The organism is Fulvivirga imtechensis AK7, assembly GCF_000331535.1.
GTDB lineage: Bacteria > Bacteroidota > Bacteroidia > Cytophagales > Cyclobacteriaceae > Fulvivirga > Fulvivirga imtechensis.
In genome coordinates, this window is record NZ_AMZN01000027.1 from 57,672 (window position 1) to 115,342 (window position 57,671).

Sequence of the window (57,671 nt, forward strand, 5' to 3'; positions counted from 1 at the left end):
TTACCTGATACTGGTATTGGTGCTGAAAAGGAGCAAGTCCTTTCATCGATTTTTATCAAGAGCCCAGGTTATGGCTCCAGGTGTTCTACCGTTTTGTTGGTAGATAATGAGAATCAAATTCAGTATGTGGAAAGAACCTATGATCCTGCTGACTTTAGTTATACTGACAGAACCTATTTTGTGAACCTGAATAAATTAGCATAATCTTTTGTATAATTGATTTTGTTTTTCTAATTTTAAAACCAACCGGTCGGTATTGAAAATGAAGGAATTAAGTACTAGAGAAAAGATCATTCAGCAATCTGCTGAACTATTTAACATATATGGATACCATGGATGCTCCCTCAGTCATATTATGGAGGCTACAAAGCTTAAGAAGGGGGGCATTTATAATCATTTTAAGAACAAGGATGAGATCGCTGTTGAAGCGTTTAACTATAACTATAACAGAATGCTGAAGCGATTTCGGGACCGCTTGGATTATGACAAAACCTGTCTTGATAAACTCTATTCGGTAATAGACGTGTATGTATCATTAATAGACGATCCACTTGTGAAGGGAGGTGGCTGTCCTATATTCAACACAGCCATGGACTCCACTAACACACATCCCGAATTAAAGAAGAAGGCGCAGGAGGGGATTAAATCCTTTAAAAAGTATGTGGAGATCAAACTTGAGGAAGGAGTAAGAACGGGAGAATTCCGTTCTGATATAAATATCAAAGAGGTTTCGACATTGATTATTGCCACGTTGGAAGGTGCAATTATCATGTCACGGATAGACGATAACCGCGAATGCGTGGAATTTGCTGCTAGTTATCTGAAAAATTATGTGAGAGGGTTATTACCACCCCTGGCCCCTCCTCTACAAGGAGGGGAATTAACTTCCGTGGGTTCCCCTCCTGATCCAGGAGGGGCCAGGGGTGGTGGTGAAATAATAAACAACCGCAAGTACCTCAAACAAAGGCGCCGGGAACTGCGAAATAATATGACAACCGCAGAGGCCACGCTCTGGAAATTTTTAAAAGAAAGGCAATTAGAAGACAGGAAGTTTCGAAGACAGCATAGTGTAGGAAATTATATCCTCGATTTCTATTGCCCTAAGGAGAAGCTGGCGGTGGAATTGGATGGCATGCATCATTTCACAGCCGCAGGTTATGAACGTGACAAGGAAAGAGATAAATACCTGGAAAATTTAGGTATTAGAGTTTTAAGGTTTGAGAATAACGAAGTGTTGAAAGCTATAGAAAATGTTTTGGAGATTATAAGAAATAGTTTTACCACCCCTGGCCACTCCTGATCTCAGGAGTGGCCAGGGGTGGTAATAAAAATTTTTTACCAACTAACAGACCGATCGGTCTCACTAAACTATGAAACAATTTATTACACGATTTGAAGTAAAATGGTCGGACGTTGATCCGAACATGCATTTACGGCATACTGTTTATCTGGATTATGCTGACCAGGCAAGAATCCGGTTTTTTGACCGTAACGGGCTGGCTTTTCGAAGGCTGCAGGAGCTGGGCGTTGGGCCAATAATATTTGGTACGCAGACGAACTATCTGAGAGAAATAATGCTAACCGAGAAGCTAAGCATGGATTGCCATCTTGTTGAACTTTCTCCTGATGGCAGGAAGTGGCATATCAGGCATAATGTATATAAAGAAGACGGCACGCTGGCAGCGGAACTAAACTACCGAGGCGCCTGGCTCGACCTGCAAGCCCGGAAAATAGTGGCTCCTCCTGAAGAAGTAACAAGAGTAATGAATTTGATGGGTAAGGAATCCATCGAAATATAAATAATCAAAATATTGGAAATAATGCAAAGAAAAATTAAAACCCCTTTGGCACTAAGATTTGTAAGTTGGCTCTTTCCAAAAATGGAAAAAGTGGTGCCATGGCTGGCCAAACGTTGGTTCGTCCGGGTCTTTTTCACGCCCGTAAGGTACAAGATGCCTGATGGAGAAGTGGAGATGTTAAAAAAGGCCAGAAACTATCAAATTATGTATGAAAACAAAAAAGTTCAGGTATACGAATGGGGAGAAGGCAAACCAGTCTTGTTTGTGCATGGCTGGATGGGTCGGGGTGGGCAGTTCAGAAAATTTGTCCCCATATTTAATGAAGCCGGCTATCAGGTGGTGTCTTTTGATGCCACAGGTCATGGAGGATCAGAAGGAAGGAAATCCCACCTTATGCATTTTGTGAATATTATAGAGATGCTCCAAAAGGATTATGGCCATTTTGAAATGATCATCGGTCACTCTTTGGGTGGTGTGGCGGCGATGCATGCTATCCACAGAGGCATGGAAACCAACAAGCTGATAATGATCAGCAGCCCAACCATTGCGGATAAAATAGTGGGTGAGTTTCTGCACCGCCTGAATGCTTCCTGGAGATGCAAAGACTACTTCGATGAGTACATCATGAAAAAGTATGGGCAAACATTTGAGGAATATACGGCCTCTCATATTGCAAAGGACTTAAGAAAAATCGACTTGTTGCTCATCTATGATGAAGACGACAGAGAAGTAGACATGGAAAACCCACAGGCTATTATTGATGTTTATCCATCGGCACAACTTATTACAACCAACGGGTTAGGTCATACCCGTATTTTAAAAGATGAAATCGTTGTTAAAACGTGTTTGCAATTTCTGAAGACCCCACATCTCGAGCCGGTGTTATGAGCTACCGTATAGTTCATAATGACCGGTTTATTGAGGAAGTGCTTAGTCATTATAAAACACAATTTGGTTGTGATTATGAGAAATACCGGAACCATGCATACAGGGTATACAATTACAGCTTATGCCAGTTGGGGTTGGCAACTCATGAAGAGTTGGCATTTGCTGCAGCATTTCACGACCTAGGCATCTGGTCAGCCAATACTTTTGATTACCTTGACGCCTCGCTACGTTGCATGCTGAATTACCTCGAGAGGCATGACTATGAAAAACTCAGGGCCATATCAACCATCATCTATTGGCACCATAAGAGAACACCTTATGTAGGAGTGTTTGAAGAAGAGGTGGAAGCATTCAGAAAGGCCGACTTGATGGATGTTACGCTGGGTTATAAGAACTGTGGTATTCCCGCAACCGTAATGCAGGAAATTAAAAGAGCGTTCCCTTATCGTAGCTTTCATTTTAAGCTCGTCAAACTTTCATGGAAGAACTTTATTCGCCACCCGGGCAACCCGCTTCCGATGTTTAAAGAGTAATAATAAGGTTTTTATTTTTTATAAATTTTTTTAGAACAATTCATAAAATAATAATACATTGCAGGATTGATTTAATGAGCTATGTTTGAAAACTTTCCTGAATGGTGGGATGCGCTAAGTTTGGTTGAAAAGATATACTGGAGCTTTGCCATCCCCTTTACGATTTTATTTATCCTGCAGATGATCATGACCTTTATCGGTGGAGATGTAGATGCAGATGGAGGAGCCGATTTTGATGTTGAAACTGATGATGGTGCCGGATTCCAGTTCTTTACTATCAAGAATTTCGTTGCCTTCTTCACCATTTTTTCATGGACAGGTATCGCCTGCCTGGATGCAGGACTTAGCCTCTTTGCTACCATTGGCATTTCGGTACTGGCAGGTGTGATCATGATGGTGATCATGGCTTCACTGTTTTACTTTTTTAGTAAACTCACTAGCAGCGGTACACTGAATATTAAAAATGCCAAAGGTGGTGTTGGAGAGGTATATCTAACTATAAAAGCCAGTAGAGGTAATATTGGAAAAGTATCCATTATGGTGCAGGGCTCGTTCCGCGAACTTGATGCCATCACAGATGATGACCAGGACCTGATCAATGGTATGGTGATCAATGTAAAAGAAGTCATTAATGGCAATTTACTACTAGTTTCTAAAAATTAATTTCAATTTCAAATGGGTGAATCATTTATTATTATTTTGGCGGCCGTTGCCGTCTTTGTTTTCGTGCTCCTCATCGGGTTGTTCAAGCGCTACAAACGTTGTCCGTCCGATAGAATATTGGTAGTGTACGGTAAGGTAGGCAAAGGTAGCGACTCAATGGGACGTTCCGCCAAGTGTATACATGGGGGTGCAGCGTTCATCTGGCCTGTTATTCAGGATTATGAATTTCTGGACCTTACTCCAATTTCTATAGAAGTTAATCTGACCAATGCCCTGAGTAGACAAAATATTCGAGTAGATGTGCCATCACGCTTTACCGTGGGTATTTCTACTGAAGAGGGCATAATGACTAATGCCGCTGAACGACTTCTGGGACTGAGCCAGCAAAATATTCATGATCTTGCCAAAGACATCATTTTTGGCCAGTTGAGGCTTGTAGTAGCCACTATGGATATTGAAGAGATCAATAGTAACCGGGATAAATTCCTGGCTAATGTGGCTTCAAACGTAGAGGCAGAGCTAAAGAAAATTGGTTTGAAACTCATCAACGTTAACGTAACTGATATTAAAGATGAGTCAGGTTACATCGAGGCATTAGGTAAAGAAGCTGCGGCCAAAGCCATAAATGATGCCCGAAAGAGTGTAGCTGAAAAGAATAGAGATGGTATGATCGGTGAAGCTAATGCTGTACAGGAGCAACGGGTGAAGGTAGCCGATGCGGATGCCAGTGCTGTGGAAGGTGAGAACCTGGCAAAGATCAAAGTAGCACAATCAGAAGCAGCTCGAAGGGAAAAAGAAGCTGAAGCGCAGAAAATAGCTATAGCAGCAGAAAAAGTACAGTCTGCAAAAGCCCTTGAAGAAGCTTATGCTGCAGAACAGGAAGCTGAAAATGCCCGTGCCACCAGAGATAAAGCTTCGCAAACAGCGGATATAGTAGTGCCCGCGCAAATTGATAAGGAGAGAGTGGAGATAGCCGCAGAAGCAGAAGCTGAAATGATCAGAAGAAAAGCGAAGGGTGAAGCTGATGCTATTCTATTTAAAAAGCAGGCAGAAGCCCAGGGTCTTTTTGAGATACTTACCAAACAGGCGCAAGGTCTGGAACAAATAGTGAAAGCAGCGGGCAACAATTCTAAGGATGCCGTGTTACTTTTAGTTGCCGATAAACTGCCAGAGCTTGTTAGAATGCAGACAGAGGCAATCAAAAACATTAAGATCGACAAGATCACTGTATGGGAAAATGGTAGTGAAAAGGATGGTAAGACATCAACTGCCAATTTCATTTCAGGAATGTATAAGTCCGTTCCACCATTGCAGGAGATGTTCAATATGGCCGGAATGGAATTGCCTGAATACCTAAAAGGTAAATCTCCGGGAGAGATACAAAAGATGGCAGAGGAGGTAAAGGAAAAACAGGAGAAAAAAGCTCCTGGCAAACCCAAAACACCACCTGAAGAGGGTAAGTAGCCTTTTTTAACCCTCCAAGTGTTTAAACCCTTGGAGGGTTGAACTCATCAACCAAAAACCACCTTCTGTCTTTTCAAAATCACCTGTGCCTTCTCACTGATCACCGCAGCCACCGATCGCTTTTCAATTCTACACTCCAACCATGAAATAATATCGAAATAGATAAAAGCCCGCTTTTCATAAGGGTTGTTCTGCAAAGGCAACAATTGCTTTCGCAGCTTTTTGAATTCCGGGATAAGCTGATCTTCAGTAAAATGGTAGCTTAGCTTTTTGAGGAACTTGAGGATGTGCCGTTGGAAATCGTACATGTCATCCTTCTTTAAAAGGAACCTATAAGTAGAACGGATGTAGTAATCAATAACATCCACATTGCCCAATTCATAGTGGCTGATGAGGTTTACAATCCGTGCAAAAGAGTGAATGTCTTCCCGGATATCCACAGCCTCCGAATTGATGATCTGGTTGAGCCAGTAAATCGCCTCCCGGTAATCGCCATTGCCGAAATACAAACAAGCCATCTTATAGTACATAATTAGTGTGGAGTGGTTATCCAATTGCGCTATGATCTGCTCAATCCTGGGTTTGATCTTATTGAGCAGTCTAACGCCAATGGCAAAATCTCCCAACATAAAGAAACGGTTGAATTCATGCACATAGGTATATTTTAATAATTTCAACCTAATATTTTCATTCATTACATTTTTAGGAAAGTGCCGGATCTGGCGCAACTGACGGCTGGTTTCTACAAATTCGTAGTATTTGTAGAGCTTATATTGAGCTATCATCAGATTGTTGATCGCTCTGATGTACATTTCCACCTTGGAAACACGTATTTCTTTGTGCTTGTCAAATAAGGCAACCCACTTTTTTGCAAAGCGGTAACCATTCTTAAAGTCCTGAATAAAAAAATAGTAGTTGACAAACAGGCTATACAGATTTAACTTCTCATTTAGAGAAAGCTCCTCCTCTTCATAAACAGGAAGACTGATATTGAACATGTTAACGATCTTTTCATAGTCCGATTGGTTACGGATGAAGCCAATTTTGAAGTATAGCGAATTCAACTTTACCGATAAATTGGTAAAAGTATTGATGTTATTGATCCGGTTGTTGGTATCCTGTACCTCTGCAATAATTCTGTTTACCCGTACCTGGTTGCCGGGCCCCAGCGTTTGGGTGAGCACATTCTTTTCCCACTTCAGTATTTCAAGCTGAAGCTCCAGGTTGTCCACCTTAGAAGCCTGTTTTTTAGCTTTTTTTAATACAGTGGCGCATTGGTCGTATAGACTTCTGTTGAATAATATCTGTGCATGGTCGATCATCTCCCTGATCTCTATATCCAGGATGGACGATTGGCTGTACTGGCGCACACTTTGTAAGATCTTCTTGTAAAGATGAGCCTTCAGGTTGGAGAGTTGCTTTGGATTGATGTTAGGATCCTTCTTGAGTAAGTTATCTTCATCAAACTCCTTTTGTGCGTCAATCAGGTCAAAAAGACGAAGATATTTGGTGCTACCTCCGTTGCCCTCCTTACTTACAGATAGCCTGAAGTAGCGCTTTTCACTTTTCTTGAGTGACTTTATAAGCTGGAATAAAGCGTCTGATTTTTCCTTAGACATCGTAAATAAAGATAATTAATTATTTCCCACAAGTTAGTTATTAGCTATTCCTCATCCAAATTGTACACTTTAGAAATTGTAAATAAGCAATTTTTAGGTCTTTATTCGGGCTCTTATTCAAAGTACTTTTGATATAACAAAACGTTAAAAAAGGGCAAGAAATACGAGAAATATGACCAACCGAATTCAAATTTTCGATACTACTTTAAGAGATGGAGAACAGGTGCCAGGCTGCGGATTATCAAAGAAAGAAAAGATAATAATAGCCAGAGCCCTCGAAGACCTCGGGGTAGATATCATAGAAGCCGGCTTCCCTATTTCCAGCCCCGGAGACTTTGAAGCCGTTAAGGCTGTTTCAAAGGAAGTGAAGGACGTCACAGTCTGCGCCCTTTCAAGGGCAGTGCAAAAAGATATAGAAGTTGCCGCGGAGGCATTGAAATATGCCCAAAGACCAAGAATACATACAGGAATAGGCACTTCCGACCAGCATGTATTTACAAAAATAAAAACTACCAGGGAAGATATTATCGAACGAGCCAGAGCATGTGTAAAGCATGCCCGTAAATTCGTTGATGATGTCGAATTCTACGCAGAAGATGCCGGAAGAACGGACAATGAATTTCTTGCTCAGGTAATAGAAGCCGTTATTAAAGAGGGAGCTACAGTGGTCAATATTCCGGATACAACGGGTTACTGCCTGCCCGAAGAATATGGAAAAAAGATCAAATATTTGGTTGATCATGTGGATGGCATCGACAAAGCCATTATTTCTACACATTGTCACAACGATCTGGGCCTTTCAACAGCCAACAGTATTGAAGCGATAAAAAACGGTGCCCGCCAGGTAGAGTGTACTATTAACGGTATTGGTGAAAGAGCCGGAAATACCTCACTGGAAGAGGTAGTCATGATATTGAAAAAACACCACTGGCTGAATTATGAAACGGGCATCAACACCAGACAACTTTACCCGATCAGTCAGTTGGTGTCTACTACTATGAAAATGCCGGTACAGCCAAATAAGGCTATAGTTGGCAGCAACGCTTTCGCACACTCTTCAGGCATTCACCAGGATGGTGTTATCAAAAACAGAGACAACTATGAGATCATCGACCCTGCCGAGGTAGGCGTGAATGAATCTTCCATCATACTCACCGCTCGTAGTGGTAGAGCCGCTCTTAATTTCAGGATCGGAAAGCTGGGAGTTCAGTTGAGTAAAGATGAGCTGGAGCATGTCTACGAGCGATTTTTACAGGTGGCAGACAGGGTTACTATTGTGACTGATGCGGAGCTTAAAAATCTGGTGAGCAAATATTTAATAACCAACGTTAATTTTTAAAAGACAGATGGCCGGGAAGACCTTATTTGATAAAATATGGGATAAGCATGTGGTACATGAGGTTGAAAATGGACCACAGGTACTTTATATAGATCGTCACTTTATTCATGAAGTTACAAGTCCACAGGCGTTTGACGGGCTACGTAAGCGCGGCATAGGTGTTTTCAGACCGGCACAGACTGTGGCTACAGCGGATCATAATGTGCCTACGGAAAATCAGCACCTGCCCATCAAAGATGAGCTTTCAAGACGCCAGGTAGAAGCGCTGATCAGCAACTGTAAGGAATTTGGGGTTGAGCTCTACGGGCTTGGGCATCCGTGGCAGGGCATTGTTCATGTTATTGGTCCCGAATTAGGTATCACTCAACCAGGAATGACCATAGTTTGTGGTGACAGCCATACGTCAACACATGGAGCTTTTGGAAGTATCGCTTTCGGAATAGGTACCAGTGAAGTAGAGCAGGTATTTGCCACACAATGCGTGCTTCAGAAAAAACCAAAGAGACTGAAAATTGACATCAACGGGGAGCTTAAAAAGGGAGTGGTTTCCAAAGACATTATACTTTACATTATTTCACAACTCACCACAGGTGGTTGTACGGGTTACTTTGTGGAATTTACCGGTTCTACTATTAAAAGTCTTTCCATGGAGGCCCGTATGACCATCTGTAATATGAGTATAGAAATGGGAGCCCGCGGAGGACTTATCGCACCCGATGAGACCACCTTTGAATACCTCAGGGGAAGGGAATTTGCTCCAAAGGGTGAAGAGTGGGATAAAAAAGTGGCAGAATGGCAGCAGTTAAAAACCGATGAGGATGCTGCCTTTGATAAGGAATACCACTTCAGTGCAGAGGATATCGAACCTATGATCACCTACGGTACCAACCCGGGTATGGGGATCGGCATTGCACAAAACATCCCGATGACCTCTAATGGGCATACAGACCCTGCTTTGAGAAAAGCATTGGAATACATGGATCTCAAAGGCGGAACACAACTACTGGGCAAGAAGATCGACTATGTGTTCATCGGTAGCTGTACCAATTCCAGGATAGAAGATCTGAGGATGGTAGCTGACCTGGTAAAGGGCAAGAGAAAGGCTGACCATGTTCATGCAATGATCATACCCGGTTCCAAGCAGGTGGAGCAGCAGGCACGGCGGGAGGGGTTGGACAAAATATTGGAAAGCGCCGGTTTTGAACTACGTCAACCAGGCTGCTCGGCATGTTTGGGTATGAATGAAGACAGGGTGCCCAAAGGAAAGTATTGCGTGTCTACTTCAAACAGAAATTTTGAAGGAAGACAAGGGCCGGGAGCCAGGACAATGCTGGCCAGTCCGTTGACAGCCGCTGCGGCAGCACTGAATGGTTATATCACTGACGTAAGAGAAATGATCAACTAACTATGGAGAAGTTTACCACATTAATATCTACTTGTGTGCCGCTGCCTTATGAGGATATAGATACGGATCAGATCATTCCGGCCAGGTTCCTAAAGGCAACTACCCGTGAGGGCTTTGGCGATAAATTATTTTGCGATTGGCGCTATGACGAAACCGGAAAGCCTGATCCTGACTTTGTCCTGAATCAGGATAAATATAAGGGCAGCATACTGGTGGCGGGAAAAAATTTCGGCTGCGGATCGAGCCGCGAGCATGCTGCCTGGGCTATCCATGATTTTGGATTTAAAGTGGTGATATCCAGTTTTTTTGCTGACATATTTAAGAACAATGCCTTAAATAATGGATTGCTACCTGTACAGGTTACTGAATCATTTTTAAATAACATATTCAGTATCCTGGATGATGACCACGAAGCACAGATCAAAGTAGACCTTGAGAATGAAGAGGTGACACTGATGGAGTCAAACCTGACGGAAAACTTTGAGATCAACCCTTATAAGAAGCTTTGCCTTCAAAAAGGATATGACGATATAGATTTCCTGCTTAGCAAGCTTGAGCAGGTAGAAGCATTTGAGTTTAGTTTAATGAAAGTGTAAGACGGTCCCGAAGGCCTCTAAACGGGTTTAGGTTGGAATCACCTTCGGGATCAGTTTTACCAATTTGATATCTATGAGAAAGAAGATAGCAGTATTGCCAGGAGATGGAATAGGGCCTGAAGTAACAAAGCAGGCAGTAAAAGTGCTGGATGCCATTGCCAGAAGGTTCGGACATAATTTTGTGTACGAAGAAGGATTGGTAGGCGCTGCAGCGATCGATGCCACTGGAAATCCTTTTCCTGATGCTACGGAGGCTATTTGTCAGCAGTCCGATGCTATATTATTCGGAGCTATTGGCGATCCTAAATACGATAATGACCCCAAGGCTAAGGTACGGCCCGAACAGGGGCTGCTGGCTATGCGGAAGAAGTTGGGCTTATTTGCCAACGTAAGGCCGGTAAAAAGCTATAAAGCACTGCTGCCCATTTCACCGTTGAAAGAAGAGATTATCGATGGTACAGATTTCGTTGTTTTCCGCGAGTTGACAAGCGGAATATATTTTGGCCAGCCCAGAGGCAGGTCGGAAGATGGTAAAAGTGCATTTGATACCTGCAATTATTCTTCTGATGAGATCATTAGAATTGCCAGGCTGGCATTTGATGCTGCAAGGAATAGAAATAAAAAGGTGACGCTGGTAGATAAGGCTAATGTATTGGCTACTTCAAGATTGTGGAGAGAGACAGTACAGGAACTGGCGCAGGAGTATCCTGATATTACCCTTGATTTTATGTTTGTGGATAACGCAGCCATGAAGATCATTCAAAATCCTCGTGATTTCGATGTGGTGCTGACGGAAAATATGTTTGGCGACATCATTACCGATGAGGCGTCTGTTATTGCAGGGTCCTTAGGTATGCTTCCCTCTGCATCGATAGGTACGCAGCAGAGTTTATTCGAGCCTATTCACGGTTCTTATCCACAAGCAGCGGGGAAGAATATAGCCAATCCTTTTGGAGCTATTTTGTCGGCAGCTATGCTTCTTGAATATTCATTTAAACTGATAGAAGAAGCGAATACCATAAAAGAAGCTGTATTACAAGCCATGGACGAAGGCTTTGTTACAGAAGATATCAACAAAAAGACGGCTTTAAGTACTGAAGAAGTTGGAGATAAAGTAGTGGGTTTTATTAATCAATTGGCAGTTGCATGATAGTGATGTTATGAAAAAAAAATATGAAAGCCGTTGCGATTTTAAAAAGTATTTGATTAGCTTTATTTCACGGAAGAAAAATGAAGAACCAAATTATCATATCCCTAGTCATTGTTAGCGTCATTATTATGGCCGCGAAAGGGGATTGGTGATTTTACTAAATAATAGAAAATTATTGAGCGCCATCCCCCAGGGATGGCGCTTTTTTTATACCCAATTTTTAATGAACACAACTTTTAAAGCTATGTATTACACCAAAGACACAACAGTTTTCCAGGACGGCAAATGGTTAAAAGCCGCGGATGCAAAAGCAAGTTTGTATGACCAGACCCTGCACTATGGCACGGGAGTATTCGAAGGTATCAGATCTTATAAAAATGAAAATGGATGCAATATTTTTAAAGCCAGAGAGCATTATGACAGGCTTTTATATTCCGCAGATAAGATGCACCTGAAAGTGCCTTACACTACAGAAGAGCTCGTAGCGATCACCTATCAGCTTTTAGATAAAAATAATCTTCGGGATGCGTACATCCGTCCTCTTGTTTATTCCGGGCCCTACATGGGGTTAACTCCTTCCGATGAGGTCCACGTGTTCATAGCGGCCTGGGAATGGGCCAAATATTTGGGTTACAAGCCTTTGAATGTCATGGTGTCTTCATATCAAAGGCCAAATCCCAAATCATGCCATGTCGAGGCAAAAGTTGTGGGTCATTATACAAATTCAGTGTTGGCAACTACAGAAGCTAAGCGTCTTGGGTATGACGAAGGCTTGCTGTTGGATATGCACGGGCATGTTGCCGAAGGTGCGGGCGCTAATTTTTTCTTTGAGAAAAATGGGATCCTGTACACGCCACCTGCGGGTAACATTCTGCCAGGTATCACCCGTGCCACCATCATGGAGCTGGCGCGTGACCTGGATATAAGAGTTGTGGAAAAACATATCACCGTTGATGAAGTGTATGAGGCTGACAATGCCTTTTTCACCGGAACGGCTGTTGAGGTAGCGCCTATAGCCTCCCTTAACGGAGTAAAATTTACTGGTACATGGGAAGATTCAGCAGGGTATAACCTGTACATGATGTACCGTCAGAAAGTAAAATTCAGTGAATATCAAGGGTTGACAATAGTTTAAAAAATGCAAAAGGTATTAAATAAATATAGCCAACAAGTAACACAAGATCCTACACAGCCGGCAGCGCAGGCAATGTTACATGCCATAGGCCTTACCGATGAAGATCTCAAGAAGCCGCAGGTTGGCATTGTTAGTACAGGTTTTGAAGGTAATCCATGTAATATGCACCTCAACGACCTGGCCAGGTTAGTGAAGAAAGGTACGATCAGCAATGAGCTGGTAGGGCTGATATTCAATACAATAGGCGTTAGTGATGGTATATCCATGGGTACTCCGGGAATGCGATACAGCCTTCCTTCCCGGGATATTATTGCTGATTCCGTTGAAACAGTTGTAAATGCACAATCCTATGATGGCCTTGTGGCCGTGGTTGGCTGTGATAAAAATATGCCAGGCGCTATGATCGCCATGGGTCGTCTTAACCGTCCGGCCATTTTGATCTATGGTGGTACCATAGCGCCAGGCTGTTATCGCGAAGAGCGATTAGATGTGGTATCAGCCTTCGAAGCGTTGGGTAAGAAAATAGCTGGAACCATCACCCACGAAGATTTTCAGGGGGTGGTGTCAAATGCCTGCCCCGGGCCGGGAGCTTGCGGTGGCATGTACACTGCCAATACCATGGCATCGGCCATAGAAGCCATGGGGTTGAGTTTACCATACAGTTCATCGAGCCCCGCACAAAGTCCTGATAAGGAAGATGAGTGCGTGAGAGCGGGAGAGGCCATTAAAAAATTGATTTATAAGGATATCAAACCCAGAGATATTGTCACGAAAAGATCGTTTGAAAACGCTATTGCGCTAATCACTGTACTTGGCGGGTCTACAAATGCTGTATTACACCTGCTGGCTATTGCCAATGCATTTGAAGTGCCATTAGAGCTTACGGACTTTCAAAAGGTGGCGGCCAATACACCCTACCTGGCAGACCTGAAGCCCAGTGGTAAATACCTGATGGAAGACCTACACAAAGTAGGAGGTATCCCCGCGGTAATGAAAATGATGCTCGAGGAAGGGCTTCTTGATGGTGACTGTATGACGGTGACGGGTAAGACCATAAAAGAAAATCTTAAAAATGTTGAGAGTCTGAAGGACGAACCAAAGATCATCCATGGTATAAACGAACCCATAAAACCTTCGGGACATATCAGGATACTTAAAGGCAATCTGGCTCCTGAGGGCGCTGTGGCTAAGATCACTGGCAAGGAGGGTGAATTTTTTGAAGGCCCGGCAAGAGTCTTTGAAGGAGAATTTGAGGCCAATGATGGACTTTCAAATGGACAAGTGAAAGAAGGCGAGGTTATCGTTATCCGCTATGAAGGCCCCAAAGGTGGACCTGGTATGCCGGAAATGCTGAAGCCTACGGCCGCTATTATGGGAGCAGGGCTTGGCAAAAGTGTAGCGCTGATCACCGATGGTCGTTTTTCCGGAGGTACCCACGGCTTTGTTGTAGGCCACGTGACACCGGAAGCACAGGAAGGAGGACCACTGGCTCTGGTTCGAAATGGAGATATCATCAGAATTGACGCATCTAAAGACACAATTGAGGTGTTGGTAGATGACGCTGAACTGGAAGAAAGAAGAAAGAAATGGACAGCTCCAGCACTGAAAAAGACGAGTGGAGTGCTTTACAAATACGCAAAAAATGTTTCATCCGCATCTCAGGGATGCATAACCGATCTATAACTATGCAAACGCTAACAAAACCAGTTGGACTTGAATTAGAACAAGCACAAATGATGACAGGCGCAGAAGCCGTCATCCAATCACTTCTGGCAGAAGGCGTGGATACAGTCTTTGGTTATCCCGGAGGTGCTATCATGCCTGTTTATGATGCCTTGTACGACTATCAGCATTTTCTTAACCATGTTTTGGTGCGACATGAGCAGGGAGGAATACATGCTGCTCAGGGCTACGCCCGGGTAAGTGGAAAGGTAGGAGTGTGCTTCGCTACATCCGGGCCTGGAGCTACAAATCTGATTACTGGACTGGCAGACGCCATGATCGATTCCAATCCATTGGTATGTATCACAGGACAGGTGGCATCGCATTTGTTGGGCACTGATGCTTTTCAGGAAACCGATGTTGTGGGTGTCTCTATGCCCGTAACGAAATGGAACTGTCAGGTAACTAAAGCAGAGGACATTCCTGCTGCTATCGCCAAAGCATTTTTTATTGCCAGGTCAGGCCGGCCCGGACCAGTGTTGATAGACATTACCAAGGATGCACAGTTTGGAAAGCTGGCATTTCACTACGAACCGTGTCAGTTGGTAAGAAGTTATGTTCCCAAGGTGAAATTAGACCTTGAGCAGGTGCAAAGAGCTGCTGAACTGATCAATAATGCTAAGAAACCATTCCTCCTGGTGGGGCAGGGTGTGATCATCTCTCAGGCGGAAAGAGAATTGCTGCAATTAGTAGAAAAAGCAGGCATACCTTTCGCCTGGACGCTGATGGGGCTATCTGCCGTACCCACCGATCATGAATTGGGAATGGGTATGCTGGGGATGCATGGCAATTATGCACCGAATGTAAAAACCAATGAGTGCGATATACTTATTGCAGTTGGGATGCGCTTTGATGATCGCGTGACTGGCGATGTCAGTAAATATGCGAAGCAGGCGAAAGTAATCCATATTGAGATTGACCCTGCTGAAATAGACAAGAACATAAAGGCAGATGTACCCGTGGTGGCGGATGCTAAAGAAGCGCTGCAAGCCCTTGTAGAGATGGTTCATCCAAATGACCATAGTGCGTGGGTTAATGAGTTTCATGAGAAAAGGGCTATAGAAGTGGAAAAGGTCATTACCCAGGACTTGTTTCCTCAAAAAGAGGGATTAACCATGGGCGAAGTGATCAGGCGCGTTTCTGATCATCTTAATGGCGATGGGATACTCGTTACTGATGTGGGACAGCATCAGATGGTAGCATCTCGCTATTTCCAGTTTAAAAAATCGAGGAGCAATGTTACCTCAGGGGGGCTGGGTACTATGGGTTTTGCCCTGCCGGCTGCTCTGGGCGCCAAGCTGGGGAGTCCCGATCGCGAGGTAGTAGCTGTTATTGGCGATGGAGGTTTTCAGATGACCCTTCAGGAGCTGGCCACCATTTTTCAAACGCAGGCGGCTGTGAAGATCATCATCCTGAATAATAATTTTCTGGGCATGGTACGCCAGTGGCAACAGTTATTCTTTGAGAAGAGATATTCTTTCACAGAGATGACCAACCCGGATTTCATCAAGATATCCGAGGCCTACGGCATTCCTGCTACGAAGGTGACCCTGCGAGAGGATCTGGATAAAGGAGTTGAAGCCCTTTTGAGTTCTGATGGACCTTTCCTTCTCGAAGTAGTAGTAGAAAAAGAGGACAATGTATTTCCTATGGTTCCCAGCGGAGCATCTGTTTCAGACATAAGATTAGAATAAAAATGATACGAAAATATACCATAAGCATATTTACCGAAAATTTCATCGGCCTGCTTAATCGCATAACCATCATATTCACTCGCAGGCACATTAATATAGAAAGCCTGACCGTCTCTGAATCCGAAGTGAAAGGCGTACATCGCTACACATTTGTGGTTAAATCGGAAGAGGAGAAGGTAAAGAAGCTGGTGAAGCAAATCGAGAAGTTGGTAGATGTATTGAAGGCGTTCTATTATACCAATGAAGAAACGGTATTCCAGGAAATAGCCTTGTACAAGGTTTCCACCGCCGGGTTGAAAGAAGGCCGCAATTTCGAAAGGCTGATCCGTGAGCATCATGCACGTATGCTCACTGTGGAAGCAGAATTTGTGGTGATCGAGAAAACGGGCCACAAGGAAGAAACACAGGAGTTGCTCCGCCAGCTACAACCTTTTGGGGTGCTGGAGTTTGCCAGATCAGGGCGTGTGGCCGTGACAAAACCCATGAAGAGGCTTTCCTCCTACCTGAAGGAAATGGAGGAAGATCAATTACAATTGACTTAACTATTAACTATAAATTTTATTAAGCTATGGCTAAAATTAATTTCGGTGGAGTTACCGAAGAAGTGGTGACAAGAAGTGAGTTTCCCCTTGAAAAAGCACGAGAGGTGCTGAAAGATGAGACTATTGCCGTTATCGGTTATGGTGTACAGGGTCCGGGGCAGGCATTGAACCTGAAAGACAATGGGTTTAATGTAATTGTTGGGCAAAGGAAAAATTCAAAAACATGGGACAAAGCTGTCGCTGATGGCTGGGTGCCCGGTGAGACACTTTTTGAGATCGAGGAGGCTTGTGAAAGAGGTACTATTATCCAGTACTTGCTATCTGATGCCGGACAGATCACACTTTGGCCAACCATTAAGCCTTATTTAACAGCAGGCAAGGCATTGTATTTTTCTCATGGATTTGGGATCACGTATAAAGAGCGCACAGGCATAGTTCCTCCCGCTGACATCGATGTGATACTTATTGCACCTAAAGGATCAGGAACTTCTTTGAGAAGGATGTTTCTTGAAGGTAGGGGTTTAAACTCAAGCTATGCAATTTTCCAGGATGCTACAGGAAGAGCCAAAGAGCGCGTTGTTGCTCTGGGAATAGGTGTAGGATCAGGCTACCTGTTCGAAACTACCTTCAAAAGAGAAGTATATAGCGATCTTACGGGTGAAAGAGGCTCGTTGATGGGAGCGATACAAGGCATTTTTGCTGCTCAATACGAAGTGTTGCGTGCTAACGGACATACACCCTCTGAAGCTTTCAACGAAACAGTGGAGGAGCTGACACAATCACTGATGCCTTTGGTTGCTGAAAACGGAATGGACTGGATGTATGCCAACTGCTCTACCACAGCCCAAAGAGGCGCTTTAGATTGGTGGAAGAAGTTCAGAGATGCTTCCAAACCGGTTTTTGAGGAATTGTACAAAGAGGTAGCCCAAGGCAACGAAGCTCAAAAGTCTATCGACAGCAACAGTAAATCTGACTATCGCGAGCGTCTTGAGCAAGAGTTGAAAGAACTACGGGAATCAGAAATATGGAGAGCCGGAGCAGAAGTAAGAAAACTTAGACCGGAGAGAGCTTAAACATAACGTGAATTCCAATAAATAATCTCGACAAAGCCTGTCATCCTGACGGAGGAAGGATCTTTCTAAGGCCATGCGTGCGGTCTGGTTTTCTTAGTGAGATTCTTCGTGCCTTCAGAATGCCAGTAAAGGGCGTTTTTGACCTTTCAGGACTTGCTGTAAATGCTTTCAGCAGTCCTTGATGCATTGCGTTTACTTAAATAAATAAAATTATGCCTCAGACAACTACAGGTAGAATTACAATAGATAACATATTGGCTGCAGCGGAGAACCTGAAAGGTATTGCCATCAGGACTCCGCTGATGCCTAACCCTCACCTTTCAGAGCGATATGGTGCCAATATTTTGTTGAAAAGGGAGGATTTGCAGGTGGTGAGGTCCTACAAGATCCGTGGGGCATATAACAAGATCCAAAGCCTTTCTGAAGAGCAACTGAAGAATGGTGTAGCCTGTGCCAGCGCTGGGAATCACGCCCAGGGTGTGGCATTAGCTTGTAGTAAAAAGAAAATAAAAGGTACCATCTTCATGCCTTCGCCAACTCCAAGTCAGAAGGTGAACCAGGTGAAGATGTTTGGAAAGGAGTACGTGAAGGTTGTACTAACAGGGGATACCTTCGATGATGCCTTTCATGAAGCCCTGAAATTCTGTGAAGAAGGAGACGTGGCTTTTATTCCTCCTTTTGACGATGAAAAAATAATTGAAGGACAAGCCACTGTAGGCAAAGAGATCATTGAAGATAGCCATGAGTCTATTGATTATCTGATACTACCCATTGGTGGGGGAGGACTTGCTGCGGGATTGGCCAGTTATTTCAAAGTACTCTCTCCTTCAACAAAAATCATTGGTGTAGAACCGGCCGGTGCCCCGGCTATGAAAGTTTCCATAGAAAAAGGAGAGGTGGTCACCTTAGATAATATCGATAAGTTCGTTGATGGTGCGGCTGTGAGAAGAGTTGGAGACATTACTTTTGAAATATGTAACGAGCTCTTGGATGAAGTAATTACGGTATCCGAAGGGCAGGTATGTGGGGAAATTTTGCGTCTTTATAATGAGCAGGCGATAGTTGTAGAGCCAGCGGGGGCATTAGCAATTACGGCTTTGCAATCGTTACGAACCGATATAAAAGGGAAGAATGTAGTATGCGTTGTCAGTGGTAGTAACAACGATATTACCCGTACCATGGAAATAAAGGAGAGGTCCCTTTTGTACGAAGGGCTTAAGCACTATTTCATTGTCAATTTTCCGCAACGAGCCGGAGCTTTACGCGAGTTTCTGATAGACGTATTGGGACCTGATCATGATATTACCCATTTCGAATATTCAAAGAAGAACAGTAGGGAGCAAGGCCCAGCGCTTATTGGCATAGAGCTCCAAAACAGAGATGATCTTCAACCTCTGATGGATCGTATGGCCACCAAAAGGTTCAAGTTTGAGTACGTCAATGATCAGCCTCAGCTTTTTCATTATTTGATTTGATCGAACTTGTTGCTGTCTGTATATTTGGCTTGTAAATATTTTTTAATTAACTGATTTGATGAAAGATAAATGGAACAAAATAAAATTAATAAATCCGCCCATATTATGAAAAGGCGGATTTACTAATTTGTTAGTTCCAGTTGAGGAAACGTTTTGCTCTATTGTTAAGGGCATATTTCTCCTGGCTGGGGTGATCGTCCCCACTGAAGTACTGAAATTGTTTTGCTTTCTGCACCCGCACCACTAATGGTAACAGTACCGAATCTGGGCTCACAGAGCTGATAATTTTGCCCTACATTTATTGTGAATGATCCATTATTCGTTCCACTTGCAGGTGATACCGATATCCAGAAACTGTCATCAGTGACCGTCCATGAAGTGTTGGAACTAACTGTGATGGTTTTGCTGCCTGATAAATTGGAAAAATTGACTGAAGTAGGAGATACACTTAAAGTGGCATTGGGAGGAGGAGTCTGATCTGAATATAAATATTTTAATGCAGTCACATCATAGTTGCTAAACTGTCCGCTCACATACGAGTTAAAACATGACAGCATCACTGAGCTCATATCTATGTTGGTATTGGAGGGAGTGCCAGGAATATGAACTGCGCCATAACCGGCATCTCCTTCATTGCCCCCTGAACCGCAGGAAAGCGACCTGTTGAAATAATCAGTATGCCGAAGTCCAATACAGTGACCAATCTCATGGATAAGTACGTGTCTGGTTACAACTGTTCCATAGTTGCTTGTACCAGACTGTATGTATACAGTATGATATGGATTTCCTCCTGAAGGAAAACCAGCCATACCTCCTCCAGCACCCGATGATCGGTATACTACAATATCATAATTGGATGTATTTGTGCCAAAAGCCAAGGTGAAGGTTAGATTCAAATTTAAGTTATTGTAGCTTTGCACTGCCATTTCTAAAGCGGTTCGCATGGTATTATCGAGATAGGTACTGTTGCTGCCACTACCATAATATCCTAGTACCTTAATTGTTCTCGGTGCATTAACCAGATTCCATGTATGATATTGTTCTGTGGTTGGTCCATCACCCAGATCAGCAAGCATAGCTTTAAATTCTTTGGGGGATATCATGATATCATTTTCCAAAATGTAGAAATGCTCCAAATCTTGAGTGATGGGGTTAATTACTTTTTCGGATCGAATATCACTTGCGTCAAATCCGAGTTTATAAAACTGAGACTTAAGTGCATCAGTAATTTCAAGTCGATCTTCCTGGGGCTCTATGCTATGGTCTTCTGTACAGGAGATCATAAAAACATGCAGGAGGGTAAATGCTCCCAGTAATAGGATTTTGATCATTTTCATAATAGCTGGTTTTTTGGGTTAGAAATTAATTTCACCGAGAAGTTACGTAAAGGTGGACGTTAAAAGAATCCCCGAAACTGGTCATTTTTTTCTTTAATGGTTTGTTGGTACACGTGCAGTAGTGCACTGCACGTTACTTTTTATTTTTATACAGCAGTTAATTTCTCTATTTTGCATATTGTGCAGCAACACCTGAAAAAATATAAGCTTTACTTAAGTGTCTCCATTGGCATTGTTGTGCTGGTGATGTACTATTTCTTATTAACTCAACCATTGTTTCAAGATCCATACTCAACGGTGATAGAAGCGAAGGATGGCCGCCTTTTAGCCGCTACTATTGCCAGTGATGGTCAATGGCGTTTTCCTGAAATGGATGCCGTGCCGGAAAAATTTGAGAAAGCGCTCCTTTATTTTGAGGATGAAAATTTTCACTATCACCCCGGAGTTAATCCCTTTTCTCTAGCCAGGGCAGCCTGGCAAAATCTTCAGGCAGGGAAAGTAGTAAGTGGAGGTAGCACCATCACCATGCAGTTGGTCAGGCTGAGCAGAAAGGATAAGCCACGTACGCTGTGGCAAAAGCTGGTGGAATTGGTGTTGGCTACCCGTGTAGAACTCGCTTATTCTAAGGAAGACATATTGGCTATGTATGCCTCTCATGCACCATTTGGAGGTAATGTAGTGGGGCTAAATGCAGCCACCTGGCGATATTTCAACCGGGAACCGTATGACTTGTCATGGGGAGAAGCCGCATTGCTTGCCGTGCTGCCTAACAGCCCCGCACTCATACACCCGGGAAGAAACCGTGGCGAATTAGAGGCGAAAAGAAACCGCTTGCTGAACAAATTGCAGGCTGTAGGTATCATAGACTCGCTTACTAACCAATTGGCACAGTCGGAATCTATTCCTGACGAACCGGTACCACTTCCACAGTTAGCTTCGCATTTACTGACCAGAGTTGTCAATGACGGAAAGAAACAGCAGAGAGTGCAAACAACGATAGACGCAGGGTTGCAACAAAAGGTGAACACCATATTGGCGAGCCACCATCGTTTTTTAAAAGCCAACGAAGTACATAATGCTGCTGCTATCGTGGCAGATGTCAATTCGGGGCAGGTTCTGGCCTATGTAGGAAATGTACAGGAAGCAGGATATGATCATAACAGTCAGGTCGATATAATTACGGCAGCCAGAAGCACGGGAAGTATTTTAAAGCCTTTTTTGTACGCAGCTATGTTGGATGAAGGACAGTTGTTGCCTTCAATGCTGATTGCTGATGTGCCGGTATTTATCAACGGCTTCGCACCAAGGAATTTTTCTAAATCGTATGATGGCGCCGTACATGCTGATCGTGCACTGGCTCGGTCCCTTAATGTTCCGGCTGTTCAAATGCTTAGGGAATATCGCTATGAAAAGTTTCATAGGCTGTTGCAAGAGTTGGGTATGGCCACACTTCAACATTCGGCGGATCATTATGGATTGGCTCTGATACTAGGAGGCGCAGAGGGAAGTTTATGGGATATTGCAGGTATGTATGCAGGTATGGCCAGAACTTTAAACCATTATAACCAGCATTTTGATAGCTACAGGTATCACGATAGCAACTTCCGCCCGCTTAGCTACACAGGTGATCTGTCTACTCAGGAAAGAAGTAAAACCGGGTTGTTAAGTGCCGCATCTATTTTTCACACCCTTAATGCCTTACTAGAGGTGTACAGGCCAAATGAGCAGATGTCATGGAAAATGTTTGACTCTTCTCAGAAGATTGCCTGGAAAACCGGAACGAGCTTTGGGTACCGTGACGCATGGGCAGTAGGTGTTACATCAAAATACGTGGTAGGGGTGTGGGTTGGAAATGCTGATGGAGAGGGCCGACCTGGACTAACGGGTATTGATGCAGCGGCACCGATTATGTTTGACATATTTGACCTTTTCCCCCAATCTAAGTGGTTTGGCGCACCTATGGATGAAATGATGAAAATACCCATATGTCGTGCTAGTGGTTATAAGGCATCTGAAATTTGCGATATCATTGATACACTAAATATTGTAAAATCCGGATCACGAACGCAACAATGTCCATTTCATCAATTAATACACCTTGATCAGACCGGCTTGAGAGTTAATTCTGATTGTCAGCCTGTTGCTAAGATGTCTCACAAAGCCTGGTTTCTTCTGCCTCCTGTACAGGAATACTACTACAGATCGAAAAATCCATCCTATAAAAAGGTGCCACCATTTCGTGGCGACTGTGGAAGTAGCAATGAAACTGTCGCTGCGATGGAATTGATCTACCCTAAACCCCATTCTGTAATATTTATTCCGAAGGAATTGGATGGCACTGCCGGTAGTGCAGTGTTTGAGGTGGCACACCGCCATGCCGAAAAAACAGTGTTCTGGCATTTAAATGATGAGTTTATTGGCAGTACAAGTCGTATTCATCAGATGATGATTAATCCAGGAGCCGGTAAGTACAGACTTACACTTGTTGATGAGGAGGGGCAATCAGTGACTCAGCCATTTGAAGTTATTTCTGAAAGATGAGTTGTTTTTAATGATCTATTACTGAAACAATTTCAGTGAGAAAATTCCAATGTGATGTCTCTGGAAACACCAATGTCTGCGTTACGCTCGTCCCAAAAAATGCTCCTCCCGACAATTGCACGACCACTTAGGGTTTTTCTTACAAACAACTATGTAGCATTTAATCCGGGTGTAAAAGCTTATTTGTATAAAAAAATAATGAGCTGGTTATATTATTTAAATTTTATTATATTTAGTAGTTGAAATTTTTTAAACTTAGGACATGTTAAGCCATTTTTTAATTAAGAGGTTAAGGTTCGTGCCTCTTGTTGCATTTATAGTAGCAGCTCCCCTTTATGCAGCTTTTGCAATAGGGTCAAATACAGAGCCGGAGTCCAAAGAAGCAAGCTATGTAGTAATAGGAGCATTCGCCTATCATAATAATGCTATCCGATTCACGGCTTATGCCCGATCGAAAGCTCTTAATGCCAGTTATGCGATAAACCCCAACCGGAATCTTTATTACGTTTACATTTTTGAATCTGATGATGTACATAATGCCATTCGGGAAGTGCATAAGATTCGCTCAATCAGTGAATTTAGGGACGCATGGGTTTATACAGGGGTGTTGGGCGAAGCGGGGAAGTCGCCTGAAGTGGTAGCTACTGAAGTAATTGAAAAGGTTGAAGAAGACATAACTGATGACGTGGTGGTTGAAGAAACTGTTAGTGAGGTAAATGAACCAGCGCCAAGTGATTCAGTTGATGCCGCACCGGCAAACCTGGAAAAAGAGGAGGGATTTCATTACTTATACTTTAACACTATAAATGTTAAGAATTATAAAGAGGTAAAGGGAAGAATTAAAGTAATAGATCCTGAGAGAGCTAAGGAGCTTTCTTCTGAAAAATCTCATGAGCTGGTAAAGCTTCGTGATCCTAAAAACGGTACTGGCCGAGTAAAGTTGTCAACGGATATCTTTGGATTCAGGGAAGTACAGCATGTTATTGATCTGGATGACCCGGTGACTGATACTACTAAAGCTTTCGTGGATATGATCGGTGATTCAATTATTGTAAATTTTGAATTGCAGCGGTTTAAGAAAGGTGATGTTCTGGTAATGTATAACGTATACTTTTTTATTGATGCTGCCATCATGAAGCCGGAATCTATATATGAACTGAATAGTCTACTGGATATGCTTCGTGAAAATGAAAGGCTGAAAGTAAGAATTCATGGCCACACCAATGGTAACTCACACGGCAAGATAATTTATCTGAATAAAGAGGATAAAAACTTCTTTAGCCTTGATGCAGCACATCACGAAAGTACAGGAAGTGCAAAGAAACTATCTCTGCAGAGGTCGTATACCATTCAGCATTGGCTCATAGAGCAGGGTATAAAAGAAGAACGGATGGAAATCAAGGGCTGGGGTGGTAAAAAAATGCTTTATGACAAGCATGACCCTCAGGCACACAAAAATGTACGTGTTGAAATAGAAATAGTGGAGGATTGATTTTAATAGGCTTTGCACTTGTTTTTTATTTTGATTGAGCCTGTTCTCAAATAGTTGCTTTTTCAAGGGTTTTACATCAGAATATACCCTTGGAAAGGCTGAAATCCGTCCTTTCTTGTTTTTTGGAGCTTTTTGCTGAGTTAAAACCTTCTCATATCGAAATTTTCAATACTCCATATGCCTTATTTTTCTTGCTTGGCCTTATTGTATACTCGCTGATCCCTGCAGGGATGATAAAAGACTCGGCAAAATGTACAATAAAGGGTTCAAATTGCCCATCTGGACTTTCAACTATTGCTTCCTCGCCTTCGATCAGGTTAAGTACTTGTACGCAGTTGTTGGTCTTTTGAAGAATTGGTTCTTCAAACCACATCCTCTTAATATTCAGCAGATCACCCTTTTGGTTAAGTATTTCTTCACGATATGCGGTAGTCAATGGTGTGGCCTGGTTATAATAACGGCTGTCTATATCACCCGATGATAAAATATTGCTTGTCAGCTTTTTTACTTCTTCGCTGTATAATGACCGCGAACTTTCATCTAATTCGAGGAGGTCATCAGGAAGTTTAAAAGTGAATATTTCAGGAGCAGCGCTGATCTTGAGGATCATGGAATTGTTGCCGTGGCTATGGGCTATGCCTGCAGGGATGTTGATGTGATCGTGCCGCTTTAGTAAAATGGAATTCAGCAACTTATCCAACGCCACTTTGCTGATCGTATTATCCTTGTTGAGAAGGCTTTTCAGGTCTTCTGGGATTATAGATTTTTTGAATCCCATTCGCAATTTCGCCTCGGCAGTGGTATCCATAACATAAAACGTCTCACACTGACTCAGGTAAAAACCGAAGTTATCTTTCAGGTAATCAATTCCGGGGCACGCAAACAGTTTCTCCTGGGTGCCGTCCAGGGTGTCGATAAATACCATTCGGATAGGTAACTCAGAGCCAAAGTGGTTGTACACTGTTTCTCCAAGCAGTTTTTTTGGGGCAGCATAGATCACGTTGATGGATGGCACTTCGATGAGGCATTCGCTGATCTTGAAAAGCACATTATTTTCTTCTGCGACACAATTGAATACCCAGGAAAACTCCTCCTCCCTGGGTTCAGCGGCCCTTTGATCCCAAAGCTCAGGGTCGTAGAAAGGTGCCGTAAAAAATGGCTGTGTGGTAGCCTGAAGGATAGCCTCTCTAATGATCTCCCCGGAAGCCAGCTTCGGTTTTTCCCAGTTGTTGGTCTCAAGATAATAGTCACACTGGCTTAAAAGCTGTTTCTTTATTTTATCGCAGATCTTCCAGTCGATAAAATAGCTCCACCGGTACTGCTGTTCAAATGCCGCTTGGCTATTGGAAACACCTATATTGGAAACATCGTGTCGCTTAAATCGCTGTAGTATTTCCCAACGCGACATATCGGCATATACCAGGATGTCGGGTATACATATTTTGCTGGCACCCACACCAAAGATCAGTACTATCCCTTCCTCTATAAACTCGATATTTTGTCTTAGCGCCTGGAGTTTGTTCTGGTCGAAATATTCTTCAATGTCATGGGTGGAAGCAGAGGCGGAGAAAGGCATCCTCGATAGGTCTTTGGTGCATTGCCGGGTGATCTCATCTTCATCTTTAAATACATCCCTGGAAGTACAGGTGGCATTTACAGGAAGCCTCTTTTTAAGCTCTCTCAGGTTAATATCTTCATAGGTGCCCTGGTAACATTCCACAGTGATGATAATTTTCCTGCTGCGTAGCGATTTGATCTTGCTGTTCAAAGCATCGGCAATTTTATTCCACCCTTCCCAGCATGAGCGGGATTGACTTTGAACTTCGATGTATGGCTTTTTATTTCTCATATTACATAAGTCTGATCACATCATTGAACTAAATTAAAGGGCTTCGGACCCATTTTAAATACCAGCTCACCTCCTTCCATGATTTGTTTGTGGGAGATTTGCAGGTTCTTAAGAGGCTTACCATTTATAGAAACATGTTGTATATACGTGTTTTTTTCTGATAACCCTTGTGCTTTTATTTTGAAGGCTTTGTTTCCTGGTAGCTCAATTACAGCCTCTTCAAAAAGAGGTACACCAATAGCATACTGACCGCCTACCGGGTTCAACGGGTAAAAACCCATAGCAGAGAATACGTACCAGGCTGACATCTGTCCGCAATCTTCATTGCCGCATATGCCTGCAGGCTCCGGCTGGTAGAGTTCGTTGGCAATCTGGCGAACCCTTTCCTGTGTTCGCCAGGGTTGGTCGGTGTAATTGTACAGGTATGGGATATGATGACAGGGCTCGTTGCCATGCACGTACTGACCAATATACCCTGATATCCATTCAGGGACTGTATCAGTAGCCTGAGGTACTGTAAACAAAGAGTCGAGCTTTTCTCTGGTCGCCTTTTTGCCTCCCATCAACTCAACCAGTTTTTCGGGGTGGTGAGGGACAAACCATGTATAGTGCCAGGCATTGGCTTCTGTATAGTCGCCACTGTTGTATAGCATGGGTGAGAATGACTTTCTCCAGTTACCCAGAGAATCTTTGGCTCGCATAAAGCCACTGCTTTTATCGAACAAATTTACGTAGCTCAGTGCCCTTTTTGAATATATTTCATAATCCGCCTGCTTGCCGAGAGCTTTCGCCATTTGGGCAATACACCAGTCGTCATAGGCATATTCAAGGGTTAATGACACAGATTCGTTATCGGAAGCGGGCACATAGCCATACTTCATATAGTCCTTTAGTCCAAAATGCTCGGCCTCCGCACTTTTGATCATGCCCTGGTAGGCTTTATCGATATCAAAACCCCTGAAACCTTTCAAATAAGCATCGGCAATTACCGGTACGGCATGGTAGCCGATCATCATATTGGTTTCATTACCGGCAAGATCCCATACAGGCAGGTAGCCGTATTCATCGTAGTGGCTAAGCATGGAGTTGACAAAATCATCCACACGGCTGGGCTGCAAAATAGTAAGTAAGGGATGCTGAGCCCGGAAAGTATCCCAGAGTGAAAAAGTGGTATACCTCTCGTAGTCGGCTGTTGTGCAAATATTTCCGTTAGCGCCTTTGTATTCTCCGTTGACATCTGAAAAAAGGGTAGGGGCAAGCATGCTTTGGTAGAGAGCAGTATAAAACGAGGTTTTTTTACCTTCGTCTTTTGAAACTACCTCTATTTTGCCAAGTTCGTTATCCCAGCAAGTAGCAGCCTGCTCTTTTACCTCTTCAAAAGACTTATTCAGGCTCTCTGCCTCCAGGTTGAGCAGTGCATTCTCGATGCTTACAGATGATATACCTGTTTTAATGGTCACAGACTTATTCTTTGCTGATGGATAAGTCAAAATGACTTGAACCTCACTGCCTTTTACACTGGTGTCTGCTATCAGGCTATCTTTTGCCAGAAGCTGATAGGCATCGAAGGGTTCTGAGAAGATGGAGGCGAAGTACACCCGTTGGTCAGGCGCCCACCCGATCGACTTGCGGTATCCTACGATCATGGAATCACCCTGTATTTCAGCAGACGCTTCTACGGTGCTATCCCAGTTGCGTGCATAACCCAGGTTAAGAATGATCTGAAGACTGTCTCTGTCATCTACCGTATATTTCTGTAAGCCTGTTCTTTCTGTGGCTGTCAGTTCTACATTTATTTTATAATCATTGAGGTATACCTGATAATAACCCGGGGCGGCTGTTTCATTGGCATGGCTGAAAAGTGAGTAATATTCAGAGCCTACTTCTTTTGCCAGGGACTCAGACCTTTCTACCGGCAACAGATATGTAACAGGCATATAAGAGATATCATAAAGGTCGCCAATACCGGTGCCGCTGAGGTGGGTGTGACTAAATCCGGCTATGACCGAATCAGGATAGAAGTAACCCGATATCCAGTCCCAGCCATTTCTGCCATTGTCAGGGCTGAGCTGAACCATGCCAAAGGGCACCGTAGCTCCTGGGTAGGTTTTGCCTTTACCCCCCGTGCCGATAAATGGATCGACATACGAAGCCGGCTCAAATGTGTAGTCAGGCTCAGTGTTCTCCTGTCCGCTGCATGACCATACCAGTGACGCTGCCAATGATGTCCATATAATAGTTTTTCTCTTCATCGTTGATCAAGAGCTGATCTATTGCTCCTTTTTTACATATTGCGGCTCACTCATAGATGGCGGCCTGCTTTCAATTCCGGTTCCCCAGTGTTTATTAGGTTGTACACTCATCTGAAAGGATAAAACTCCTCCATTTAGAATGTCTTCATGGGTGATCCATGGCTTTTCCAAAGTGTTACCATTCAGTGAAGCACTGCTGATAAAGACATTGTCACGGTTGTTTTGCGCTGCTTTGATGGTGAACGTATTGCCATTTTCGAGTTGCAGCTCTACTTCCCGGAAAAGCGGACTACCAATTACATAAGAAGGATAGCCGGGAGTAACGGGATAGAAACCCATAGCACTGAAGACATACCATGCTGAGGTCTGGCCGTTGTCTTCGTCACCACAATATCCGTCTGGTTGCGGACTGTACAGTCTGTCCATTACATTTCTTACATGTTTCTGAGCTTTCCATGGAGCGCCCGCATAGTTGTAGAGATAGATCATATGCTGGATGGGTTGATTGCCGTGCGCATAGTTGCCCATGTTGGCAATTTGCATTTCCCTGATCTCGTGGATGGTGAAGCCATAGTAGGAGTTGTCAAAATCAGGAGGCATAGAGAATACGGTATCGAGCATGCCGACAAATGCTTCACGACCACCCATCAGATCGACAAGCCCCTGTATATCCTGGAAAACAGACCAGGTGTAATGGAGGCTGTTACCCTCGGTGAACGCATCACCCCACTTCAATGGGTTGAAAGGCGACTGAAATGATCCGTCCTTATTCTTGCCCCTCATCAAATTGGACTCAGGGTCAAAAACATTCCTGAAGTTTTGTGCCCTTTGGGCAAAAAGATCTATTTCTTCCTGAGGTCGCTCAAGTACTTTAGCCAGTTGCCAGGTGCAAAAATCAGCATAGGCGTATTCAAGCGTTCTGGCAGTATTTTCATTGATCCCGACATCGTAGGGGACATAGCCCAACTGATTGTAATATGTTGCTCCATACCGACCGACCGATTTAATATCGGGGTGCTCTTTTTCGGTATTTTTTAAGATAGCTTCATAAAGTGTCTCAATGTCATAATCCCGGATCCCTTTGATGTACGAATCTGCAATTAGCGATGCGGAGTTGGATCCGATCATACAATCTCGATGTCCCGGGCTGGCCCATTCCGGCAGCCAGCCGCTTTCTTTGTAAGTGTTGACCAGTCCTTGCATAATCTGGCTGTTCATTTCGGGGTACATCACCGTGAAGAAAGGGAAAACAGCTCTGAAAGTATCCCAGAAGCCATTGTCGGTGTACATGTAGCCGGGTAGTACTTCTCCATTATATGGGCTGTAGTGAACGATCTCATCGTTTTCATTGAATTCATAGAATTTCCTGGGGAAAAGTAGTGTCCTGTAGAGACAGGAATAGAAAGTCTTTTGTTGGTCTGTAGTACCACCTTTTACTTTTATTCGTCCCAGCTCTTTGTTCCATATCTGCTGTCCTTCCTCTTTGATTGCATCGAAGGTTTTGGAGCCGACTTCTCTTTCCAGATTAAGTGCCGCTTGTTCCGGGCTGATGAAGGAAGAAGCTACTTTAGCGTGAACAACTTCACCACGCTTAGTTTTAAATCCAATGACAGCCCCGGTGTGCTCTCCTGTTGCCGTGGGGTGATCTTTTAATGTGGAGTCTTTCCAGGTATAAGACACTTCAAAAGGTTTGTCAAATTGAATGATAAAATAATTTTTAAAGTTGTCGGGTACACCGCCATGGTTGTTCGTGCAGTAGCCTATGATCTTTTGTTCATCAGATATCACCGTCACCGAGCTGCCCATGTCGAAAGCATCCAATAAAATGTACGCTTCGTCAGCTTCCGGGAAAGTAAAGCGGAAATAGGCAGCCCTGTCTGTAGGCGTTATTTCTGTTTTGATATCATAATCAGCCAGGTAAACACTATAGTAGTGTGGCATGGCGGTTTCAGCTTTGTGCGAAAACCAGGAGGCACGCTTTTCTTCATTGATCTCGAGCTTACCGGCTATCGGCATCAATGAAAATGCTGCGTAGTCATTGATCCACGGGCTGGGCTGATGCGTTTGCTTAAAACCTCTGATAGTATAGGCATCATAGGCGTAAGTCCAGCCATCTCCCATCTTTGCGGTTTGTGGTGTCCAGAAGTTCATGCCCCAGGGCCTGGCGATGGCAGGGTATGTATTGCCATTGGATAGCTTAAATTCGGAATCAGTACCCATCAGAGGATTTACCAACTCGACCAGATTTACAGATACTCCTTCCCGTTCCGATTCGTAGGTATTAGCTGTTTTGCTACACGAAAAAGCGACTCCGGCTAGCGCAAGCAATAGAAAGTGTGCTTTGAAATAACTTCTTTTCATAACATATCAACTTTTGGCCGCTACTTCAGCCAGTGCTCTCCAATGTTCTTCGGAAACCTGGTTCATGGAAAAAATAGAGATTCCTCCGGCTCCACCCTGTAGAGCGGCTTCATACGCCTGCTGAAGTTCTTTTGGACTCAATGAGGGGATGTAGAGGCCGCTGTATACGGGTTTCTTGTCTTGCAGCCGCGCTATACCCTTTTCAGTGTGTTCTCTTATCCAGTTGATATCTTCGTTATAAAAATTGTGATATAGCATAGGCAGGTAGGCATCGAGATGCCAGTTTCCCCATTGCTGTCTTACACTTTCCCAGTTGGGAAAAACTGCAGCGGTGACCTTTTTATTGTATTTTTTGGCCTCGGGTACCAGTTTATTATTCACCAGGTTGGTAATAGCGTCATACCTGAATTGCCTCCACTCCTGGTTGGCTGAAGGGTCTTTCAGGTCTTTTAGCGGGTCAATGCCGGTTTTTTTCTTGAATTGATCTCTGCAGTATTGAGAGTAGCAATAGTCGTACTGTGGATACTCCCGATCCTGAATGATATCATACTTAGGCTGAAGGGCTTCTGCAAGAATAACATCCGGTAGCCTGACATAATCCAGGTGTACACCATCGATATCATTAATTTGAGCCAGGGCCTCCACGTTTTGTCTTACAAACTCTTGTGCTTCAGGGTGGCATGGGCACAGGAATTTGTAATAATCAACATAAGCGGGATGAGTAGCGGCAGACTGACCCAGCCCGTTTACGGCATACCAGTCGGGGTGTTCTTTTACGATCTTTTCATTATTGCAGGGCATGGTCCACATCCAGGCATGGAATTCCAGTCCCAGTTCTTTACAGATAGGTACGAGCTTCTCCAGCAGCTTTTCTTCTACCGGCAGGCGGTTGTTATCATAGTAAGTGTGGTTGCCATTGTATACCTCCAGAAGTATGGCGTCTATACCTGAATCTTTTACCAAGGATAATTTTCTTTTCCATTGATCGGCTGAAAGCCCTTTTTCGGGAGTTACCCAGGTCCAGTTTTTGGTGTTGGGAGAAAGATTCTTTACTTCAGACACGGTACTGCCAGTTTCCTTAGGTATACAAGCTTGCAAAAGTGTATGAGAGCTGACGATAGCCAGACTTCCTTTGCCTAATGTTTTTAGAAATTCTCTTTTCTTCATTTTACTTCAGTTGCTTTGTTTTCCATATTTTGCTGTCTTCCCTGATATGCCACTTATAGCCGGCCTCTTTTGCAGGATAGGAGATCTCAAAAAGCGAGTTCGTTACCTGAATTTCAGGTTGGTGATGAAGATTTTTTGAAATGTTCTTTGGCAATTCGAGAGATGAAATATTGTTAGAATACTTATGATGTATTTCAAAGTATTTTTTCTGAGCATAATAGAGATTTCTCAACAGCCATTTGACCTCATCTTCAGGGTCCTTATTAAATTCAACATCTTCTGACCCCGCTTTCACTGATGAAAATTGTACGAAACCCCACATTTCGGGTAAGTGCATGTTGATCAGGCCCTGAGGCGACCATACCCAGTTGAATTCCGGGAAGGCCTTCCCTGTTTCGGGGTTGATGGTTTTTACATACTTTCCATTTTTGCTTTCTATCCTCCAGTTTACCCGTGAAAAATTTACCCGCCACTGCTCTCCGTTCCTGGGTCTCCTGGCTTCCGGGGCCGCTTCTTTCAGTACTTCCCATGGAAAGGCGATCTCGACCGTCCATAACCGGTCTTCATCGGAAGGATCGTTGAGCGTTCCCTGTATGTCGATACCGGTTTTGAGCCCTTTGATGTCCCACGCGTTGATAGGAGGGCCTCCTGTCAGGTACGGTTTTATCAGCATGAGGTCCCAGTAAGTGCCGAGGGCATTGATCTCAAATTCATAGTAGTTGTGGGTATCTCCATCAGGGTCTATGAACACTTCGAAGTCATTTTCATGGAAGATGATCATATCCCTCTTGTCATAGGTGGCCCAGATATGCGGCTCGATCATTTCGGCAGCTATGTAGAAGTATTCATCATCCCACAGCATTTTGGCGCGGGTGCGATGTAGAGGCTTCGGCTGTTTGTCGCCTTCGATATCTACGAAGTCGGTGGTCCATGGAGCATTTTTCCAGCCTGCTTCGTCAAGCTTTCCGTCAATGGTGAGGGGTGTGGTGCTATAGCAAACATAACCTTCCGGATTATACGTAATATCTGGCTGCTGCTGCTGCCCGCAGCAGACAAATACTGGTAGTAAAAGAAGATGAATAACTGCTATGGTCCATTTGATCTTCATATACCGTTTTTTAATGGCCTTTAAGTTTAAATAATAATTCTGATCCGTTTATAAGATTCTGGTGATCAATGAAATAGCCGTTGTAAGGCGCTCCGTTTAGTTTTACTTTCTCGATAATCACATCGCCAGGTTTGTTCTTTTCAGTTTGTATCACGAGCCTCTCGCCAGGGTAGTATTTCTGATTGAGGTGTATAGTCACTTTATCAAAAACGGGGCTTACCAGAGCATAGCTCATATCTCCCGGGCAATGTGGATAAATGCCAAGCATACTATACACCAGCCAGGCCGATAATGTACCGGTATCATCATTGCCGGGGATTCCGGAGGGGGTGTTGCTATAATGTTTGCCGATCAGTTCCCTTACTTTTAGTTGCGATCTCCATTCCTCGCCTTTCACATAATTGAAAAGAAAGGGATATGTAATATCAGGCTCGTTGGCCATATCATAATTACCTTCGTCAAAGCATCTTTGCAGCTCGTTAACGAATTTTTTGCTGCCTCCCACCAGCTTGATCATACCATTTATATCATGCGGAACATAGAAGCGGTATTGCCAGGCGTTGCCTTCTACAAAGCCTACAACAGGTTCGAAGTTGGCGCCTGCTTTCGGGTCAAAGGGAGTAAGCCAACTGCCATCGGACATCCTGGGGCGAAGCATGCCCGAAAACTTATCGAAATAATTGCGGTAGCTTAAAGCGCGTTTGTTGAAATATTTATAGTCGTCATTTTTTCCCAGCTCCCGGGCCAGTTGCGCCAGGTTCCAGTCCGAGATGTTATATTCCAGTGTAGTGGACACCGTACCCCAAAGGTTGTCATAAGCGCCTTCCGGGATATATCCCAATGTCGAATATTTCTCGATTCCCGGCCTGAGCTTGTTGCCATCGGTCGTAATAGCGGCTTTTTTCATCGCTTCATAAGCCTGATCGATATCAAAGTCCTTAATTCCCCGCAGCCATGAGTCCACTAATACAGGAGTGGCCGGGTCTCCTACCATCACATTTGTTTCCATGCCGAGTAGCTCCCACTTAGGTAACCATCCGCTTTCTTTGTACATGCTTAGCATGGAGTTTATCATATCGGATTGTAGCTCCGGGTATACCAATGAAAGGAATGGGTGGAGGTTTCGGTAGGTATCCCATAATGAAAATACGGTATATCTGTTGCCGTTTGTTTTTCCGATCCCCGAACTTTCCATCAACGGATAGTCACCGTTAACATCCTGGAATATGTTAGGGTGAAGCAATATGTGATATAAGGCGGTATAAAAGATAGTTTTTTCATCATCTGTTCCACCTTGTACTTCAATTCTCTTCAAAAGACTGTTCCAGACACTTTTTGCCTTAGCCGCAGTTTGATCAAAACTAAACGCTGGTTGCTCTTTTTCCAGGTTTTCCCGTGCATTGGCTATGCTCACGTATGAAATACCAATTTTCACTTCAATGGCTTCTCCTTCACGGGTCTGGAATGAAAAGTAGGTGCCTATATTTTCCCCTGCCATTTCATATGAATAACCATTGTATGGCTTGTAGATATTGTTGTACGTGGTCCAGGCAGCTTCTGCAGTGTATTCGGGCATCTTTTTCCAGGCACCAAACTTATCTGCCGGTCTGCTGAATTTGGCTACAAAATATACAGGCCTTACATCTTCAGGGTTGTAACAGAAGGTGCCTATTAATTTGTACCCCTCTATTTCCGTGTGTGATACAATTTTTAGCGCTGCCCCGGTCTCGTTGGTAAGGCCGAGCCCCAGGTTAAGCAAAATATGTGATTCGCCTGCAGGAAAGGTATAACGACTGATGCCTGTACGCATGGTGGCGCTTACTTCTGTTTTGATGTTGTACTTTGTCAGGTGATTCGAATAGTATCCGGGACTTGCCTGCTCCAGGCGGTAAGTACTGCCATATTTTTCAGGGTCCAGCTCCAGCTTACCAGTCGTGGGCATTAATAAAATGCTGCCAAGGTCAGGACAACCTACTCCGCTGAGGTTGACATGCGAGTATCCCGTAAGGAAATTGTTTTCATGCACATACGTTCTGGAGTGCCACTCGCTGTCTTTTTCAAAAACATTACCATCTCCTTTTTTATATGCAACATTAAAGGGACTTACAGAGGCCATTCCTGCCGGCAACACAGCCCCCGGATGTGTTGCGCCATAATTTGAGGTGCCAATAAAAGGATTCACGAATTGCGTATAATCCTGGGCAAAAGCGCTGGAGCAATAGATAAGGAAGGGTAATATGGTGAAGTATTTGGTCATAAATTAGTTATAAGACTTTAACCCCTTTATTGGTAAAGGCCTGAAGTGATTCATGAGTAGGTTTTAACTCAGTCACCAGCGTTTGTATCCTGGTTATCGCTTCTATTTTAAAAGGTTGTATTCTATTGATTGCATTGGAGAGACACAGACCGACCACGTTTCTGGAGGCGTCAATAAAAGCCTTTTTTGTAAGAGAGAGCTCACGGTCACTATCGGTGATGCCGATATCAGGATGTATGCTTGAAGTCTGGAGCAGGCACAGGTCAGCATGAATATCTTTGAGGTAGTTGATCACCTCCAGGCCGGCGCTTACCAGTGATTTGTGGATGATCTTCCCGCCAAGAAAAATAACTTCCAGGTTAGGAAATTCACATAGCCGGGTGGCAATAGTCAGTGAATTGGTGAAAATAACGGCCTTTAGATCGCGGGGAAGCACATCAATCAAAATTTGATTGGCGGGACTCCCATCCAGGATAATGACTTCGTCATTGTTAATAAGGTCCTTAGCCTTTTTGGCTATCTCCAGCAACTCCTCATTGGGCGTGGGATTGATCTGTGCAGGAGTAATGTGTGGATTGGCCATGGCTCCTCCATGCACCTTTTTAATATAGCCCCCTTCGGCCAGCTCCTTGAGATCCCGCCTTATAGTGTCTTCCGATACATTCAATTCCTTGCTTAAGGTAGTTGAGTAGACCTTATTATGCAGGTTGATAAGATGTAAAATAAAATGATGCCTTTCCTCTTTTAACATTATATGATAAGCTAGTTGACTGACTGATCCAATCAAAAGTAATCAATTCCTAAATATATGTAATAAAAACGCACAAACGCGCATGTTAATGCTTTTTTTTAATTGTTTTACTTGTAAATGCATCTTTCATAAGGCGTTAAGTCGGTTATTTCGACTCAGCAACGTGAATGAAACAAGTGGTATTGCAGCTATTTGCGTTATTTAAAATAGATTTAAAAAATAATTAACAGGATTTTAATAACTTTAAATGCGTGTTTATGCATGTTTATGCATTTTTATCTTGGAATTGGTTATGGGTTTTGCTAGTATTAGAGAATGTTATTAATCAAATCATCTAACTATGTTAAAAAAATTACTCACTCTTATGGTCATTGGGACCCTCTTCTTCGTGGAAGCCAGGTCTCAGGCGGTCGTTACTGGTACGGTTACAGATGCCAGTGAAAATGAGCCGTTGCCGGGTGTAACAGTTCTCATTGCCGGTACGGGAAACGGTACGATTACCGATGCCGGAGGTAACTATAAAATAGAAGTAAGAGGTGGTCAACAGCTTTACTTTTCTTTTGTAGGTTATGAATCTCAAACCATTCCAGTTGATAACAGATCTGTTATCGATGTACAACTCACTCCTGATATTACCCAGTTGTCTGAAGTGGTGATCACCGCCCTGGGTGTGGAAAGAGAAAAAAAAGCATTAGGATACTCCATGACTGAGGTCGATGGTGAAGAGGTGTCCACAGTTAAGGAGACAAACGTTATTAACTCGCTGGCAGGTAGGGTGGCGGGTGTAGTGGTGTCGCCCAATACTTTTGGGCCGGGTAGTAGCACCCGCGTAATACTTAGAGGTAACAACTCCTTGACCGGTAACAATCAGCCGCTATACGTGGTAGATGGTATTCCAATGGATAATGCCGGTTTCGGCTCTTCCAATAGCAATACTGCGAGTGAATACTCTCGTGCTGACTATGGAAATGGTATCGCGGACATTAACCCGGACGATATTGCTTCTATTTCTGTGCTGAAAGGTCCTAATGCTGCAGCTTTATATGGTTCCAGGGCTAGTAACGGTGTTATTCTCATTACTACCAAAAAGGGCAAGGCAGGAAAAGGGCTTGGGGTAAGTTTTTCCTCTAATGTAACATTCGAAGACCCGTTGGTGCTCCCTGAATTGCAGGATGCGTATGGCCAGGGGTCGCAAGGTAATGTGGAGCTTACCACCGGTAGCTCATGGGGCGCCAGGCTTGACGGAAGCAACCGGCCTTATTTTACAGGTGAAAACAAACCTTACGCTTCTCAGCCGGACAATGTGAAAGATTTTTTCAGAACAGGTTCTACTGCTATTAATACTTTGAGCCTCACAGGAGGAGGAGAAAATGCAAATATCCTGTTCTCTTATACCAATGTACAGGCCAATTCGATCCTACCTAATTCGGAGATCTCTAAGCATAACTTTAATCTGAGAGGTTTTATGAATCTGACGGATAAGCTATCGTTTGATAGTAAGATCACATACGCAAATGTAGAAGGTCAGAATCGTCCTTCTCTCGGAACGGAAGGTGTGGTTGCAAACATATATTCCATACCCAGAAATATTGATTTCGATGATCTGAAAGATTTTCAAAATGAGGTAGATCTAAGCGTAAGGTCTTATACTGACGGGGGAGCGAATCCCTATTGGGTGCTGAACCATGATAGAAATGATGATGTGCGCAACAGAGTGTTCGGCTTCTTTAAAGTAGATTACCAGTTTACAGATAACTTTTCAGCATTTGCACGCGTAGGTGGAGACTTTACAGATCAAAAGATAGAGACGGTTAACCAATATGGGCACTGGTTTTATGGGTCGGGTAGGTTCAACTATGGTACCAGCAAGTCCAAAGAGATCAATGCTGATTTCCTTTTGAGCTATAACAAGAACTTAGGGGATATAACGGTATCGGCAAATTTTGGTGGTAACCATCGCTATGAAGAAGATGAAAGCTACTCCATATTTGGGGAAGGATTCAAGATTCCTACCCAGTCAACACTGCCTAGCGCTACTACACTCATTCCGCAATATTCTTTCCTGAGGCCCAAGGAGGTGAATTCTCTATATGGTTCTGCTCAATTGGCTTTTAGAGAAATTATATATTTAGATCTGACAGCCAGAAATGACTGGTCCTCTACATTGCCGGAAGCAAACCGGTCGTTCTTTTATCCTTCAGCAAGCTTATCGGTGCTTGTCAATGAATTTATCGATAGCGGGCAGCGAATTTTGAACTTTACAAAGATACGAGCCAGTTGGGCGCAAGTGGGTAACGATACTGATCCATTCCAGTTGACCAACACCTACAATCTTGACCAGAATGGATATTTAGGACGAACTACATTGTCAAAGCCCGACACACGATTCGATGCTGATATCAAGCCTGAACAGGTGTCTACCATCGAATTTGGTTTAGAGTGGAAAATGTTCGGTAACAGGCTGTTTGGAGACTTTACTTATTATGACATTACCTCTCAAGATCTCATCTGGGCAGTTCCTGTTTCACAATCTACAGGTTATAGCTTCTTCAATACTAATGTGGGGAAAATTACTAATAGTGGTGTAGAGATCCTTATTGGGGGTATTCCTGTAAGAACACCTGACTTCAGTTGGGAGGTCTCTGCTAACATTGCTCATAATAAGAATAAGCTGGAAGAGTTAATCGAAGACCTGGATAATTACACCTTTAGCACCACAAATGGAGGCAGTGTAACTGTACGGGCAACAGCCGGAGGAGGGTATGGCGACATTTATGGGACTACCTATATGACAGCTCCCAATGGTAAAATAGTCGTAAATGCTGATGGTGTCCCGGTAGCTTCTTCCGAGCATGTTTACCTGGGCAACTACCAACCGGATTGGATTGGTGGTGTTACCAACGCTTTCAGCTATAAAAATCTGTCATTGAAATTGTTGATCGATGCACGCATAGGCGGAGAAGTGTATTCCGGTGCTGATGCGGGGCTAGATGCTTCGGGAGCTTCTAAAAGAACATTGCAATACCGTGAGGATGGAGTTGTGCTGGATGCGATGGTCAACACTGGCACTGCGGAAGAGCCTGTGTATGTAGAAAATACCACGAGCGTATCAGCCCAGCGATATTTTGGTGGGCTTACAGGAATAGCTTCCAACTACGTTTACGACCAGACCAATATCAGAATGCGTGAGGCATCGCTGATCTATAGATTACCCGCTTCGTTGCTTTCAAAAACTTTTATTAAAACGGCATCCATTGGTCTTGTAGGTCGCAATTTATTCTTCCTTACAAAGAAGATTGACAATTTCGATCCTGAATCAAGCTACAGTACAACTTCATTCGGGCAAGGTGTGCTGTTTTATAACCTGCCGACTACCAGGAGCTACGGGTTCAGCGTGAAAATTGATTTTTAAAAATTATTAAAGATATAGATTATGAAGGCTATTTATAACAAAGCATTCGCGCTTGGCTTGGTTCTGATGATGTCGTGTACATCGGATTTCAATGAATTGAACCAACGCCCTGGCGCTGTTACGGCTGATGAGGCCAGTGGCAGGTACTTTCTGACCAATCCACAGTTTAATCTTTTTGCGCCCAACAGATACCCCTACTGGAGGGGCCCGTTGATACATGGCGATCGTTATGCAGGTCATTTCTGTTTTGGATTTGAAGGTTCCTGGTGGACCGATGAGCTGGGATATGCCTACCACGGAGAATATACAAATGCTACATGGGATTGGCTGGAAAGCTATCTGCGAGACCTGGATAACTACCTTGATCTTACGGCTACCGGTGGCGATTTTGAAAATGAAAAAATGCATGCGGTAGGATTGATCCTGAAGGGGCTTTACTATCAAAAATACACCGATATTTTTGGTGAAATTCCATACAAGCAAGCTGGAAATCCGGATATAATCACCCCTAAGTTTGACACTCAGAAGGATATCTATGTGGGTATATTAGATCAATTGGATGAGGCCATGACGCTTATTGGAGAGGCTACAAATACAGGTAATGCCATTGAAGACCTGGCTGATAATGACTTGTACTACGGAGGAGATCTTCAGAGATGGAAAAGATTGGCAAACACACTAAAGTTAAGGATTGCTTTGAGGGCATATGGAGCTAGCGGAGCAGATTTTGCTAATGGAGCGATCACTGAAGCCCTGGCTAACCCTTTAATTGAAACTCAGGATGAAAGTGCATTACTTATTAAAGATCAGGTAATCTCACAATGGGGTAGTGCAGCCTACGGTGACGTGTGGCATAACTTTGGTCTTGGATCTAACTGGACTGTGAGCAAAACACTGATTGACTACCTGAGAGATAATAATGATCCAAGACTTGGGAAATATGCCGTACCTGCTGATGGGGGAACTTTTACTATTCCCAAACCCGAAAATGGAGCTGAGCAGAAGGCTCTTGACCTCATGCTCACCAACCTCGATGACGCAGGGGTGCCCTATACCACAAGCGAAGTAGAAGTGGACGGTGAAACGAAGATTGAGGTGGTGATGCCTGAGAATATTCACTATGTAGGTCAGCCTTCACGCTTGAACCTAACCAGCTACTACTTTGCCAACTATAGCTTCTTTTCAAAGCCTGCAGAGATCATTACAAAGGCTAAGAATAGCGGAGAGATATTTCCTGAGCTGATCCTAACATCTGCAGAAGCCTATTTCCTCAGAGCAGAGGCTGCTGTAAGAGGCTTCGGAGGAGGTGATGCCAATACCCTCTACCAGGAAGGTATCCGTCAGGGCATGCTGCTTTGGGAGGTGGCAGAGGAAGATATAACCGAATTTCTGATCAATTCTGCAATAGCTACATTGTCTGGCACTACTGATGATATGCTCGAACAGATCAGCGTGCAGCGATGGATAGCAGACTATACGGATGGCTTCGAAGCCTGGGCGGTGGTAAGGAAGTCTGGCTATCCTGCTGATGTAGCCGATGGCGTAGATGATTCGGATATCTATGGTTACGGAGAGATCAACGGTGTTTACCCTCAAAGGATGAGGTATGGAAGCAATGCCAGAAATACCAACGGTACAAACTTAGATGAGGCCATCAGCCGGCAGGGTCCTGACCAGCAGGATATTCCGCTGTGGTTTACGAAATAGGGGTTGATTCTGCACGGACATTCGACTTTCTTTATAGTGGTCGGTGTTCGTGCTTATCTTCATCAACAAAACTCTGAGGAATCAAATTTTAATTTATAACTTAAGGACAATGCTGCTGTGGAAAAGTGGCAGCATTGCATTTGAATCTAATTACAACACTACTTCTTAAAAATCAGCAATGGATAACATACCGCAGCAGGTAAGCATTTCTGCAAGCACTGAGGCCAGGAGCTATACAAAGCCTTTTATTACGGTTACTTTTCTTTTTTTTATGTGGGGGTTCATTACGGTGATGAATGATGTGCTTATACCACACCTCAGGGCTGTTTTTGAACTATCTTATTTTAAGGCTGCATTGGTTCAGTTTGCCTTTTTTGGTGCTTTTTTCATTGTTTCTCTGCTGTACTTTTTCATATCCGCCTATAAAGGAGACCCTATCGCGAAGCTAGGATATAAAAACGGCATTCTGGTGGGGCTCTTTTTATGCGGGTTAGGGTGTTTTCTGTTCTACCCCGCGGCTTCCTATCAGATTTATGGCTTTTTCCTTAGTGCATTATTCATATTGGCTTCGGGAGTTACAGTGTTGCAAATTGCCGCTAATCCTTATGCAGCTATTTTAGGCAAACCCGCTACCGCATCGAGCCGGTTGAATCTTGCCCAGGGCTTTAACTCTTTTGGTACGACACTGGCGCCTGTTATCGGAGCCTTGCTGGTTTATAAAGTTTTTTCGGATGGTGATATTTCTGTAGACTCCTTGAAGCTTCCCTATATCATCTATGGACTGGTATTCCTGGTGCTTGCGCTGATGATAAAAATGGTGCATTTGCCTTCATTTAGTAGTAGTGATAAAATTGAAACAGGGGCTAAAGCCCTTCAATATCGTCATGTGGTGTTAGGCATGATCGCTATTTTCATGTATGTAGGAGGTGAAGTTTCCATAGGAAGCTTTTTGATCAATTTGTTTGCGCAGGAGCAGATCATGGGGCTGAGTGAAGCTGCCGGAGGTATTTTTCTCTCTTATTATTGGGGAGGCGCCATGACCGGTAGGTTTTTAGGAGCTATTTCTCTTGGGTCGTTGGAGAGCAGGAGTAGAAAATATCTGCTTATGTTGCTTACGGCAGTAGCTTCTTTCATAGTAATATACTTTGTTACCAGTATCAGGAACGAAAATGGCCAGTTTTATTTCGAACTTATGGCCCTTGACAAGCTAGCCTACTTTTTTCTTTTGATGGCACTTAACTATGCTGCTTTTATGCTCGGGGGATCGAAGCCAGCGAGAACATTAACGATTTTCTCCTTGGCGGTTGTAGGGCTGTTACTAACTGTATCCTTTAGCTACGGACAGTTGGCGTTTTGGGCTGCCATTGGCATAGGGCTGTTCAACTCGATTATGTGGTCGAATATTTTTACCCTTGCAATCAAAGACCTCGGCAAATATACAAGCCAGGCATCATCTCTGTTGGTGATGATGATAGTGGGTGGGGCTATCGTACCGCCACTGCAGGGGGCATTGGCGGATGCAATTGGTATTCAGCTTTCCTTTATGTTGCCGGTGCTTTGCTATCTTTATTTAATTTTCTACGGACTTAAAGGCCACCAGATAATAAAACCACAATCATGAAGGAACTTGTAGCAGGAATAGACATTGGCGGAACAGGGACCAAATTCGGTCTGACTGACAGGGACGGCAACGTGTTGATCTCCAATAGCATTAGAACTAATGCGCGTGAATCTTTTGATACCTACCTGGCAGAGCTTCATGCTGGAATTGAATCGGCTTTGGCTCAGGTTGGCGATGGCTATCAAGTAGTCGGCATAGGCGTTGGCGCCCCTAACGGCAACTATTTTAAGGGCACTATTGACGATGCTCCTAATTTGCGCTGGCGTGGTATTCTCCATTTTATTGAAGAGTTTAAAGCATATTATGATGTACCGATGGCGCTGACAAACGATGCCAATGCGGCCGCTCTTGGTGAAATGCTGTTTGGTGCGGCTAAGGGAATGAAGGATTTTGTAGTGATCACGCTGGGTACAGGCCTGGGAAGTGGTTTTGTAGTGAATGGACAGGTGCTTTATGGTTATGATGGCTTTGCCGGTGAAGTGGGGCATGTCATTGTCGATATCAACGGTCGGGAATGTGGCTGCGGGCGACAGGGTTGCCTGGAAACCTATGTTTCGGCCCCGGGCATCGTAAGAACAGTGCAGGAGATGCTGGGATGGTCAAAGTCGGATAGCGCCTTGAGAAAGATATGCTACGATGACCTAACCGCTGCTACTATTGCTGAATTTGCCCAGAAAGGGGACCCCGTAGCCTTGAAGGCTTTTGATTTTACAGCAAAAACGCTGGGTATAAAACTTGCAGATATGGTGGCGCATACCAGCCCGGAAGCTATTTTCCTGTTTGGTGGCCTGGCAAATGCCGGAGACCTTCTCTTTGAGCCCGTAAGGCGCTACACCGAGGAATTTATGCTTAACCTGTACAAAAACAGAGTGAAAATACTTCCCTCTGCCATTGGGGAGCAAAATGCTGCCATACTTGGTGCTGCTGCACTCATCTGGCACGACATGGATAGCAAAAATGAACAGTCACCGCAAAATATTTCAGCATGTTGAATTTGTATAGACCACAGCTAAAGATTGCCTGTTTACCTGCTCTGGCGCTACTGGCTGCCTGTAGTCAACCCGTGGAGCAGACCACTGTTGAAGCGGAAGTCAGATATACCGACTATGTTGACCCTTTTATTGGCACTGCCGCGCATGGCCATACCTACCCGGGTGCAACAGTTCCTTTTGGTATGGTGCAGCTTAGTCCCGACAACGGAACAGAAGGTTGGGACTGGGTGTCGGGGTATAACTATGATGATAGCGTAATTGTAGGCTTCAGCCATACCCACCTCAGTGGTACAGGTATTGGCGATCTGGCAGATATCCTGTTTATGCCGGTTCACCGGCCGGTAGAAGCAGGTAGAAAAGTGCATCCCAAAAATAACTACGATTTCAAATCAAAATTTTCTCATAGGAATGAATACGCAGAACCTGGCTACTACAGCGTCTACCTGGACGACAACCATGTAAAAGCAGAGCTGACAGCCAGCGAAAGAGCAGGATTTCACCAGTACACTTATGATGGATCCGGGGCTCCGGTCGTAGTGGTAGACCTTGGTTTTGCCATCAACTGGGATAAGCCCACTGATACCTATTTGAAAATGGAGGAAGAAAGCCTTTTAGTGGGCTACCGCAAGTCCAAAGGCTGGGCAGAAGATCAGCACCTGTACTTTGCGGCCAGTTTCTCTGAACCAGTTGCCGCTATTGAGATCTACAGCGACACTACAGCAGTAACTGGTGATGAAGCCGATGGAGAGAAATTGACTGCATTGTTGCGCTTTGATGAGTCGGTAAAGACTTTAAAAATAAAAGTAGGACTATCAAGCGCGGATATCGAAGGCGCCCAAAAAAGCCTCGCTGAAATTCCACATTGGGATTTTGACCAGGTGAGACAGGCGGCATCAGATCAATGGGAAAAAGAGTTGAGCAAGATCAAAATCACCGATCCGAACGAGACCAATAAAAAGATATTTTATACCGCGCTATATCACTCCAATCTGGCTCCTGTGATCTATTCAGATCACAACCAGCGATATAAAGGTGCCGATGGTAAGGTGCATCAGGCCGAAGACTATACCAAATATTCCATTTTCTCGCTATGGGATACTTTCAGGGCTGCGCATCCTCTATTCACCATTACTCAGCCAGAGCGGGTCGATGATTTCATCAATTCCATGCTCAGCCACTATGATGAGTATGGCTTGTTGCCGGTGTGGGAGCTTACAGGCAACGAAACCAACACCATGACCGGTTATCATGCAATACCGGTAATTACGGATGCATGGCTGAAGGGGTATGACGGCTTCGACAGGGAAAAAGCTTATGAAGCTATGAAGAAAAGTGCCGTGCAGGACATCAGAGGGGTAAACTTTTATAAAGAATACGGTTACATACCTGCTGACCTGGAAAATGAGTCGGTCACAAAAAACCTGGAATATGCTTTTGATGATTGGTGCATTGCTCAGGTGGCAAAAAAACTGGGTAATAAAGAGGATTATGATTATTTCATCAAGCGCTCGCAAAGCTACAGGCATTTGTATGACCCACAGACCAGGTTTATGAGAGGCAAACTTACCGATGGCACCTGGAAAGAACCTTTTGATCCGAAATTTTCATCACATCGGGTGGATGCCGACTATACCGAAGGTAATGCGTGGCAGCACAGTTGGTTTGTGTCCCACGATGTGGAGGGACTGATTGCACTGATGGGTGGCGAGCAGGTATTTATCAATATGCTGGATTCTTTGTTTAATGAAGATTCCGATATTCACGGTGATAATATTTCGGCTGATATTTCCGGGCTGATCGGGCAGTATGCCCATGGCAACGAGCCGAGCCACCACATAGCCTACCTTTACAACTATGCGGGAGCACCATGGAAAACACAGGAAACAGTGAGGAAGATCATGGGGCAATTGTATACCAGTGAACCCGCTGGCTTATGTGGCAACGAAGATTGCGGACAAATGTCCGCATGGTACATTTTGTCGGCACTCGGATTCTATCCCGTCAATCCTGCCAATGGGGTATATACGATTGGAGCTCCACTTTTTGAGAAGGCGGAAATACCACTGACCGGAGACACGAAATTTACTGTTGAGGCAGAAAATGTAAGTGAAGAAAATATTTATGTTCAATCGGCTACCCTTAATGATCAACCGCTAAGCAGGTCCTATATCACACATGAGGAATTGATGAAGGGCGGGAATTTAAGGTTTGTCATGGGGCCGGAGCCCAATACCTCCTGGGCCAGTGAAGAAGAGAATTACCCCTACTCAGGAATAAAGGAATAAAAACCAATGGCAGTAAAAGAAGAAAGATCTAAAAAAGTAGAAGGGGATAGAAACAGCTATGAAAATATCCCCGTCAAAGTTTATGACGACTCCCGGGAAGCCTCCGTTGCTGTGGCGGAAGAGATAGCGGCATTGATCAGAAGCAAGCAGGCAACTGGTGAAACGTGCGTGCTTGGCCTGGCTACAGGCTCTACACCCACAAAGGTCTATGATGAACTGGTGAGGTTACACCGGGAAGAGGGATTGAGTTTCGGAAATGTCGTCACATTTAATCTTGACGAATACTATCCCATTACACCTGATTCTTTACAGAGCTACGTACGCTTCATGCATGAGCATTTGTTTGATCATGTAGATATTCCAGTTGGGAACATGCACATACCTGATGGCACGCTGCCGGCTGATAAGGTGGCCGCTTATTGCCAGGAATATGAAAGTAAGATCGCATCATTTGGCGGATTGGACCTGCAGATCCTCGGTATAGGTCGTACCGGGCACATAGGTTTCAACGAGCCCGGTTCCACATTGCAAAGCAGGACCCGGCTTATCACCCTGGATCATGTCACTAAAGTAGATGCGGCCAGCGACTTTTTTGGAGAAGAGAACGTGTCCAGAAAGGCTATCACAATGGGTGTGGGTACCATTATGGATGCCGAAAGGGTGATATTGATGGCTTGGGGTGAGGGAAAAGCGGAAATCGTCAGGCGAACAGTGGAAGGAGAGGCAAGTCATGAAATTCCCGCCACCTTCCTGCAGAACCATCCCAATGCAACAGTTATTCTGGATACTGCTGCTGCCGACCAGTTGGTAAGGATCAACGAGCCCTGGATGGTGGGGGAATGCGAATGGACCAGTGAGCTGAAACGAAAAGCAGTGATCAACCTTTGTAAAAAGGTTGACAAGCCGATATTAAAACTCACAGATAGGGATTATAATGACAATGGGTTAAGTGATCTGGTAGCCAATTTCGGCCCTGCCTATGATATCAATATCAGGATATTTAACGAATTGCAGCACACTATCACGGGCTGGCCGGGAGGCAAACCATATGTTGATGACAGCAAGCGTCCCGAGCGAGCTGAACCCGCCCAAAAGCGCGTCCTTATTTTCAGCCCTCACCCGGACGATGACGTCATTTCAATGGGAGGGACGCTGATCCGCCTGCACGATCAAAATCATGAGGTACATGTGGCCTATCAAACGTCAGGAAATATTGCTGTTTTTGATGACGATGTGGTACGGTTCGCAGACTTTGTAAGCGATTATCATCAGGCGTTTGATTTTGTGAAGGAAAGCGCTGACCGGATGTTTGAACAGGTGGTGGCGGGTATCAGAGATAAAGGACCGGGAGAAACGGATAGCAAAGAGGTACAATGCATCAAAGGACTGATCAGAAGAGGGGAGGCCAAGGCCGCGTGTCGCTACATAGGTCTGAAAGATGAGAACGTACATTTTCTGGATATGCCGTTTTACGAAACCGGTCTTGTAAAAAAGAGGCCCCTGAGTGATGAAGATGTGGACATTATCGTCAACCTGATCAAAAAGATCAAGCCTCACCAAATCTATGCTGCTGGAGACCTTTCTGACCCGCATGGCACTCATCGTGTCTGTCTGGACGCCATTTTTCAGGCATTGGAAATACTGAAAAAAGAACCCTGGATGAAAGACTGCTGGGTATGGCTTTACCGTGGCGCCTGGCAGGAGTGGGATATACACCAAATAGAGATGGCCGTACCGTTAAGTCCTGATGAGTTGCTGAAAAAGCGCAGGGCTATATTCAAACATCAGTCGCAAAAAGACAGGCCACTGTTCCCTGGTGCGGACAGCCGGGAATTCTGGCAGCGATCAGAACAACGGAATAGGGAAACGGCCAGGGAATATGACGCCTTAGGTTTGCCTGAGTATGAGGCTATTGAAGCATTTAAAAGATATTTTTATTAATCAGAACCAAAGAATGATGAAGAGAAGAGACCTTATAAAAATAGCATCACTGGGCATACCTGCTCTTGGGCTTTCTCAGACTTTGTTGGGAAAAGCTTTTTCGACATCAGGCCGGAAAGCTGACGGTCCTATTGTGATTTCCACCTGGAATCATGGCATGATGGCCAATGAGGAGGCATGGAAGGTGCTGAGCAAGAAAGGTAACGCACTGGATGCTGCTGAAAAAGGAGTGATAGTTGTGGAGAACGATCCCACCAATCAAACCGTAGGGATCGGAGGATTCCCCGACCGCGAGGGAATAGTGACACTCGATGCCTGTATCATGAGCAAAGACGGTTGCGGAGCAGTAGCATTTCTGCAAGACATCAAAAATCCTATAGCCGTGGCCCGTAAAGTGATGGAAGAAACCCCTCACGTGATGCTGGTAGGTGCGGGAGCTAAAAAGTTTGCACTCACTCACGGTTTTAAAGAAGAAAATCTGCTTACGGAGCAAACCAAAAAGGACTATTTGAACTGGCTGAAAACATCAGAATATAAACCCATCATCAACATAGAAAACCACGATACCATTGGCCTTCTGGCAATGGATCATAATGGCGACCTATCTGGGGCTTGTACTACCAGCGGTGCAGCGTGGAAGATGCATGGTCGAGTGGGTGATTCCCCTATAATCGGAGCCGGGTTATTTGTGGATAATGAGATCGGAGCTGCGTGCGCAACCGGCCTGGGGGAAACAGTGATCCGTGCCGCTGGAAGCGCCATGGTAGTAGAGCTTATGCGCCATGGCAGAGAACCGGAAGCCGCTTGTAAAGAGGTAGTAGAACGTATCGTCAAAAACGAAAAGGATATCGCTAACACTCAGGTGGGTTTCCTGGCATTACGAAAAGATGGCAGCTATGGCGCGTATAGCGTCCACAAAGGGTTCAACTATGCTGTTAAAACGATAAAAATGTCTGAATTGATCGATTCGCCATTTATCAAGAGTTAGGTTCGGCATCATAATTCGATCGATTTTTTAGGCTAAACAAGACAAGGAAGTGACATTAAAAGTAACGAATCATAAGAACCTGGGGGCCACCTCACGAAGAATTCTTGAATTAAATGAGGGATGGCGGTTTCGTCAGGCAGGCAAAGAGCAGTGGCACGAAGTTTCGGTGCCGTCTACTAATTTTACAGCCCTTTTGGCTCACGGGCTCATTGACGATCCTTTTTACAGAGATAATGAAGCCAAACTCCAATGGATAGAAAAGGAAGATTGGGAGTATAGACTTTTGTTCGAGCTCAACTCTGAAGACCTCGATTACCCGGAAATAGATATTGTTTTCAAAGGGCTGGATACTTATGCGGATGTAAACGTAAACGGCCATCTGCTTTTCAAAGCCAATAATATGTTTGTGGAATGGAGGGAAAATTGCAAGCAGTGGCTTAAACCAGGTATGAATGAAATACATGTGCATTTTCATTCTCCGATCAAAGCAACTATGCCGCTGTACCAGCAGGCTGGCTTCACATATCCTGCTGGGAATGACAAAACAGAAGAGAAGCTAAGCGTGTATTCCCGTAAGGCGCCTTATCATTTTGGCTGGGACTGGGGTCCAAAATTTGTGACTTCGGGGATTTGGAGGCCCGTTTTCCTCGAATTTTCCGATCCACTCAGAATATCCGATTTTTATATCGAACAGCATGAACTAACGGATAAGCGAGCCGTTCTCACCGCTAATCTGGAGATAATCTCCGGTGAGGGGCAGGAGGTAGAGCTACTGCTGACAACAGATTCACCCAGTGATGATTCTCAATATATAGCAACTCAGTTGATCCGTTTGGAAAAAGGCGTCAATTCAGTGTCCTCCGAAATCACAATTGACCACCCCATAAAGTGGTGGCCTGCGGGTATGGGGGCTCCGGATCTTTATCACCTAAAGGCTCAACTGCTAAAAGATGGGGCTTTACTTGACAAAAGAGAACTGAAAATCGGATTGAGAACCATTGAGGTGGTGAATCGGCCTGATAAGCATGGAGAAAGTTTCTTTATCAAAGTCAATGAACAGCCCTTTTTTATAAAAGGAGCTAATTACATCCCTTCCGATAGCTTTCCGGATCGCGTTACGCGGGATAAACACCAGGAAGTATTTAAAAATGCAGTGGGATCAAACATGAACATGCTTCGTGTATGGGGAGGAGGCATCTATGAAGACGATGATTTTTACGACCTGGCCGATGAATTCGGAATACTTATCTGGCAGGATTTTATGTTTGCCTGCTCCATGTACCCGGGGGACGAAGCTTTTCTCAACAACGTAAAAAAAGAGGCCATTTATAACGTCAAACGGCTACGGAACCATCCTTCACTGGCGCTTTGGTGTGGCAACAATGAAATAGCAGTGGGTTGGAAAACCTGGGGATGGCAAAAGGAATATAATTATAGCGAAGAAACCTGCTCACTACTAAAAAAATACTACGATGATCTTTTTCATCAGTTGCTCCCCTCGGTAATAAAAGAGTTGGACGGTAATAGATTTTACCTACCCTCATCGCCCATCAGTGACTGGAAAGGGCCTGATGATATGAAAATGGGTAATAATCATTTTTGGGGTGTATGGCATGGTGAGTTGCCCTTCAGCGCCTATGAAACTTATGTGCCGCGATTCATGAGCGAATATGGCTTTCAATCATTTCCTGAGCTTACATCGGTAAAACAGTACACCATTCCGGAAGACTGGGATTTGAATAGTGACGTCATGCTGCTCCATCAAAAGCATCCGAGAGGAAATGCATTGATAAAAAAATATATGGAATTGTGGTACAACGCACCAAAGGACTTCGGGGCGTTTTTATACCTAAGTCAGATTTTGCAAGCCGAGGGCATAAAAATAGCCATTGAGGCGCACCGAAGAAACAAGCCGTTTTGCATGGGTACCATTTATTGGCAGTTGAATGATTGCTGGCCGGTGGCTTCATGGTCCAGTGTGGATTATTACGGCCGGTGGAAAGCCCTGCAATACTTTGTGAAAAAGGCATATGCAGATATTATTACCTCAACAGTACGCCATGGTGATACACTTGAAGTATATGTGGTGTCAGACCGCTATGATGCTTCTGATGTTGTGCTTGAAGTAATTACAGTAGATTTTTTTGGAAATATTGCCTGCGAATCGAAAGCGGATATCAAAATAGAGCCAAATTCATCAACAGTAGCCTTTCAAGCCCCCGTGAATAGTATTATTAATGGCAATAATGAGCAGAGTTGTCTGATTATCAGCCGGGTAAAGGAGGGTGAGCAAACGATAAGTGAAAATCTATACTATTTGGTTATGCCCAAAGATTTACATCTCAGAAAACCAACAATTGAAGGAGTGATAAAGGAGGTAGAAGGAAAATATTTTGTAGACCTGTCTACGGATTATCTGGCCAGAAATGTGGTACTGAAAGCGAAAGGAACGAATGCTCACTTCTCCGATAACTTTTTTGACCTGATCCCGGGCCAGCCGAGAACGGTAGAGGTAAAGGTAGAACACCCCGAGAAGTTGAACGAGAGCCTGACCATTTATTCATTATTTGACGCCTGTATTGAATAATGAAGCTGGAGGCCATAGACATCATCATAATTGTGGGGTACCTGGTGCTTACAATTGCACTTGGATTTTATTTTTCCAAGAAAGCTTCTAAAGACCTTCAGGCTTATTTTTTGGGAGGAAAAACCATCCCATGGTGGATATTGGGTATCTCCAATGCCTCCGGGATGTTCGATATTACCGGCACCATGTGGCTGGTATCCATGTGCTTTGTTTACGGATTAAAAAGCGCCTGGCTACCCTGGATCTGGCCCACCTTCAACCAGGTATTTTTGATGGTATATCTGTCAGTATGGTTAAGAAGATCAAATGTAATGACAGGAGCGGAATGGCTTGAAAAGCGATTTGGTAATGGCAGGGGAGCAGAGCTTTCTCAACTGGTTGTTGTAGTATTTGCATTGGTGAGTGTAGTCGGGTTTATTGCTTATACTTTCAAAGGTATAGGGAAGTTTGCCCATACTTTTTTGCCATGGGATTTCGCCTCGGACACCTACGCGCTAATACTGATCAGCATCACCTCCTTGTATGTGATCAAAGGTGGGATGTATAGTGTGGTGATCACCGAGCTGATCCAGTTCATTATTATGACGATCGCTTCAATAGCTGTTGGTATTATTGCCATGAACCTGGTCAGTCCGGAGATGTTATCCGAACATATTCCTGAGGGTTGGAAAGAGTTGTTTTTTGGCTGGCACCTGGATTTGGATTGGTCCGGTGTGATCGCCTCTGTCAATCAAAAGATCAGCGAAGACGGGTTCACGTGGTTTTCATTCTTTGTGATGATGATGCTGTTTAAGGGGGTACTGGTAAGTATGGCAGGCCCCGTGCCAAACTACGATATGCAGCGGATACTGGCTACAAAGACGCCAAAAGATGCAGCGAAAATGAGTGGCTTGGTGTCACTGGTGATGTACTTTCCCCGGTATATGCTCGTCACCGGCCTGACCATACTGGCGCTGGTATTCCTTGGGCCAAAGATCAGTCAGGAGGGAGGGTTCGACTTCGAAATGATACTTCCTTACTCGATCAATAATTTTATTCCTGCCGGCTTTACAGGGCTGCTATTGGCCGGACTGATCGCTGCGTTTATGTCGACCTATGCAGCTACGGTGAATGCAGCCCCCGTATATTTTGTTAATGATATTTATAAAAAATACATCAAACCCGATGGCAGCCGAAAGCTCTATGTCAGGATGAGCTACCTGGCTTCGTTTGTTATTATTGTGCTTGGTATTGCTTTCGGGTTTGTTATTGACTCTATCAACTCCATCACCCAATGGATCTTCGGAGCATTGTTCGGAGGCTACACTGCCGCCAATTTATTGAAATGGTATTGGTGGAGGTTCAACGGCTATGGCTATTTCTGGGGTATGATGGCCGGGCTGGGCGCATCACTGGTGTTGCCATTCCTGTTTCCCGAGGTGCAGCCGCTTTATGCCTTCCCGTTTATACTGCTTATTTCTCTGTTCGGATCCATTGGCGGTTCACTACTTACAAAACCGGATAATGAGGACGTATTGATAGATTTCTATAAAAGTGTCCGGCCCTGGGGGTGGTGGGGACCGGTGAAAAGAGCGGTAATGGAAAGATATCCCGAGTTCACACCCAATAAAAATGCTGATAGGGATGCCTTTAATATAATTGTAGGCATTATCTGGCAATTAACTTTGGTAGTGATGCCCATTTACCTGGTTATCCGGGAGCTTTGGCCGATGCTCATTGCGTTTGGTGTATTTGCCATTACCTCCATAATTCTAAAGAAAAACTGGCTGGACAAACTTGAAAATGATTGATCAATAAAAAAGGACATCATCATGAAAAAATTCAACCTCCTGATTTTACTCTACGTTTCCCTGGTGCTGGCAGGCTGCATCACCGGGCAGCAAGATGCTGTCACTTTACAGTCACCGGCTATTATTCCTGAGCCTGTTCACCTGGAAGTGAAGGACGGAGTATTTCAGCTGACGGACCGGACGGCTGTGTCTTTTAGAGCAAATGACGAGTTGGCAGAATCTACTGCCGGGGCACTTAACGATATACTACTGCCGATACTGGACAGTAAATTAGAATATCGGGAGAATACTACAACCGATGTTATCCTTTTTAAAACAGAGGCAGCTATCGACAATCCAGAAGGCTACCGACTAAACGTTACGGATGATCAAATAACGATCAGTGCCGGCACTGCTGCAGGATATTTCTACGGGCTACAGACTCTCAGGCAGTTGTGGGAGACGACAGACCAGGAAAATAAGGGAGGACTTTTGATCCCTCAGGTGGAAATAGAAGATCATCCGCGGTTTGAATGGCGTGGTATGATGCTCGATGTTTCGCGGCACTTTTTTCCGAAGGAGTTCATTAAAAAGTTTATCGACTACCTGGCGATGAATAAGCTCAACACCTTCCACTGGCACCTGGTGGACGATCAGGGGTGGCGGATTGAGATAAAGAAGTACCCATTGCTTACCGAAAAAGGGGCATGGCGTGTGAATAAGGAACACCTGCATTGGAACTCCAGACCTAAGCCTGAGCAAGGAGAGGTAGCTGACTTCGGAGGCTTCTATACACAGGAAGAGATTAAGGAGATAGTGCAGTATGCAGCAGAAAGGCATGTAAATATTGTTCCTGAAATAGAGATGCCTGCACATGTCAGCGCTGCGATTGCTTCATATCCATGGCTATCGTGTAAGCAGGAGCCTATTCCTGTTCCTTCGGGTGGGGTATGGCCTATCACAGATATCTATTGTGCCGGAAATGACAGTACCTTTATGTTTTTGGCAGAGGTATTGACAGAAGTTATGGAACTTTTCCCTTCGGAGTATATCCATGTAGGAGGAGACGAAGCCACTAAAACCGAATGGGAACATTGCGCCAAATGCCAGCAAAGGATCAAAGATGAAGATCTGGCGAATGTTCATGAACTTCAAAGTTATTTCATTAGCCGTGTAGAAGAGTTTTTAAATGCCAATGGCCGCAAGCTGATCGGATGGGATGAAATACTTGAAGGAGGGTTGGCGCCTAATGCTACCGTAATGTCGTGGCGCGGGATGAGTGGCGGCATAGAAGCCGCAAAAAAAGGCCACCATGCCGTGATGAGCCCGGGCACACACCTGTATTTCGACCACTACCAGGGGCAGCAGCAGTTAGAGCCATTGGCAATAGGAGGCTATTCCCCTATCAGCCATGTTTATACATTTGACCCGGCACCGGATTCATTGGGGCAGGCGGCAGATTACATACTTGGCGGTCAGGCCAACCTGTGGACGGAGTATGTGCCTACCCCTGAGCATGCTGAGTATATGATCTTTCCCCGCATTTATGCGCTTGCCGAAGTGCTTTGGACACCGCGCGAAAATAAAGATTGGGACAAATTCATCTCCAAAGTGAACCGCCACTTACCCTTGCTTGATGAAAAAGGAGTGAACTATGCCAGGAGCATGAATAATGTACATGTTACTCCTGAGTTTGATAAAGAAAAAGGTACTATTTCCATGAAAATGGAGGCCGAAAATCCTCAAGGAGATATCCGGTACACCGCAGATGGCTCAGAGCCAAGTGTCAATAGTGAGATCTACCTGGCTCCGATGTCCCCCGATCAAACAATGACGGTAAAAGCCGGGTTGTTTCAAAACGGAGAACTTGTTGGAAAAATCTCTGCTACAGAGATATTTATACACAAAGCTTTCGCCCAACAGCCTGAGTATAAAGCACAGCCTGCGGAAAAGTATTCGGGCAATAGTGATTTTGTGTTAACAGATGGTATCCGGGGAAGCATGAACTTTGGCAGTGGAGAATGGCAGGGCTTTAATGGTGATGATCTTGAACTTGTTTTTGACTTTGAAGAGCCTACCACTGTCAGCAATGTAACCGTTGGTACACTACAGGACAATGGCAGTTGGATCTTCCGCGCCAATAAAGTAGTTATTTACGGGGCTGGTGACGGTTCTGGTCTCGAGCTGCTAGGTGATTCGAAAGCCAACATTTCCTCTTCAACAGTAGAAAAGCAGGTCGTGGATTTTTATGTTACAATTCCCGAAAAGCCTTTAAGCCGGCTTAAAGTAGTAGTATATAACATAGGTGTATGCCCTGAAGATCATGCCGGAGCAGGAAGGCCCGCGTGGCTGTTTGTCGATGAAGTGATCATCGAATAATACCTTTTGGCCTTCGCTTAACATTTCAAATTACCCGAAAGGTTTAAGACTCTCCTCCTTAATCCTTTTTTCTTCTGGTTCCTTTTCTCTTTCTTCCTCTCTTTCAGATCATTACATTAAAAACTGACGGCTATGCCCCAGAGGGGGTGAATCTTTGTAGCCCGGGGGGTGAAGCCCTGGGTTTACAAGAGAGAAGTTGAATGTGCCACAGGAAAGTCTGGCCATTAAAACACAGGCTCCCTTGGCACACAGCGGGCAAGGAAACCTTCATGGTGATATAATCTTATTAGTACTACTAATAGATTACGTGCTCCATTTAAACCAACGTGAGTTCGATATAAAATACACGCCAGTGGGGCTTTTTTGCGTCAAGTATTCGCATTGTAAAAGACAATGCTTCAATAATAGGAAACACAGACGCAGTAGCTCAAATAACTCTTCTGCATTGCCTTATTCGATAGCTTTCCTGTTATCCCGAATTTCAACACCTCACCCATCAAAAGCCTATGCTTTTACTGCAGTCTGCAATTCCCTCTCCTCGGAGGAGAGGGTGGTTCTTCTGTGCTTATACTTCAGCCTGTTCAGGGGTGAGGTGATAAACTCAAAGGGAATAATATAAGTTAATGGCTATGGCCCTCGAGAAATCCCCTCAGCTATTGCCTTTTCTGTTGTTTGACAGAATTATGTTCCATAAGAGTAATAATTCCGGGTACATAAACTGTTTCTTAAGAGACAAAAAAGTAAAACTGATGCTATGAAAAGCAAAAAGCCAAAAATTGCACAAAATTCACAACTTAGCAAAAGGTTGATTATCAATGTATTGCAAAACTTGTCATTGGTACGTGAGGAAGGATCTTCCTAAGTTGTTGGTAGTATCTTTGAACTTAGTAAGATTCTTCGTGCCTCCCCGAGGCAAGTTAGGGACAGGCAGAATGACCTTAAAAAGAGGTTTTTAGGTTATTTTTGGATACGAAATACAAATTTAATCGGTTCCACTATTACGTTAAACTAATATAGGTATTGACAATGATATTGTTGATAGGAGAAAGCTAAATGTATTGATATTGCGTTGGTGCATATAAAAGATATGTTCTTATAAATATTTCAATAACAAAAACATTACATACCGCAGGTTTTTCCATTTAATTTCAGGAACTTATATGGTTTTGAATAGCAAAACAGATGTATCTGGTACTAACCAACCCCGGGTGCTAAATCGTGATGAGCTTTAAAACCAATTTAACTGCAAATGTAGGAAGTAAGGTACATCTGGCGTTTTTAATAATGCTGATGAGCTATTCTGTTCACGGACAGTCATGTGACTGTCCGGCCAGCGATAGCTGTGGACCTTGTTCCGGGGGGCTTTCCAGCCTTACGTTACGGTATAATGGAGGTGGATTGATCATCAATGTTCTGGCATTGGATGGCAGAGGTACGGTGGGGATTAGTTTTCTTAATGATATTATTACCCTTGAAAGTGAAGCTCCGGAGGTCCCTTTTAATGGAGATGTAACGGTCACTGCCATAGTGCTTCTACATCCCGGAGCAATACATGATTCTGCGGTTATAGATATATCCTGCACTTCACCAATTAATGTAGGTGACGTCTATGGTAACTTTTCAGTAGTTGCAGGGGTGAGTGTTGAGGGGATAGCCTTATGCTGCACAGCATCAGCCATCGAAACCAACCCTCCGCAAATATCTAACTGTCCTGCTGATATCCATATAGCTGCTAATTCCATCACATGTGATGTTATGGTTAATTGGGAGGAGCCTGT

General features: G+C 44.2%; 39 protein-coding genes (2 of these 39 cut by a window edge). 30 read left to right on the forward strand and 9 right to left on the reverse strand.

Annotated features, from left to right (window positions below; all coding sequences use genetic code 11):
* The 7 genes from C900_RS08335 to C900_RS08365 all read left to right on the forward strand — a co-directional run.
* Positions 1-204 carry the final stretch of an NRDE family protein gene (locus tag C900_RS08335; RefSeq protein ID WP_040496158.1) on the forward strand. Its footprint begins 570 nt before the window's first position, so only the last 204 of its 774 coding nucleotides appear in the window; the start codon falls outside the window, past its left edge; the stop codon is at positions 202-204.
* A gap of 58 nt (positions 205-262) precedes the next feature.
* The gene (locus C900_RS30955; RefSeq protein ID WP_051052807.1) at positions 263-1,300 is read left to right on the forward strand and encodes a DUF559 domain-containing protein; all 1,038 of its coding nucleotides are present in this window, start codon (positions 263-265) and stop codon (positions 1,298-1,300) included.
* A 70-nt stretch (positions 1,301-1,370) separates the two neighbouring features.
* Positions 1,371-1,799 (forward strand): acyl-CoA thioesterase, encoded by a 429-nt coding sequence (locus C900_RS08345; protein WP_009579306.1) that lies wholly within the window; start codon positions 1,371-1,373, stop codon positions 1,797-1,799.
* Between the two features lie 21 nt (positions 1,800-1,820).
* Positions 1,821-2,687 (forward strand): alpha/beta fold hydrolase, encoded by an 867-nt coding sequence (locus C900_RS08350; protein WP_040496159.1) that lies wholly within the window; start codon positions 1,821-1,823, stop codon positions 2,685-2,687.
* Entirely contained in the window at positions 2,684-3,220 is a 537-nt protein-coding gene (locus tag C900_RS08355) for a hypothetical protein (protein ID WP_009579309.1), read from the forward strand. Before C900_RS08350 ends, C900_RS08355 begins: the two co-directional genes overlap by 4 nt.
* 81 nt (positions 3,221-3,301) lie before the next feature.
* On the forward strand, positions 3,302-3,883 hold the full coding sequence (locus C900_RS08360) for a hypothetical protein (RefSeq protein ID WP_009579310.1): 582 nt from the start codon (positions 3,302-3,304) through the stop codon (positions 3,881-3,883).
* A 12-nt stretch (positions 3,884-3,895) separates the two neighbouring features.
* Positions 3,896-5,347 carry a flotillin family protein gene (locus C900_RS08365; protein ID WP_009579311.1) on the forward strand — a complete coding sequence of 484 codons (1,452 nt, stop codon included), beginning with the start codon at positions 3,896-3,898 and terminating at the stop codon, positions 5,345-5,347.
* A 47-nt stretch (positions 5,348-5,394) separates the two neighbouring features.
* Here C900_RS08365 and C900_RS08370 read toward each other — a convergent pair whose 3' ends face one another.
* Positions 5,395-6,966, reverse strand: a complete 1,572-nt coding sequence (locus tag C900_RS08370) for a hypothetical protein (RefSeq protein ID WP_009579312.1) — start codon at positions 6,964-6,966, stop codon at positions 5,395-5,397.
* 172 nt (positions 6,967-7,138) lie between these two features.
* On the opposite strand from C900_RS08370, the gene C900_RS08375 reads away from it, so the two are divergent.
* The 10 genes from C900_RS08375 (at position 7,139) to ilvA (ending at position 19,097) form a co-directional block, all read left to right on the forward strand.
* Entirely contained in the window at positions 7,139-8,305 is a 1,167-nt protein-coding gene (locus C900_RS08375; RefSeq protein ID WP_009579313.1) for a 2-isopropylmalate synthase, read from the forward strand.
* 7 nt (positions 8,306-8,312) lie between these two features.
* The gene (gene leuC / locus C900_RS08380; protein WP_009579314.1) at positions 8,313-9,710 is read left to right on the forward strand and encodes a 3-isopropylmalate dehydratase large subunit; all 1,398 of its coding nucleotides are present in this window, start codon (positions 8,313-8,315) and stop codon (positions 9,708-9,710) included.
* Positions 9,711-9,712: 2 nt separating this feature from the next.
* Positions 9,713-10,306, forward strand: a complete 594-nt coding sequence (gene leuD / locus C900_RS08385; RefSeq protein WP_009579315.1) for a 3-isopropylmalate dehydratase small subunit — start codon at positions 9,713-9,715, stop codon at positions 10,304-10,306.
* A gap of 73 nt (positions 10,307-10,379) precedes the next feature.
* Positions 10,380-11,456: a 3-isopropylmalate dehydrogenase gene (gene leuB / locus C900_RS08390; RefSeq protein WP_009579316.1), complete on the forward strand. Its 1,077-nt coding sequence runs from the start codon at positions 10,380-10,382 to the stop codon at positions 11,454-11,456.
* A 223-nt stretch (positions 11,457-11,679) separates the two neighbouring features.
* Complete coding sequence (locus C900_RS08395) at positions 11,680-12,591, forward strand: branched-chain amino acid transaminase (RefSeq protein ID WP_245558409.1); 912 nt, start codon at positions 11,680-11,682, stop codon at positions 12,589-12,591.
* A gap of 3 nt (positions 12,592-12,594) precedes the next feature.
* Complete coding sequence (gene ilvD / locus C900_RS08400) at positions 12,595-14,274, forward strand: dihydroxy-acid dehydratase (protein WP_009579318.1); 1,680 nt, start codon at positions 12,595-12,597, stop codon at positions 14,272-14,274.
* A 2-nt stretch (positions 14,275-14,276) separates the two neighbouring features.
* Positions 14,277-16,007 (forward strand): biosynthetic-type acetolactate synthase large subunit, encoded by a 1,731-nt coding sequence (ilvB, locus tag C900_RS08405; RefSeq protein ID WP_157493948.1) that lies wholly within the window; start codon positions 14,277-14,279, stop codon positions 16,005-16,007.
* Between the two features lie 2 nt (positions 16,008-16,009).
* Positions 16,010-16,549: an acetolactate synthase small subunit gene (ilvN, locus tag C900_RS08410; protein ID WP_009579320.1), complete on the forward strand. Its 540-nt coding sequence runs from the start codon at positions 16,010-16,012 to the stop codon at positions 16,547-16,549.
* 26 nt (positions 16,550-16,575) lie between these two features.
* Positions 16,576-17,622: a ketol-acid reductoisomerase gene (ilvC, locus tag C900_RS08415; RefSeq protein WP_009579321.1), complete on the forward strand. Its 1,047-nt coding sequence runs from the start codon at positions 16,576-16,578 to the stop codon at positions 17,620-17,622.
* A gap of 212 nt (positions 17,623-17,834) precedes the next feature.
* The gene (gene ilvA / locus C900_RS08420) at positions 17,835-19,097 is read left to right on the forward strand and encodes a threonine ammonia-lyase (RefSeq protein WP_009579322.1); all 1,263 of its coding nucleotides are present in this window, start codon (positions 17,835-17,837) and stop codon (positions 19,095-19,097) included.
* Between the two features lie 164 nt (positions 19,098-19,261).
* Here the strand turns inward: ilvA and C900_RS08425 are convergent, their stop codons facing one another.
* On the reverse strand, positions 19,262-20,434 hold the full coding sequence (locus C900_RS08425) for a M57 family metalloprotease (protein WP_009579323.1): 1,173 nt from the start codon (positions 20,432-20,434) through the stop codon (positions 19,262-19,264).
* A 180-nt stretch (positions 20,435-20,614) separates the two neighbouring features.
* Here C900_RS08425 and pbpC point away from each other — a divergent pair, with 180 nt between their 5' ends.
* Together pbpC and C900_RS08435 are read left to right on the forward strand one after the other, a co-directional pair.
* Positions 20,615-22,975, forward strand: coding sequence for a penicillin-binding protein 1C (pbpC, locus tag C900_RS08430; protein WP_009579324.1), 2,361 nt, complete (start codon positions 20,615-20,617; stop codon positions 22,973-22,975).
* 262 nt (positions 22,976-23,237) lie between these two features.
* Positions 23,238-24,467 (forward strand): OmpA family protein, encoded by a 1,230-nt coding sequence (locus tag C900_RS08435; RefSeq protein ID WP_009579326.1) that lies wholly within the window; start codon positions 23,238-23,240, stop codon positions 24,465-24,467.
* 151 nt (positions 24,468-24,618) lie between these two features.
* Here C900_RS08435 and C900_RS08440 read toward each other — a convergent pair whose 3' ends face one another.
* The 7 genes from C900_RS08440 to C900_RS08470 are packed head-to-tail and all read right to left on the reverse strand — an operon-like array spanning position 24,619 to position 36,212.
* A complete protein-coding gene (locus tag C900_RS08440) occupies positions 24,619-26,316 on the reverse strand; it encodes a cupin domain-containing protein (protein ID WP_009579327.1) in 1,698 nt (565 codons plus the stop codon).
* A 20-nt stretch (positions 26,317-26,336) separates the two neighbouring features.
* The gene (locus C900_RS08445; RefSeq protein WP_009579328.1) at positions 26,337-28,568 is read right to left on the reverse strand and encodes a GH92 family glycosyl hydrolase; all 2,232 of its coding nucleotides are present in this window, start codon (positions 28,566-28,568) and stop codon (positions 26,337-26,339) included.
* Positions 28,569-28,586: 18 nt separating this feature from the next.
* The gene (locus C900_RS08450; protein WP_009579329.1) at positions 28,587-30,929 is read right to left on the reverse strand and encodes a GH92 family glycosyl hydrolase; all 2,343 of its coding nucleotides are present in this window, start codon (positions 30,927-30,929) and stop codon (positions 28,587-28,589) included.
* Positions 30,930-30,935: 6 nt separating this feature from the next.
* Positions 30,936-32,096: a family 10 glycosylhydrolase gene (locus C900_RS08455; protein ID WP_009579330.1), complete on the reverse strand. Its 1,161-nt coding sequence runs from the start codon at positions 32,094-32,096 to the stop codon at positions 30,936-30,938.
* A gap of 1 nt (position 32,097) precedes the next feature.
* Positions 32,098-33,204: a carbohydrate-binding family 9-like protein gene (locus tag C900_RS08460; RefSeq protein ID WP_009579331.1), complete on the reverse strand. Its 1,107-nt coding sequence runs from the start codon at positions 33,202-33,204 to the stop codon at positions 32,098-32,100.
* A gap of 10 nt (positions 33,205-33,214) precedes the next feature.
* Entirely contained in the window at positions 33,215-35,461 is a 2,247-nt protein-coding gene (locus tag C900_RS08465; RefSeq protein WP_009579332.1) for a GH92 family glycosyl hydrolase, read from the reverse strand.
* 7 nt (positions 35,462-35,468) lie between these two features.
* Positions 35,469-36,212 carry a DeoR/GlpR family DNA-binding transcription regulator gene (locus C900_RS08470; RefSeq protein WP_009579333.1) on the reverse strand — a complete coding sequence of 248 codons (744 nt, stop codon included), beginning with the start codon at positions 36,210-36,212 and terminating at the stop codon, positions 35,469-35,471.
* A 340-nt stretch (positions 36,213-36,552) separates the two neighbouring features.
* Here C900_RS08470 and C900_RS08475 point away from each other — a divergent pair, with 340 nt between their 5' ends.
* From C900_RS08475 to C900_RS08525, 11 genes are all read left to right on the forward strand, one after another.
* Positions 36,553-39,624, forward strand: coding sequence for a SusC/RagA family TonB-linked outer membrane protein (locus C900_RS08475; protein WP_009579334.1), 3,072 nt, complete (start codon positions 36,553-36,555; stop codon positions 39,622-39,624).
* Between the two features lie 21 nt (positions 39,625-39,645).
* Positions 39,646-41,331: a SusD/RagB family nutrient-binding outer membrane lipoprotein gene (locus C900_RS08480; RefSeq protein WP_009579335.1), complete on the forward strand. Its 1,686-nt coding sequence runs from the start codon at positions 39,646-39,648 to the stop codon at positions 41,329-41,331.
* A 178-nt stretch (positions 41,332-41,509) separates the two neighbouring features.
* A complete protein-coding gene (locus C900_RS08485) occupies positions 41,510-42,952 on the forward strand; it encodes a sugar MFS transporter (RefSeq protein ID WP_009579336.1) in 1,443 nt (480 codons plus the stop codon).
* On the forward strand, positions 42,949-43,944 hold the full coding sequence (locus C900_RS08490; RefSeq protein ID WP_009579337.1) for an ROK family protein: 996 nt from the start codon (positions 42,949-42,951) through the stop codon (positions 43,942-43,944). Before C900_RS08485 ends, C900_RS08490 begins: the two co-directional genes overlap by 4 nt.
* Positions 43,938-46,229 carry a GH92 family glycosyl hydrolase gene (locus C900_RS08495; RefSeq protein WP_009579338.1) on the forward strand — a complete coding sequence of 764 codons (2,292 nt, stop codon included), beginning with the start codon at positions 43,938-43,940 and terminating at the stop codon, positions 46,227-46,229. Before C900_RS08490 ends, C900_RS08495 begins: the two co-directional genes overlap by 7 nt.
* A gap of 6 nt (positions 46,230-46,235) precedes the next feature.
* Complete coding sequence (gene nagB / locus C900_RS08500) at positions 46,236-48,170, forward strand: glucosamine-6-phosphate deaminase (RefSeq protein WP_009579339.1); 1,935 nt, start codon at positions 46,236-46,238, stop codon at positions 48,168-48,170.
* Positions 48,171-48,183: 13 nt separating this feature from the next.
* On the forward strand, positions 48,184-49,158 hold the full coding sequence (locus C900_RS08505) for an isoaspartyl peptidase/L-asparaginase family protein (RefSeq protein WP_009579340.1): 975 nt from the start codon (positions 48,184-48,186) through the stop codon (positions 49,156-49,158).
* 49 nt (positions 49,159-49,207) lie between these two features.
* Positions 49,208-51,745 carry a beta-mannosidase gene (locus C900_RS08510; RefSeq protein WP_009579341.1) on the forward strand — a complete coding sequence of 846 codons (2,538 nt, stop codon included), beginning with the start codon at positions 49,208-49,210 and terminating at the stop codon, positions 51,743-51,745.
* Positions 51,745-53,535 carry a sodium:solute symporter family protein gene (locus C900_RS08515; RefSeq protein ID WP_009579342.1) on the forward strand — a complete coding sequence of 597 codons (1,791 nt, stop codon included), beginning with the start codon at positions 51,745-51,747 and terminating at the stop codon, positions 53,533-53,535. The genes C900_RS08510 and C900_RS08515 overlap by 1 nt, the downstream gene beginning before the upstream one ends.
* Before the next feature lie 21 nt (positions 53,536-53,556).
* Positions 53,557-55,893 carry a beta-N-acetylhexosaminidase gene (locus C900_RS08520; protein WP_009579343.1) on the forward strand — a complete coding sequence of 779 codons (2,337 nt, stop codon included), beginning with the start codon at positions 53,557-53,559 and terminating at the stop codon, positions 55,891-55,893.
* Positions 55,894-57,114: 1,221 nt separating this feature from the next.
* Positions 57,115-57,671, forward strand: the 5' portion of a protein-coding gene (locus C900_RS08525) for a T9SS C-terminal target domain-containing protein (RefSeq protein WP_009579345.1). Its footprint extends 1,405 nt past the window's final position; only the first 557 of its 1,962 coding nucleotides appear in the window; it begins with the start codon at positions 57,115-57,117; the stop codon falls past the right edge of the window.

What these genes read in the sequence shown, in the direction of transcription:
- C900_RS30955 (WP_051052807.1), top strand. Translation starts at nt 263, where the DNA reads ATGAAGGAATTAAGTACTAGAGAAAAGATCATTCAGCAATCTGCTGAA.
- C900_RS08345 (WP_009579306.1), top strand. Translation starts at nt 1,371, where the DNA reads ATGAAACAATTTATTACACGATTTGAAGTAAAATGGTCGGACGTTGAT.
- C900_RS08350 (WP_040496159.1), top strand. Translation starts at nt 1,821, where the DNA reads ATGCAAAGAAAAATTAAAACCCCTTTGGCACTAAGATTTGTAAGTTGG.
- C900_RS08355 (WP_009579309.1), top strand. Translation starts at nt 2,684, where the DNA reads ATGAGCTACCGTATAGTTCATAATGACCGGTTTATTGAGGAAGTGCTT.
- C900_RS08360 (WP_009579310.1), top strand. Translation starts at nt 3,302, where the DNA reads ATGTTTGAAAACTTTCCTGAATGGTGGGATGCGCTAAGTTTGGTTGAA.
- C900_RS08365 (WP_009579311.1), top strand. Translation starts at nt 3,896, where the DNA reads ATGGGTGAATCATTTATTATTATTTTGGCGGCCGTTGCCGTCTTTGTT.
- C900_RS08370 (WP_009579312.1), bottom strand. Translation starts at nt 6,966, where the DNA reads ATGTCTAAGGAAAAATCAGACGCTTTATTCCAGCTTATAAAGTCACTC.
- C900_RS08375 (WP_009579313.1), top strand. Translation starts at nt 7,139, where the DNA reads ATGACCAACCGAATTCAAATTTTCGATACTACTTTAAGAGATGGAGAA.
- leuC (WP_009579314.1), top strand. Translation starts at nt 8,313, where the DNA reads ATGGCCGGGAAGACCTTATTTGATAAAATATGGGATAAGCATGTGGTA.
- leuD (WP_009579315.1), top strand. Translation starts at nt 9,713, where the DNA reads ATGGAGAAGTTTACCACATTAATATCTACTTGTGTGCCGCTGCCTTAT.
- leuB (WP_009579316.1), top strand. Translation starts at nt 10,380, where the DNA reads ATGAGAAAGAAGATAGCAGTATTGCCAGGAGATGGAATAGGGCCTGAA.
- C900_RS08395 (WP_245558409.1), top strand. Translation starts at nt 11,680, where the DNA reads ATGAACACAACTTTTAAAGCTATGTATTACACCAAAGACACAACAGTT.
- ilvD (WP_009579318.1), top strand. Translation starts at nt 12,595, where the DNA reads ATGCAAAAGGTATTAAATAAATATAGCCAACAAGTAACACAAGATCCT.
- ilvB (WP_157493948.1), top strand. Translation starts at nt 14,277, where the DNA reads ATGCAAACGCTAACAAAACCAGTTGGACTTGAATTAGAACAAGCACAA.
- ilvN (WP_009579320.1), top strand. Translation starts at nt 16,010, where the DNA reads ATGATACGAAAATATACCATAAGCATATTTACCGAAAATTTCATCGGC.
- ilvC (WP_009579321.1), top strand. Translation starts at nt 16,576, where the DNA reads ATGGCTAAAATTAATTTCGGTGGAGTTACCGAAGAAGTGGTGACAAGA.
- ilvA (WP_009579322.1), top strand. Translation starts at nt 17,835, where the DNA reads ATGCCTCAGACAACTACAGGTAGAATTACAATAGATAACATATTGGCT.
- C900_RS08425 (WP_009579323.1), bottom strand. Translation starts at nt 20,434, where the DNA reads ATGAAAATGATCAAAATCCTATTACTGGGAGCATTTACCCTCCTGCAT.
- C900_RS08435 (WP_009579326.1), top strand. Translation starts at nt 23,238, where the DNA reads ATGTTAAGCCATTTTTTAATTAAGAGGTTAAGGTTCGTGCCTCTTGTT.
- C900_RS08440 (WP_009579327.1), bottom strand. Translation starts at nt 26,316, where the DNA reads ATGAGAAATAAAAAGCCATACATCGAAGTTCAAAGTCAATCCCGCTCA.
- C900_RS08445 (WP_009579328.1), bottom strand. Translation starts at nt 28,568, where the DNA reads ATGAAGAGAAAAACTATTATATGGACATCATTGGCAGCGTCACTGGTA.
- C900_RS08450 (WP_009579329.1), bottom strand. Translation starts at nt 30,929, where the DNA reads ATGAAAAGAAGTTATTTCAAAGCACACTTTCTATTGCTTGCGCTAGCC.
- C900_RS08455 (WP_009579330.1), bottom strand. Translation starts at nt 32,096, where the DNA reads ATGAAGAAAAGAGAATTTCTAAAAACATTAGGCAAAGGAAGTCTGGCT.
- C900_RS08460 (WP_009579331.1), bottom strand. Translation starts at nt 33,204, where the DNA reads ATGAAGATCAAATGGACCATAGCAGTTATTCATCTTCTTTTACTACCA.
- C900_RS08465 (WP_009579332.1), bottom strand. Translation starts at nt 35,461, where the DNA reads ATGACCAAATACTTCACCATATTACCCTTCCTTATCTATTGCTCCAGC.
- C900_RS08470 (WP_009579333.1), bottom strand. Translation starts at nt 36,212, where the DNA reads ATGTTAAAAGAGGAAAGGCATCATTTTATTTTACATCTTATCAACCTG.
- C900_RS08475 (WP_009579334.1), top strand. Translation starts at nt 36,553, where the DNA reads ATGTTAAAAAAATTACTCACTCTTATGGTCATTGGGACCCTCTTCTTC.
- C900_RS08480 (WP_009579335.1), top strand. Translation starts at nt 39,646, where the DNA reads ATGAAGGCTATTTATAACAAAGCATTCGCGCTTGGCTTGGTTCTGATG.
- C900_RS08485 (WP_009579336.1), top strand. Translation starts at nt 41,510, where the DNA reads ATGGATAACATACCGCAGCAGGTAAGCATTTCTGCAAGCACTGAGGCC.
- C900_RS08490 (WP_009579337.1), top strand. Translation starts at nt 42,949, where the DNA reads ATGAAGGAACTTGTAGCAGGAATAGACATTGGCGGAACAGGGACCAAA.
- C900_RS08495 (WP_009579338.1), top strand. Translation starts at nt 43,938, where the DNA reads ATGTTGAATTTGTATAGACCACAGCTAAAGATTGCCTGTTTACCTGCT.
- nagB (WP_009579339.1), top strand. Translation starts at nt 46,236, where the DNA reads ATGGCAGTAAAAGAAGAAAGATCTAAAAAAGTAGAAGGGGATAGAAAC.
- C900_RS08505 (WP_009579340.1), top strand. Translation starts at nt 48,184, where the DNA reads ATGATGAAGAGAAGAGACCTTATAAAAATAGCATCACTGGGCATACCT.
- C900_RS08515 (WP_009579342.1), top strand. Translation starts at nt 51,745, where the DNA reads ATGAAGCTGGAGGCCATAGACATCATCATAATTGTGGGGTACCTGGTG.
- C900_RS08520 (WP_009579343.1), top strand. Translation starts at nt 53,557, where the DNA reads ATGAAAAAATTCAACCTCCTGATTTTACTCTACGTTTCCCTGGTGCTG.